Genomic DNA, 57,671 nt, shown 5'->3' with positions numbered 1-57,671 from the left:
TCCCCAATCCGCCAGCAGTACGAAGACCAGGGCCACCCCTACTACGCCACGGCCCGCCTGTGGGACGATGGCGTGATCGATCCGGCGGATACCCGGCGCGTGTTGGCGCTGGGCCTGTCGGCCAGCCGCAATGCACCGATCGAGGACACGCAGTTCGGCGTGTTCCGCATGTGAAAGGGAGGATGCTATGACCCACCGTTATCTGACCCTGACCGTCAACGCCGGCGTGGCCACCGTCACGCTGACACAGCCGGAAATCCGCAACGCCTTCAGTGACGAGGTGATTCTGGAAATCACCGAAGCCTTCCGCGTGGCGGGCGAGCGCCCGGATGTGCGCGCCATCGTGCTGGCGGCGGAAGGCACGGCGTTCTGTGCCGGCGCCAACCTGAACTGGATGCGCCGCATGGCCGACTACGACCGTGCCGAGAACCTGCAGGATGCGGGCGCTCTGGCCGAGATGCTGCGCACCATCTACCACTGCCCCAAGCCCACCATTGCCCGCGTGCAGGGCGATGTCTATGCCGGCGGCATGGGCCTGGTGGCGGCCTGCGACATGGCGGTGGCGGCAGAGAACGCCGGCTTCTGCCTGAGCGAGGTGAAGATCGGCCTGGTGCCCGGCACCATCGCCCCCTATGTGCTGCGTGCCATGGGCGCGCGTGCCGGCCACCGCTACTTTCTGACCGGCGAGCGCTTTGATGCGGCCGAAGCCCTGCGCATCGGCTTTGTGCACCAGGTGGTGGCGGCCGAACAGCTGGACGACGCCGTGGACAGCCTGCTCAAGGCGTTGCTGGTGGCCGGGCCGGACGCGGTGCGTACCTGCAAGAAACTGGTGCTGGATGTGGCCGAGCGGGAAATCAACGCCCAACTGATCGCTTCCACCGTCGAGGTGATTGCCGATATCCGCGCCAGCGAGGAAGGCAAGGAAGGCGTGCAGGCCTTCCTCAGCAAGCGCAAGCCGTCCTGGCTATCGTGAGAGGTCTCTGACTTCCTGAAAGCGTACGGCCATGACCGAGTACTGGAACGCCTTCCTCCAATGGCTGCACCGCGTGGGCCTGCACCCCGACCGCGAGGCGGTGGAGCAGGCGGCACGGCAGGCCGGCGATGCCATGGCATCGGCCGGCGGCGCGGTGGCGGACACGGCGGGCAAGGCCTTGAGCGGCATGGACATGGCCAGCCTGCTGGCCCTGGCCGCCGCACTGGGCTGGGCCAGCGGTTTCAGGCTCTACATCGTGGTGTTCCTGGTGGGGCTGCTGGGCGCCACCGGCCTGGTGGTGCTGCCCGGCGGCCTGCATGTGCTGGAACACCCGGCCCTGCTGTTTGCCAGTGGCAGCATGCTGTGTGTGGAGTTTCTGGCCGACAAGATTCCCGGCGTGGATTCGCTGTGGGACTTGCTGCAAAGCGTGCTGCGCGTGCCCGCCGGGGCGGCCCTGGCTGCCGGCGTGTTCGGTGCCGACAACGCCACCATGGCCACGGTGGCCGCACTGATGGGCGGCACGCTGGCGGCCACCAGCCAGGCTGCGAAGACCAGCACCCGTGCGCTGATCAACACCAGCCCGGAGCCGTTTTCGAATGTGGGTGCCAGCCTGGTGGAGGACACCACGGCCGTCGGCGCCATCTGGCTGGCGCTGGCCCATCCGCTGGTGTTCGGCGTGGCGCTGGTGGTGGTGGTGATTGCCATGTGGGTGGTGACCTGGATGCTGTGGCGCTTTGTGCGCGGTGCGGTCCGCCGCCTGCGTGGCTGGTTCGGTGCCGAGGCGGACGCACTGCCAAAGACCTAGAGATCTAAAGACTGGACGGCTTGTGCACTTGCAACGGACACAAGCGCCTGAGAAGACCCAAAAATCCTGGAGACAATATGTTCACAAAGATCCTGATTGCCAACCGCGGTGAAATTGCCTGCCGCGTGGCGGCCACTGCCCGCCGCATGGGCGTGCGCACCGTGGCCGTGTACTCGGATGCGGACGCGAACGCCAAGCATGTGGCGGCCTGTGACGAGGCCGTGCACATCGGCGGCAGTGCGCCCAAGGACAGCTATCTGCGCTGGGAGCGCATTCTGGAGGCGGCCAGGCAGACAGGGGCTGAGGCCATCCACCCCGGCTACGGCTTTCTCTCGGAGAACGAAGACTTTGCCAATGCCTGCGCGGCCGCGGGCCTGGTCTTCATTGGCCCACCCGCCAGTGCCATCCGTGCCATGGGCCTGAAGGCCGAGTCCAAGCAGCTGATGGAAAAGGCCCAGGTGCCGCTGGTGCCTGGCTACCACGGCGCCGGGCAAGATCCCTCCATGCTGCACCAGGAAGCGGACCGTATCGGCTACCCGGTGCTGATCAAGGCCAGCGCCGGCGGCGGCGGCAAGGGCATGCGCCTGGTGGAAAAAAGCCAGGACTTTGCCGCTGCGCTGGAGTCGTGCAAGCGCGAGGCCATCAACAGCTTTGGCAACGATGCTGTGCTGATCGAGAAATACGTGCTGCGCCCCCGCCATATCGAGATCCAGGTGTTTGGCGACACGCACGGCAACTGCGTCTACCTGTTCGAGCGCGATTGCTCTGTGCAGCGCCGCCACCAGAAGGTGCTGGAAGAAGCACCCGCCCCCGGCATGACCGAGGCGCTGCGCAAGAAGATGGGCGAAGCCGCCGTGGCCGCCGCCAAGGCCGTGAACTATGTGGGTGCGGGCACAGTCGAGTTCATCGTCGAACAGCCCGGCGGCTATGACCAGCCCGACGCCATGCAGTTCTACTTCATGGAAATGAACACCCGCCTGCAGGTGGAGCATCCGGTGACGGAGGCCATCACGGGCGAAGACCTGGTGGCCTGGCAGTTGCTGGTGGCGGCAGGGCAGCCGCTGCCCAAGCCGCAAAGCGCGCTGAAGATCATCGGCCATGCCATCGAGGCGCGGATCTGTGCCGAAAACCCCGAGAACAACTTCCTGCCCGCCACCGGCAGCCTGAACGTCTACCGCAAGCCGGATTGCACCAGTTTTGCCATCGGCGATGTGCGCGTGGACGACGGCGTGCGAGAAGGCGATGCCATCAGCCCCTTCTACGACAGCATGATCGCAAAGCTGATCGTGCATGGCGACGACCGTGCCCAGGCGCTGGCACGGCTGGATGCGGCCTTGCAGCAAACGCATATCGTGGGCCTGGCCACCAATGTACAGTTCCTGCGGCAGGTGGTGAAGAGCAAGGCCTTTGCCACGGCCAAGCTGGATACGGCACTGATCGAGCGGGAGCGTGCCGTGCTGTTCGGCCAGGATGCCGTGGGCCGCCAGCTGGCGATTGCCGCTGCCGTGGCCGCCACGCTGGAGCAGGAGAAAGCCACCCAGACGGCCGACCCCTTCAGCCAGCGCGACGGCTGGAGCATGTATGGCCGCTCGCAGCGCTACTTCCAGTTTGCCTACCAGGGCGTGGAGCTGGCGGCCACACTGGCCTACGCCCAAGGCGGTGCCCCGGCGCAGCTGAGCGTGACCGAAGTGGGCGCGCAGGCCGCTGGCGAAGCCCAGACACTGCAATGGCGCGCTCTGGGTGCTGGTGGACTGGATCTGCAGCTGGGTGCGCAGCGCTGCAGCGTGCAGGTCTATGTGCAGGGCGAAGCGGTGACCGTGTTCACCCCGGCCGGCAGCGCCCAGCTGACCGAAGTCGATCTGCTGGCCCATGCCGGTGACAGCGGCACCGAAGGAGGCCGCCTGACGGCGCCCATGCCCGGCAAGGTGGTGTCGTTTGCGGTGCAGGCCGGCGACAGCGTGACCAAGGGCCAGCCGCTGGCGGTGATGGAGGCCATGAAGATGGAGCACACCATTGCGGCACCGGCCGATGGCGTGGTGCAGGAGCTGCTGTACGCACCGGGCGACCAGGTGGCGGAAGGGGCGGAGCTGATCCGCATCACCAGCGCCGTGGCGGCCTGAATGGCGGAGGGCGCGGCTTTGCGGGCGGTTCCCGGCGCCACCGGGGGCGGTGTGCAGGGGCGCGCCAGGGGCCACATGGCAAGCGGTGATGGCCGCCATCGAAAAGTGCGCGCCCTGTGCTTAGACATCGAAGGATGCGGCCAGGATCTGTTGGCGGCCCAGTCTTCATGGGCCCATGCAGCTCCTTTTTTTGCCAAGGGATTGCGCTGCCGATGACAGCGTCCCCCCACCAACCCGGTTACGCTTGCGCGCCATGAGAGTCACTTTTTGTTGTACGGGCACCAAGGCCGAACCTTGGCTGGAGGGCTTGCGCGCCGCGCTGCCGGATGCAGACATCAGCGTGTGGGCGCCGGGTGCCCCCCAGGCGGACTACGCCGTGGTGTGGGCGCCGCCCCAGCAGTTCATGGACGAGCAGCCGGGATTGAAGGCGCTGTTCAACATCGGCGCCGGTGTGGATGCGCTGATGAAGCTGAGGCTGCCGGCCAATGCCCAGGTAGTGCGACTGGACGATGCCGGCATGTCGGTGCAGATGGCCGAATATGTGACGCAGGCGGTGATCCGCCATTTCCGCGAGCTGGATGGCTATGAGGCCGATATGCGCGCCGGGAAATGGGCTTTCCGCAAGCCGCGCACGCGCGAGGACTTCACCGTGGGCGTCATGGGCCTGGGCGTGCTGGGTGAGCGCGTGGCCAAGGCGCTGACGGTGTTCGAGTTCCCTGTGCTGGGCTGGAGCCGTTCGCCCAAGGCGGTGGACGGTGTGCGCACGCTGCATGGCAGCGATGGCTTTGCGGAGTTTCTGTCGCAGACCAGGGTGCTGATCAATCTGCTGCCGCTGACGCCCGAGACCGAGAACATTCTGAACCGCGAGAATCTGGGCCGGTTGCAAGCCGGCGCCTATGTGGTCAACGTGGCGCGTGGCGGGCACCTGGTGGAGGACGATCTGCTGGCGCTGCTGGCCGAAGGCCAGATCGCCGGGGCCACGCTGGATGTGTTCCGCCAGGAGCCTCTGCCCGCCGGCCATCCGTTCTGGTCCGAGCCGCGCATCACCATGACGCCCCACACCTCTGCCCGTACGCTGCGCGATGAAAGCATTGCCCAGATCGTCGGCAAGGTGGTGGACCTGAGCCAGGGCAAGCCCGTCAAGGGCATGGTCGATCCGCAGCGCGGGTATTGACCCGATGACCCGATGAGGGGGATGGAGGGCGGGATCGCAGAGCGGGCCCAAGTGGGCAACAATGCGGCCCGTTGTGAAGCTGGAATCCTGGAATGAACATGCGTCCCCATGCCACTTTGGCTCCCCTGAATGCCCGCCACTCCGTCTCCCGAGGGGGCGGCTGGGTGACGGCGCTGGCCTGGCTGTGGCTGTTCCTGCCGCTGGTGTGGATGTGGCCCTCCTCGCGCACCCTGGGGGATGTGGCGCTGTCGGCCCTGCTGTGGTGCGGCTGCCTGCTGTGGCGTCCCTTGACCCGCGTGGCGGCATGGGTGCTGGTGCTGGTGGGGGCCTGCTATCTGGGCTATTTCTACGCCGTGCGTTCAGCGCCGGACGAGTTCTTCTGGTATTCGGTGCTGGGTGCCTCCACCACAGAGGCCTGGGAGTACGCCAGCTCCTACCGGCTGCAGGATCTGGCGAGTCTGCTGTGCTGGTTGCTTCCTGCCGTGGCCGCGGCCGTGCACCTGTGGCGCCGCGCGCCGCTGCTGACGGGGCGGTTGCTGCGGGGTGTGGGCTGGGCGAGCTGGCTGGTGTGGGGCGTGCTGGCAACCACCGGGGTGGCCAAGGGCTATGGCCTGGAGGGCACGCTGCGCCGTGTGGACCGGGTGTACCCCATGACCCTGGGCGAATCGTACGCGCGGTACGCCCACGCCGCGGAATCGATCTACCGCATTCCGCCCATGGCCCCTCCCGCCGCTGCGCCCATGGCCGATGTGGTGGTGATGGTGATTGGCGAAAGCGCTAGCGCCCAGCGCTGGTCCCTGCTGGGCTACCAGGGCAACGATACCAATGCAGCGCTGCGCCCCTGGCGTGACGGGCTGGTGACCTTGCCGGTGACGGCCAATGGCAACAACACCGGCAAGACGGTGCCGGTCTTGTTGACCGGGCAGCGCATGGCCGAGATGCCGGAGTCCGGGGTGGTGACCGTGCTGGACCAAGGTCGGTCTGCCGGCTTCCGCGTGGAGACGTTGAGCAACCAGAGTGCTTCGGGCATGTCGCTGAGTTTTGCGCACGCGGCATTCCGCCAGCGTTCCGACCGGTTTGTGAACCTGCAGGATGGCCTGCAGGACGGGGCGTTGACGGAGCTGCTGGCCAGCAGCCTGCAGCAACAGGCGGCGGGGCAACCTGCGCTGATCACGCTGCACATGTATGGCAGCCACCCGCGGGTCAACAAGCGCTACCCTCCGGAATTTGCGAAGTGGGAAGACCCCTACGACAACAGCATTGCCTATTCCAGCAGCCTGCTGGCCGACTGGATTTCCCGGCTGGACGCCCTTCCCGGGGTGCGCGCCGCGCTGGTGTATGTGTCGGACCATGGACAGAATTTCCCGCAATGCGGCGGTTCCTACACCCATGGCAGCACCCGCAGCGCGTATGAAGTCCCGTTGCTGGTCTGGGGGAATGCCGCCCTGCGTCAGCAGCAGCCGCAGTGGTGGGGACAATTGCAGAAGGTGGCCGCCCATGCCGTGGCCCCTGACGGCAGTCTGCGCCAGACCAATCTGCTCTACACGGGCGTGGTCCAGGATCTGCTGGGCTACCAGGTGCATGCGGTGGACAAGGGAACGGCCAGCCACGTCAGCCCGGCGGGTGACGGCCCCTACCCACCCACGGCAGCGCACAACGGCTGCGACGACTGGTTTGCCCAGGTGGCGCAGCAGCATCCCGCTGCCACGCCCTAGCCGCTGCAGCGGATACCGCCACGATGACGCCCCATCCGCTTGCGCATCGCCCGACGATGTGAATCTGAACAGGAGACAGCCATGACAAGTTATCCCCAACGCGTGAAATTGGTCGACGTCGGCCCCCGCGACGGTCTGCAGAACGAGAAGCAGCCTGTGCCGGCCGCCGTCAAGGTGGAGCTGGTGCACCGTTTGCAGAATGCGGGTCTGACCGAGATCGAGGTCACCAGCTTTGTATCGCCCAAATGGGTGCCGCAGATGGCGGACAACGCCGAGGTGATGGCCGCCATCGCGCGCAAGCCAGGGGTGCGCTATTCGGTGCTGACGCCCAACCTGAAAGGCTACGAGGCGGCCGTGTTGTCCAGGCCCGACGAGATCGTGGTGTTTGGTGCGGCCAGCGAGGCGTTCAGCCAGAAGAACATCAACTGCTCCATTGCCGAGAGCATCGAGCGCTTTGCGCCCGTGGTGGAAGCGGCCCGTGCCGCCGGCATCTACGTGCGCGGTGCGATGAGTTGCACCGTGGGCTGCCCCTATGAGGGCGAGGTGGCGCCGGAGCGCGTGGCCTATCTGGCCGGGCTGATGAAGGGCATCGGCGTGCAGCATATCGGTGTGGCGGACACGATCGGGGTGGGCACGCCGGTCAAGGTGCGCAAGGCCATCGAAGCCACGCTGCAGCATTTCGACATCAACGATGTGTCGGGCCATTTTCACGATACCTACGGCCAGGCGCTGTCCAACACGCTGGCCGCACTGGCCATGGGCGTGTGGCAGTACGACACCTCGGTGGCCGGTCTGGGCGGCTGCCCCTACGCCAAGGGGGCGACGGGCAATGTGGCGACCGAAGACGTGGTCTACATGCTGCACGGCATGGGCATCGACACGGGCATCGATCTGGACCAGCTGATCGATGCCGGAGCGTTCATCAGCGAACACCTGGGGCGCCCCACGCAGTCGCGGGTGGCCAAGGCCGTGCTGGCCAAGCGCGCGAGCAGCGCAGTCTGCGAGGCCGTGTGATGTGCGGATCGGAATTGCATAGCCTGCCGGAAGGCGTGCAGCGCGTCGCGCGCTATCTGCAGGAGGCCGGCCATGCGCACGGCCCGCAGATGCTGGATGGTGCGGCCCGGACCTCGCAGGAAGCAGCGGACCAGCTGGACATTGCCGTGGGACAGGTGGCGAAGAGCGTGGTCTTCAAGCGCAAGGAAGATGGCGTCCATGTGCTGGTGGTGGCGGCCGGTGACCGCCGCGTGGACGAGAAGAAGCTGGCGGCCCTGGTGGGCAAGGTGGGGCGCGCCGATGCCGACTATGTGAAGGCGCGCACCGGCTTTGCCATTGGCGGCGTGAGCCCGGTGGCGCATCTGCAGCCGCCGGTGACCGTGATTGACGCCAGCCTGGCGCGCTTTGAGGTGTTGTGGGCGGCGGCTGGGCATCCGCATGCGGTGTTTCCGCTGGACATGGTGGCGCTGCAGCAACTGACCGGTGCGCCGGTGGTGGATGTGGTGGAGTTGCCGGCCGGGGAGGGTGCATGAGCTGTCCTTTGCCACCCGATGCCTTGCTGGACAAGGCCCGCACCGTGCTGGGCCAGGGCCTGCTGGACGCCCATGCCCTGGAGGCGCCGCCTTCGCCCTGCATCTCGGTCTGCCGCATGGACGACGACCGCAGCCACTGCGTCGGCTGCCTGCGCACCTTGGATGAATTGCGCCAGTGGGGCAAGTCCGACGCCGCCACACAGCGCCAGATCTGGGGCGCCGTGCTGCAGCGTTGCGGTATGGCACAGCCCACGTTGTGAGCCGAATAACGCCCTAGCGGCACAGGGAGGCGCAGATGCGCGAGATCACGTTCTATCTGGATTTTGTGTCGCCCTATGCCTGGCTGGCGTTCGCCCAGTTGCCTGCGCAGCTGGAGGGCATCAGCTGCCATGTGCGCTACCGTCCGGTGCTGCTGGGCGCGTTGTTGAAGCAGCACGCCAACCCCGGGCCTGCCGGTATTCCTCCGAAGCGGGCATGGACCTACCGCCATGCCGAGTGGCTGGGCCATGCGCAAGGCACGTCGCTGCAGATGCCGCAGCGCCACCCTTTCAACCCGCTGCCCCTGCTGCGTCTGGCTCTGGAGTGCAGCGAGGACGGCTGCATCAACCGCTTCACGGCGGACGCGTTGTTCCGCCATGTGTGGGAAGGCGGGGGCGACGCGCTGGGGGCGGAGCGCATCGCCGCCTTGCGTGAGCGCCTGGCGGCGCAGCTGCGCACCGATGCGCAGGCCGCAGAGCGCGCCAAGGGCCTGCTGCGCACCAATACCGAAGAGGCCGCAGCCGCGGGCGTGTTCGGCGTTCCCACAGTGAGCGTGGACGGCCGCACCTTCTTCGGGGTGGATGGCCTGCCCATGCTGCGGGACTACCTGCAGGGCGGAGGCTGGTTCACCCAAGGCCGCTGGGAGGCGGCTGCAAGCGTGGAGCAAGGCTTGCAGGCTTGAATGCCTGCGCTATGCCCAATGCCTTCAATTTCGCCGTTTCCCCGTTCGATTGTCTGACGCCTGACGAGCAGGCCCTGGTCTGCAGCGGTGTCGACATCGCCTACTTTCCGGAAGGGGCCGTGGTGCTGGACCGGGGCATGGCGCCGACCCACCTGTTTGTCATCATCAAGGGCCATGTGGAGCAGACCGAGGGCGAGCAGTTGCTGGCCTCCTACGGGCCCGAAGACTGCTTCGATGGCCGGGCCCTCGTGGCGGGGCGTGCCAGCAGCCGTTTTGTGGTGGTCGAAGAGCTGGTGGCCTACCAGCTGGCGCACGAGACCGTCAACGAGCTGATTGCGCGCAACACGGCGTTCGGTGCGCTGCTGTTTGCCGATCTAGGCCACAAGCTGGGGACCCTGGCCCAGCGCGCCGACCAGCATGAGCGGCAGTCCCTGACCCTGATGCGGGTGGAGCAGGCCTTTGTGCGCCCCGCCCATGTGGTGGATGCGGCCACCGACATCGTCAGCGTGACCCGGCTGTTCCAGGAACAGCGCACCACCAGCGTGCTGGTGTCCGGGCTGCCGCAGGGCATCGGCATTTTTTCCAACACCACCTTGCAGCGCGCCATCCTCGACGGGCGCCACCTGGGGAAGCTGGCGGTGGGCGAGTTCGCCAGCAGTCCGGTGATCAGCGTACGGGCCAGCGACCAGCTGGGGGATGCCATGGCACTGCTGCTGCGCGCCCGCGTGCACCGGCTGGCGGTGCTGGACGGGGACGGCCAGGTGTGCGGGATGCTGGAGGCGCTGGACCTGTTCAGCTTTCTGGCCAACCATTCCCACCTGATCCTGGTGCAGATCGAGCAGGCGGGCGACCTGCAGGCGCTGGAGCACCCGGCTGCACAGATCACCCAACTGCTGTCGGCACTGCACCGCGGCGGCACACGCATCGCGCTGATGGCCCAACTGGTGCAGCAGCTCAATGCCCGGCTGTTCGAGCGCGCCTGGCAGATGCTGGCACCGGCCGATCTGGTGGCCAACAGCTGCCTGTTCGTGATGGGCAGTGAAGGGCGCGGCGAGCAGTTGCTCAAGACCGACCAGGACAACGGGCTATTGCTGCGCGATGGATACACGCCACCGGCCGATCTGGACGCCATCTGCCATGCCTTTTCGGCGGTGCTGCAGCGTTTCGGCTACCCGGAATGCCCCGGGCACATCATGCTGAATAACCCGGAATGGCGCGGCAGCGTCAGCGACTTTGGCCAGCGTGCCAGGGAATGGCTGCTGATGCCCAGTGCCGACAGCCTGATGCGGCTGGCCATTTTTCTGGACGCCCATGCCGTGGCCGGTGATGCCGCGCTGCTGGCCGGGGTGCGCCAGCAGCTGCAGAGTCTGGCCACGGACAACGATGCCCTGATTGCCCGCTTTGCGTCGGTGATCGACAGCTTTGGCGAATCCGGCGGCTGGTGGAACCGCTTGCTGGGCCGCAGCGATGCATTCAGCAGCGTGCATCTGAAGAAAGCAGGCATCTTTCCGCTGGTCCATGGCGTGCGCAGTCTGGCGCTGGCGCGGCATGTGGACACCACCAGCACGGTGGACCGCATCGACGCACTGGTCGCCGATGGCACCCTGGACGCCCCGTTGGGGCGGGAGATGCGGGAGGCCTTGCACCTGCTGATGGGCTTGCGGCTGCAGGCAGGTCTGTCCGAGATCGAGCGTCACCGGCCGGTGACGGGGGAGGTGGACCCTGCCACCCTCAGCAGCCTGGAGCGGGATCTGCTCAAGGATGCCCTGGCGGTGGTGCGGCGTTTCCGCACGCTGCTGCAACAGCGTTTGCGTCTGGATGCGCTGTGAGTACCCGTCCGTACCCGTGGCACCCGCTGCGCCACTGGCTGGAGGGCTGGCGCCGCCAGCGGCTGCTGCGCCAGCTGGCCGATCCAGCCCTGGCCTTTGTGCTGGACCCGGCGCCACCGGACGAGTGGGTGTCGCTGGACTGCGAGACCACCGGGCTGGATGTGCGCCGGGACCACATTGTTTCCATCGGTGCCGTGCGCATCCAGGGGCAGCGCATTCTGACCAGCCAGCGGCTGGAGCTGCTGGTGCGCCCGCCCCATGGTGTCAGTGCCGACAGCGTGCGCATCCACCAGCTGCGTGAGCGGGATCTGGCCAAGGGCCTGCCCGTTCAGGATGCGGTGTTGCAGCTGCTGCATTTCATCGGCAGCCGGCCCTTGGTGGGCTACTACCTGGAGTTCGATCTGGCGATGATCAACCGGGTGCTGCGACCCTTGCTGGGTATTGCGCTGCCGCAGCCACGGAACGAAGTTTCCGCACTCTACTACGACCACAAATTCCGGCAGCTGCCACCCCACCGGCAGCAGTCGCCGGAGATTGATCTGCGCTTTGACACGCTGATGCGAGACCTCGGCCTGCCGCAAAGCCGTGCGCACGATGCCGTGAACGATGCGGTGATGGCCGCACTGGCCTTCATCAAACTGCGCCAGCTGCAGGGCGCGCGGTGAGAGCGGTGCGGTGACAAGCGCCGCGGAACACAAGGGCACGCGGGGCCACAGGCCATGGGCATGAAAAAAGCCGGGTTCTCGAACCCGGCTTTTGCATGGTGCCAGCGCGGCAGCCGCCGCGCTGCGAGGGGCTTAGTGGCCCGATGCGCCCGATGCGCCGAACCCGGTTTCCGAACGCACTTGCTGGGCTTCGAAAGCCGCACGTTCCTTGTCCGCCTGGCCGCTCTTGTCGAGCACCGAGAACAGCCATACGCCCACGAAACCGATGGTCATCGAGAACAGGGCGGGCGACGTGTAGGGGAACCAGGCCGAGCCGGGAGGGTTGCCGAACGTGGCTTCCCAGACCGAGGGCGACACGATGGTCAGGCCCACGGAGGAGACCAGACCCAGGAAGCCGCCAATGACGGCGCCCTTGGTGGTACAGCCCTTCCACAGCACCGACAGCAGCAGCACGGGGAAGTTGGCCGATGCCGCAATCGCGAAGGCCAGGGCCACCATGAAGGCGACGTTCTGCTTCTCGAACACAATGCCCAGCAGCACCGCGATGACGCCCAGTGTCAGCGTCGTCAGGCGGGAAACGCGCAGTTCCGACGCGCTGTCGGCCTTGCCGTTCTTGAACACGGTGGCGTACAGGTCGTGCGACACGGCAGAGGCGCCCGACAGCGTCAGACCCGCCACCACGGCCAGGATGGTGGCAAAGGCCACGGCAGAGATGAAGCCGTAGAACACATCGCCGCCCACGCTCTTGGCCACCAGCACGGCCGCCATATTGGCCGTGCCAGCGCCGCCCTTGATGACGCCCTTGACGGTGTCGGCCATCTCGGGGTTGGTCAGCACCATGGTGATGGCGCCAAAGCCGATGATGAAGATCAGGATGTAGAAGTAGCCGATCCACACCGTGGCCCAGCCCACGGACTTGCGTGCTTCCTTGGCATCCGGCACCGTGAAGAAGCGCATCAGGATGTGGGGCAGGCCGAGCGTGCCGAACATCAGCGCCATGCCGAAGCTGATGGCCGAGATGGGGTCCTTGATGAAGCCGCCGGGGCCCATGATGGACAGGCCCAGCTTGGCCGCCACATCGGGCTCCTTGCCGCCGGCTTCTGCAATCGCGGTCTTCACCTTCACGCCTTCGGCGAACAGCGTTTCAAAGCTGAAGCCGTACTTGGACATGATCATGAAGCCCATGAAGGTCACGCCGGCCAGCAGCATGCAGGCCTTGATGATCTGCACCCAGGTGGTGGCGGTCATGCCGCCGAACAGCACATAGACCATCATCAGCACACCCACCAGCACCACGGCGATCCAGTAGTCCAGGCCGAACAGCAGCTTGATCAGCTGGCCCGCACCCACCATCTGGGCGATCAGGTAGAAAGCCACCACCACCAGGGTGCCGCTGGCGGCGAACATGCGGAAAGGACCTTGGGCAAAACGGTAGCCGGCCACGTCGGCAAAGGTGAACTTGCCCAGGTTGCGCAGGCGTTCGGCCAGCAGGAAGGTCAGAATGGGCCAGCCCACCAGGAAACCGATGGAGTAGATCAGGCCGTCGTAGCCGCTGATCATGACCTGGGCGGAAATGCCCAGGAACGATGCGGCAGACATGTAGTCCCCCGCAATCGCCAGGCCGTTCTGAAAGCCGGTGATGCCGCCGCCAGCGGTGTAGAAATCGGCGGCAGAGCGGGTCTTGGAGGCGGCCCACTTGGTGATCCACAGGGTGCCGGCCACAAAGGCCACAAAAAGAACGATGGCGGTCCAGTTGGTGGCTTGCTTGGCGGTGTCGCCAATGTCGCCACCGGCGGCCAGGGCAGAGCCCGTCGCCGAGAGCATGAGAGAGGTCGCCAGCGTGTTTGCCAGCGTGCGTTGCAGGGAGCTCTTCATTTTGACTGGGCGTCCTTCAGGATTTGCTGGGTCAGCTGGTCGAACTCATTGTTCGCGCGGCGGATATAGAACAGCGTGATGGCCACGGTGAACACGATCACAAACAGGGCAATGGGAATGCCCAGGGTGGTCACGCCGGAGCTGCTCAGTGGCTGGGCCAGAAATTCCTTGTCGAATGCAATCAGCGCCACATAGCCGTAATAGACGAGCAGCATCAGCACAGTCAGCACCAACCCCAGGCGATTGCGCTTGCTGCGCAACTCCAGATATTTCGGGTTGCGCTGGATTTTGGTGACCACGGTATCGGTCATGAGTTATGTCTCCTGCGGTTTGTTTCTGCGCCGCAATAGGCATAAATGCTCACTGCGACACCGCAGACGATTCTGGGTAGTACTACTGACCTTGCACTTACGGCAGTGCAACATAAGCCGCAGGGTTTGCCCTTGGATTTTCACATCAAGAAAACAAGCCCTAGGGTTGTCACCAAAGCTGTAAGAACCGGTTCAGTTCGGCGTCAATCTCTGTAAGAATCACGTCAGAGCGGTGTCAATCTGCTGATGGATAGTGAATTTACGTGCCTGTCGCCAAGGCTCGTTACATATTCATACATCAGGAGACAAACATGGCCATTAACGCAGCAAAGGGCGTCGGCGCGCAGGGGGCGGGCACAGCCCGGCCCATGACGCCCGAAGAGCGCAAAGTGATTTTCGCGTCGTCACTCGGAACCGTTTTCGAGTGGTACGACTTCTACCTGTACGGTTCGCTGGCAGCCATCATTGCCAAGCAGTTCTTCAGCGGGCTGGATGCCGGATCGGCCTTCATCTTTGCGCTGCTGGCCTTTGCTGCCGGCTTCATCGTGCGCCCCTTCGGCGCGCTGGTGTTCGGCCGCCTGGGCGACATGATCGGTCGCAAGTACACCTTCCTGGTGACCATCCTGATCATGGGTGTGTCCACCTTCATCGTGGGTATCCTGCCCAACTACGCAGCCATCGGCGTGGCGGCACCGGTCATCCTGATCGTGCTGCGCATGCTGCAAGGTCTGGCACTGGGCGGTGAGTACGGCGGTGCTGCCACCTATGTGGCCGAGCATGCACCGCACGGCAAGCGCGGCGCCTATACCGCCTGGATCCAGACCACGGCCACGATCGGTCTGTTCCTGTCGCTGATCGTGATCCTGGGGGTGCGTACCACCGTGGGTGAAGAAGCCTTCCAAGACTGGGGCTGGCGCATTCCGTTCCTGGTGTCGCTGGTGCTGCTGGGCATTTCGGTGTGGATCCGTATGCAGCTGTCCGAGTCGCCCGCCTTCCAGAAGATGAAGGCCGAAGGCAAGGTCTCCAAGGCCCCCCTGTCCGAAGCCTTTGGCCAGTGGAAGAACCTGAAGGTCGTGATCCTGGCCCTGGTGGGCCTGACCGCCGGCCAGGCCGTGGTGTGGTACACCGGCCAGTTCTATGCCCTGTTCTTCCTGACGCAGCAGCTGAAGGTCGATGCCGTGACGGCCAACCTGATGATCGCTGCCGCGCTGCTGCTGGGCACGCCTTTCTTCGTGGTCTTCGGCACGCTGTCGGACAAGATCGGCCGCAAGCCCATCATCATGATGGGTTGCGTGCTGGCCGTGGTGACCTACTTCCCCGCCTTCAAGATGCTCACCGAAGCCGCCAACCCGGCGCTGGCCGCCGCACAGGCCGCCAACAAGGTGGTGATCGTGGCAGACCCGGCCGAGTGCTCGTTCCAGTTCAACCCCACCGGCACGACCAAGTTCACCAGCTCCTGCGACGTGGCCAAGCAAGCCCTGTCCAACCGTTCGGTGAGCTATGAAAGCGAAGTCGCTCCGGCAGGTACGCCGGCCGTGATCAAGATCGGCAGCCACACCATCCCCAGCTACTCGCTCAAGGGCCTGAGCCCCGATGAACTGAAGGCCAAGGGCGCCGAGTTCAACAAGGCCGTGAGCGAAACACTGAAGAACGACGGCTACCCCGAGAAGGCTGACCCCGCCAAGATGAACAAGGTCATGATGATCGTGATCCTGTTCTATCTGGTGCTGCTGGTGACCATGGTCTATGGCCCCATCGCTGCCATCCTGGTGGAGATGTTCCCCACCCGCATCCGCTACACCTCGATGAGCCTGCCATACCACATCGGCAATGGCTGGTTCGGCGGCCTGCTGCCCACCATGTCCTTCGCCATCGTGGCGCAGACCGGCAATATGTACAACGGCCTGTGGTACCCCATCATCATCGCCGGTGCGACGGCCGTGATCGGTACCCTGTTCCTGCGTGAAACCAAGGACGTGGACATCTACGCCGAAGACTGAAGACGCACCATTTGGGCGCAAGCCTGAATGAATCTGCACCCCGATGGCGCAAGCCGTCGGGGTTTGATTTTTGTGGCTGGTGCATGCTGGTGCGCGGTGTTGTTGCAAAACATCAGATGCCGCTTTTGCGCCCAGCTGGCAAGGGTTTTGGGCGACATGCCACCTACAATTTGTCTACCTAGCAGCCGTCAGAAGCAAGGCATAGCGCCTCAAGCCTTCGGCCCCGCTGGCACCAACGAACTGAAACCATCCACAAGGAAATCCAATGAAGATCCAACGTCTGATGCTGGCCGTTCTGGCCGTGTGCGGTACCTCGGCTGCTCTGGCTCAAAGCAGTGTGTCCATCTATGGTCGTTTGAACACCTCGATCGAACGCCAGAAGATCGGTGATCAAAGCACCACCGGCATGTTCAACAACGCTTCGCGTATCGGTTTCAAGGGCGTGGAAGATCTGGGCGGCGGCCTGAAGGCTGGTTTCCAGCTGGAAGCCGGTTTTGGCTCGGATGATGGCTCCGGCCCCCTGAACTTCAAGCGCCAAAGCGAACTGAACCTGTCGGGCAACTTCGGTATGCTGCGCCTGGGTCGCTGGACTGCAGAGTCCTACTACGCGGTGGCTGACTACGGTGTGCTGGACGAGCCCAACCACGACACCGGCTTCTTCTCGGACCAGCTGTACAGCTACCTGATGCGTGATGACAACAAGATTGCATACCGCACACCAGTGCTGGGTGGCTTCACCCTGGAAGGTGCAATGTCCTTCCACGAAAAGGCTGATGGCATCAATGCCACCGGCCCCTACGCCAACAAGAACGCTTATGACGTTGCTGCCAATTGGGAAAGCGGTCCGCTGGCTTTGGGTGCTGGCTACACCAAGCTGGGCGATGCCAAGCAGTATGGTCTGCGTGCCCACTACACGATCGGCGACTTCCAAATCGGCGGCTACTACCAGCGCTCGGACAATGTCGGCTTTGATATCAGCCCCACTGGCACTGGCGGCTTTGGTGCACTCGGCGATTTCGGCAAGCGCAATCTGTTCCGCCTGACCGGTGGCTACACCTTCGGTGCTTCGCAAATTGCCGTGGGCTACGGCCACGCCGGCAACATCGGCGGTCGTGATGACACCGGTGCCAGCCAATTCATCCTGGGCTACAACTACAACCTGAGCAAGCGCACCAAGGTGTACGCTGCCTACACCAAGATCAACAACAAGGACAACGCCACCTACGGTGGTGTGGGCACGGCTGGGGCTGGCAAAAATGCCTCCAGCTTCGGCGTCGGCGTCCGCCACAACTTCTAATCACCGGGCAGCGTAAGCTGCTTGCAATCCAAGGCTGTTTCAATCGGCCTTGGTCTGCTTCAAGGTGCAGGCCCTGCGTTGGCAACAACGCAGGGCCTTTTTCTTGGTCCAGAGCCCGCCGGCCATTGCGCCATTGTTGGTACACAAGATGATTGGAGACAAAGCATGTGGAAGATTGTTGTGGGTTTTGTGGTGTTTGCCGCAGTGAGCCTGTTCGTGATCATGAAGGCCGGTGACAAGGTGGATATGAGCGGCGAAAAGCACGGTGCCGATGCCGTGCATGTGCCAGAGCCTGCCCCTGCAGCGCCTGCCGCACCGGCCGCAGAAGCGCCTGCCGCCGCACCGGCTGCCGAGGCACCGGCGGCGCCCGCAGCACCGGCCGAAGCCAAGTAAGGCCCACACAGCCGATGAGGGCGTCGCATGCGCCTGCTGCCAAGCCCCTGTCGCAACGCAGGGGCTTTTTTGTTGCTTGGGGCCGGAGGAGGGGATGCCTCATCGCGATTTGTGCAGCATGCAAGCGCAGAGGCTGCTCCTGTTTGAAGAGCGACGACCCGGAATGCGGGAGGGATGCGGTACAGGTGCCTAGAATGTTCGGCCTCCTTCCGAAAAGTACACCGCAATGACCCAGGGCCAGATCCGCATCCGTGGCGCACGCCAGCACAACCTGCAAAACGTTGACCTCGACATCCGCACCGGTGAATTGACGGTGGTGACCGGCCCCAGCGGCTCGGGCAAGTCCAGCCTGGTGTTCGACACGCTGTTTGCCGAAGGGCAGCGCCGCTACGTCGAGACCTTCAGTGCCTATGCGCGCCAGTTTCTGGACCGCATGGACAAGCCCGCCGTGGACCGGGTGGAAGGCGTGCCGCCCGCGATTGCCATCGATCAGACCAATCCGGTGCGCAACTCGCGCTCCACGGTGGGCACGATGACGGAGCTGAATGACCACCTGAAGCTGCTGTTCGCCCGCGCTGCGCATTTGTTCGACCGCGCCACCGGCCTGCCGGTGCAGCACGACACGGCAGAGACGATCTACGCCGCGTTGCAGCAGCGCTGCGAGGCCGCAGGCGACCCGCGCATTGCGCTGACTTTCCCGGTGGAACTGCCGGCCAATACCTCGGCCGAAGAAGTGGAGCAGTGGCTGTCTGCCAGCGGCTTCACCAAGGTGCAGGCCGAGCGCGAGGTGGAGCGCGCACACGCTGCAGCGGACGTGCCGGCCAAGGGCAAGAAGGCCAAGGCCGTGGCCCCCGAAAAAATCAAGGTGCTGGACGTGGTGGCCGACCGCTTTCGCACCAGCCGTGTGGAACGTGCCCGGGCCATGGAGGCCATCGAGGTGGCGCTCAAGCGCGGCAGCGGGCGCCTGACGGTGTATGTGATGCCGGAAGAGGGCGAGCATTACCTGTGGAAGTTCTCCGAAGGCCTGCATTGCCCGGAAAGCAATCTGAGCTACACGGCACCCATGCCTTCGCTGTTTTCGTTCAACTCGGCCGTGGGCGCGTGCGAAAGCTGCCGCGGCTTTGGACGGGTGATCGGCGTGGACTGGGGACTGGTGATTCCCAATGACAAGCTCACGTTGCGCACCGGTGCCATCAAGGCCATCCAGACGCCGGCCTGGAAAGAGATCCAGGACGATCTGATGCGCCATGCCGAGGCCGAAGGCATTCCGCGCGATATCGCCTGGAGCAAGCTCACGGCTGAGCAGAAGCACTGGGTGATCGACGGCTCGCCCCAGTGGAACGGCAAGTGGAACCAGACCTGGTACGGCATACGCCGTTTCTTCGAGTACCTGGAAACCAAGGCCTACAAGATGCACATCCGCGTGCTGCTGTCCAAGTACCGCAGCTACACGGAATGCCCGGCCTGCCAGGGCGCGCGGCTCAAGACCGAAAGCCTGCTGTGGCGCATCGGCGGCAAGCCGCAGGCCGATGCGGTGCTGCCGGCCGAACAGCGTTTCATGCCGGTGGGCGTGGACTGGTCGCCCGCACAGCTGCAGGCCCTGCCGGGATTGAACCTGCACGACCTGATGCGCCTGCCCATCACCCGGCTGAGCCAGTTCTTTGACAGCCTGAAACTCACTGACCAGATGGGCCTGGCCGAAGGCGAACTGCAGGCGCTGAAGCTGCTGAACGAGGAAATCGGCACCCGCCTGCGCTACCTGGTGGATGTGGGCATCGGCTATCTCACCTTGGACCGCCAGAGCCGCACGCTCAGCGGCGGCGAGGTGCAGCGCATCAACCTGACCACGGCCCTGGGCACTTCGCTGGTGAACACGCTGTTTGTGCTGGACGAGCCCAGCATCGGTCTGCATCCGCGCGACATGGAGCGCATCACCCAGGCCATGCACCGCCTGCGCGATGCCGGCAACACGCTGGTGGTGGTGGAGCACGACCCGGCGGTGATGTTCGCCGCCGACCGCATGATCGACATGGGCCCCGGCCCCGGTGCCAAGGGCGGCCACATCGTGTTCGACGGCACGCCCGAAGAACTGAAGCGGGCCGACACCCTGACCGGTGCCTACCTGGGCGGCCGCAAGCAGGTGGGTTTCGGCATCAAGCGCATGGTGACCGAATCCACGCCGCGCCTGATTCTGGAAGGCGCACGCGAACACAATCTGCAGAACCTGAACGTGGACTTCCCGCTGCAGCGCCTGGTGACGGTGACCGGTGTGTCCGGATCCGGCAAGTCCACGCTGATCCAGGACATTCTGGCGCCTGCGCTGATGCGCCACTTCGGCAAGCCCACCGACAGCCCGGGCGCGCACGACCGCCTGCTGGGGGCTGATCACCTGGCCGATGTGGTGTTCGTGGACCAGTCCCCCATCGGCAAGACGGCCCGCTCCAATCCGGTGAGCTATGTGGGCGCCTGGGACAGCATCCGCGAGCTGTTCGCGCTGACGCCGCTGTCGCAGCAACGCAGCTACAACGCGGCCAAGTTCAGCTTCAACAGTGGCGACGGGCGTTGCCCCACCTGCGGCGGATCGGGCTTCGAGCATGTGGAGATGCAGTTCCTGTCGGACGTGTACCTGCGCTGCCCGGACTGCAACGGCAGCCGCTACCGGTCCGAGATTCTGGAAATCACGCTGGAGCGCGGTGGCCGCTCTCTGAGCGTGGCCGATGTGCTGGAGCTGACCGTGGCCGAGGCGGCCTTGCTGTTCAGCCAGGATGCGGACGTGATCCGCGCGCTGCAGCCCATCGTCGATGTGGGCCTGGAATACGTGAAGCTGGGCCAGCCCGTACCCACGCTGTCCGGGGGCGAGGCGCAGCGCCTGAAACTGGCGGGCTTCCTGGCCGAAGCCGCGCGGACGGCATCCAAGTCCAAACAGAAGCTGGCACGCAAGGGCACACTGTTCCTGTTCGACGAGCCCACCACCGGGCTGCACTTCGAGGACATTGCCAAGCTGATGCGCGCGCTGCGCAAGCTGCTGGAAGCCGGCAACAGCCTGATCGTCATCGAACACAATCTGGACGTGATCCGGGCCAGCGACTGGCTGATCGACCTGGGGCCGGAAGGCGGCGATGGCGGTGGCCAGATCGTGGCCCAGGGCACGCCCGAAGAGGTGCGCCAGGTCAAGACGTCGCACACCGCCCAGGCGCTGCGCGAGTACGACCAGGCCATGGGGGTGGGCGGCCAGCGCGTGGAAGAAGTGGCGCCCATGCTCACCAAGACCGAGCGCTCCAAGCGGGCCGCAACGGCTTCGGCCTCCGTAGCCAAGAATGCCATCGAGATCGTCAATGCCAAGGAACACAACCTGAAGAACCTGAGCGTGGACATCCCGCGCGGCAAGTTCAATGTGGTGACCGGGGTGTCGGGTTCGGGCAAGTCCACGCTGGCGTTCGACATCCTGTTCAACGAAGGCCAGCGCCGCTACCTGGAGTCGCTGAACGCCTATGCACGCTCCATCGTGCAGCCGGCGGGCCGGCCCGAGGTGGATGCGGTCTGGGGCATTCCGCCCACCGTGGCCATCGAGCAGCGCCTGTCGCGCGGCGGGCGCAAGTCCACCGTGGGGACGACCACCGAGGTCTGGCATTTCCTGCGCCTGCTCTACGTGAAGCTGGGCACCCAGCACTGCGTGCACGATGGCGCCGCGGTGGAGCCGCAAACGCCCGAACGCATCGCTGCACAGCTGCTGGGCCATTTCAAGGGCCAGCACATCGGCCTGCTGGCGCCGCTGGTGATTGCGCGCAAGGGCGTGTACACCGAGCTGGCCGACTGGGCGCGCCCCAAGGGCTATACGCACCTGCGGGTGGATGGCGCGTTTCTGCCGACCACCGGCTTTCCGCGCCTGGACCGCTTCAAGGAGCACACCATCGAGCTGCCGGTGGCCAGCGTCAAGGTCACGGCCGCCAACGAGGCGGCGCTGCGCACGCAGCTGGCCAAAACGCTGGAGATCGGCAAGGGCGTGGTGCATGTGCTGTCGGGCATCGACAACCTGGAAACGGCGATTGCCGCCGCCGACCAGGGCAAGGGCGTTGGCACACTGCAGGTGTTCTCCACCCAGCGTGCCTGCCCGATCTGCGCCACCAGCTATGCCGAGCTGGATCCGCGTCTGTTCAGCTACAACAGCAAGCACGGCTGGTGCCCGGACTGCGTGGGCACGGGGGTCAAGCTGACCAAGGAACAGCGCAAGGTCTACGACGACAGCACCTTGGCCGAAGACAACCGCGGCCGTGAACTGACGTTTGATGGCCAGGAGGTGGAAGACCTGCAGGAAACCACCTGCCCTACCTGCAAGGGCACGCGCCTGAACCCCACGGCCCGGGCCGTGCTGTTCCACGGGCTGTCGGTAACGGCGCTGGGCCAGATGTCGGTGACCAGTCTGCGCGAGTGGTTCCAGGCGCTGCAGCCCACGGGCCGCGAGGCCGATATCGCCCGCGATCTGCTGCCCGAAATCCTGGGCCGCCTCGAATTCCTGGAAGAGGTGGGGCTGGGCTATCTGACGCTGGACCGCGGCGCCCCCACGCTGAGCGGTGGCGAGGCGCAGCGCATCCGCCTGGCCGCCCAGCTGGGTAGCAATCTGCAAGGCGTGTGCTATGTGCTGGACGAACCCACCATCGGCCTGCATGCCCGCGACAACCACATCCTGCTGAACGCCCTGCACAAGCTGGGCGACAAGGGCAACACCCTGGTGGTGGTGGAGCACGATGAAGACACCATCCGCCGCGCCGACCATGTGATCGATATCGGCCCCAGCGCCGGCAAGCGCGGTGGCGAACTGGTGGCCCAGGGCACACCGGCCGACATCATGGCGGCCGCCAATTCGCAGACGGGCCGCTATCTGCTGCACGCCATGCGCCACCCCTACCAGCCCCGCCGGCCGGTGTTGGGCATGGTGGATGCCGCCACGCTCGACACCGGGGCCGCTGCTGCGCCCGCTGACGGCGCGAAGCCCAAGAAGCGGACCAAGAAGCAGATCGCAGCCGATGCGGCCGCGGCGCTGCAGGCCGCCAGTGCCGAGGCCAATGCCCAGCTGGGGCAGCCGGTGTCCACGACCGGCCCGCTGCACTGGCTGACGGTGGCGGGTGCCCAGCTGCACAATCTGCAAGAGGTGGAGGCCAGCGTGCCGCTGAAGCGCCTGGTGGCAGTGACAGGGGTGTCCGGATCCGGCAAGTCCACGCTGGCGCGCGATGTGCTGCTGGCCAATGTGGCCACGCTGGTGGCACAGAATTCCACCCGGGCCGGCCGCGAAGAGATGGAGGCGGGCAAACGCATCAAGCTGGTGGGCGCCAAGACCGTGACCGGTACCGAGGTCATCGACCGCGTACTGGAAGTGGACCAGACGCCCATCGGCAAGACGCCACGTTCCTGCCCGGCCACCTACATCGGCTTCTGGGACACCATCCGCAAGCTGTTTGCCGACACGTTGGAAGCCAAGGCGCGCGGCTATGGGGCCGGGCGCTTCAGCTTCAACACCGGCGAAGGCCGCTGCCCGGCGTGCGAGGGCCAGGGCATGCGCACCATCGAGATGAGCTTTCTGCCGGATGTGAAAGTGCCGTGCGAAACCTGCCACGGCGCGCGTTTCAACGTCGAGACACTGGCCGTGACCTGGCGTGGCAAGAGCATTGGCGACGTGCTGCAGATGGAAGTGGACGAGGCCGTGGCCTTCTTTGCCTCCATGCCCAACATCGCCCATCCGCTGCAACTGCTCAAGGATGTGGGCCTGGGCTATCTGACGCTGGGCCAGCCTTCCCCCACGCTCTCTGGGGGCGAAGCCCAGCGCATCAAGCTGGTGACCGAGCTGACCAAGGTGCGCGACGACGTCACCAAGCGTGGCAACAAGGCGCCGCACACGCTGTATGTGCTGGACGAACCTACGGTGGGCCTGCACATGGCCGACGTGGACAAGCTGATCCGGGTGCTGCACCGCCTGGTGGATGCCGGCCACAGCGTGGTGGTGATCGAGCACGACCTGGATGTGATTGCCGAAGCCGACTGGATCATCGACCTGGGCCCCGAAGGCGGCACCGGCGGCGGCCAGATCGTGGCCGCGGGCACGCCGGAAGACCTGGTCAAGGCCGGAACCCACACCGGCAAGGCCTTGGCGCCGGTGCTGGCGCGGACCTGAGAAAAGCCCAATGGCCTGCCGACCCTACAGGACGCGGCAGGCCAAGGGGGCTCCTTCCGGCAAGGGTTACGCGATGGTGTGCCGGTGGGCACCCTGGCGTGTGGCGGTGTGGGGCGCCAGACCAGGCCTTATGCCAGGGGGCTTCCCACTGTGGCCGGTCATGCCCAGGAACGGTGCACGACCGGCGATTCCCTGGGGGCGATGTCAGTGGCCCACCACGGCCACGGGCATGGCGCCGGCCGTGGATGGCAGACGCTGGCTCCAGCCCACCAGGAGCAGTCCCACCACGGTGAGCGCGGCCGCAGACCAGCCCAGGGACAGCAGGCCGATGCCCGACAGCACCAGGCCGCCCACCCAGGCGCCCAGGGCATTGCCCAGGTTGAAGGCGGCAATGTTCAGGCTGGACGCCAGGTTGGCACCTTGCGCGCCGGCCTGCTGCAGCACGCGCATCTGCATGGGGGCCACGGTGGCAAAGGCCACCGTACCCAGCAGCACCACATAAACCATGGCCACGGCGCTGTGGCCAAAGGCCCAGCGGCCGGCGGCCAGCACCACGGCCAGCGTGGCAATGCTCAGCACCAGGGCGCGCATCACGCCGCGGTCGGCCAGCTTGCCGCCCAGCAGGTTGCCGGCGGCCAGACCGGCTCCAAACAGCAGCAGCGTCAGTGCCACCAGGCTGCCGTCCATGTGGGTGATCTGCGTGAGCAGCGGCTCGATATAGGTGTAGAGCGCAAACACACCGGCAAAGCCGAACACGGTGATGCCCAGACCCAGCCAGACCTGGGGATTGCGCAGCACGGCCAGTTCCTGTTGCAGCGGTGGCACGACAGGGCGGCCTTGGTCACGCGGCACGAACGCCACCAGAATGGCGAAAGCCACCACGCCAATTGCGGCCACGGCGGCGAAGGCCATGCGCCAGCCAAAGTGCTGGCCGATCCAGGCGCCGGCAGGGACCCCCAGCAGGGTAGCCAATGTCAGGCCCGAGAACATCAGCGCAATGGCCGAGGCCTTTTTCTCCGCTGGCACCAGGCCGGTGGCCACCACGGCGCCCACGCCAAAGAAGGTGCCATGGGTCAGCGAGGTCAGCACGCGCGCGGCCATCAGCGACAGGTAGTTGGGGGCGATGACGGCGGCCAGGTTGCCGGCGATGAAGATCAGCATCAGCCCCAGCAGCAGGCGTTTGCGCGGCCAGTGACGGGTGAGCAGGGTGAGCACCGGGGCGCCCACCGCCACGCCCACGGCGTAGCCCGAGATCAGGGTGCCGGCCGTGGGGATGCTGATGCCCAGGTCGCTGCTGACCTGGGTGAGCAGACCCATGATGATGAATTCCGTGGTGCCAATGCCAAAGGCACCGGCGGCCAGGGCCAGAAGAGAGAGCGGCATGGAAATTGTCCTGTGAAACATGGAAAACGGTAGGGGGGTGACTGTGCGCGTTGTCGCTTCCTTTGTGTAGGTGGAATAATGGAAATGCATTTGTGCCTGTGTGGAATAAATAACCCCGCGATTGCCTGCCATGCCTGATACCGCCCGTTTGTCGCCGCTGGTTGCTCCTGGCAGCGAGGTCAACCGTTCCGGCGAGCTGGAAGTGCTGGTGCTGGTGGCCGAGCAGGGCAGCCTGTCGGCCGCGGCGCGCTTGCTGGGGGTGTCGCCTTCGGCGGTCAGCAAGACCATGTCGCGGCTGGAGACCCGGCTGGGGGTGCAGCTGCTGCAGCGCAGTACCCGGCGTGTCCAGCTGACGGCGGAGGGGGCGCAACTGGTGGAGCGCGGCAAGCGCCTGCTGGCCGATCTGAACGAGCTGGAAGCCGCCGTGGCCGCCCGCAGTGCCCCCCAGGGGGTGGTGCGCATCAGCGCCAGCTCCGCAACCGGCCAGCGCCTGCTGGTGCCGCTGGTGGCGCCGTTGCTGGAGGCGCACCCCGGCATTCGCCTGGAACTGCTCTTCACCGACCAGGTGGTGGACCTGGTGGAAGACAGCATCGACATTGCGATCCGCTGGGGCCAGCTGCCTCCTTCCGACATGGTGGCGCGGCGTCTGGGCGCCACGCTGCAGGTAATTGTCGGGGCGCCGGACTATCTGGCACGCCATGGCGTGCCGCTCCACCCGGATGAACTGTCTGCCCACCGGCGACTGGGCTGGACCTACCAGCGTGCCGTTCCGCACTGGCCGTTCCTGGTGGACGGCCGGCGGGTGGCGGTGGAGATTGGCGATGTGCTGCGTGTGAACGACGGCGATGTGCTGCGCAGCCTGGCGGTGCAAGGCGCCGGGCTGGCACGGCTGTCCCTGTTCCATGCCTGGGAGGATCTGCAGGCCGGCCACCTGCAGGTGGTGCTGGAAGACTTCAACACCGGCGATCTGGAACCCATCCATGCGGTCTACCCTGGCAAGCCGGACCGCCTGCCGCCGCGCACGCGAGCGGTGCTGGATTTTCTGCAGGCCCGGGTGGACCTGCGCCACGCGGCGCAGCTGCCGCCGCCCTGGCGGGCGTAAACCGTTTTGCAGCACCTGCGGCGCATGCACGCGGGCTGTCCAGGCGACAATCCCGCCCACCATGACCGCCCCTGAACAGCGCACCATCTACCTGCAGCCTACCGCACCGCCCAAGCCGGCCATGGGTGCAGCGTGCAATGGCTGTGGATTGTGCTGTCTGGCCGAGCCCTGTCCGCTGGGCATCTGGGTGTCACGCCGCCGCACCGGGGCCTGCAAGGCCCTGCAGTGGGACGAAGCGGGGCAGCACTACCGCTGCGGCATGGTGAGCGATCCGGGCGCGGTGCTGGGCTGGCAGCAGCCCTGGGCCGTGCGCCTGGTGGCCCGGCTGGCGCGGCGCTGGATTGCGGCGGGCGCGGGCTGTGACGCCGATTGGGAAGCGCAGAAGGCACAGGAGACGCAAGAGGCGCCGCCGCGCCGGTAACGTGCTCAGCTGCGCTTGCGCGGCTTGCCCACCAGGGGCGTGCGAGCCAGTCGCCGGGCGTTGCTGCTGGCTTTGCGTTCAATGGGCGTCAGCGCGGCATTCACCACCTTGGCAACCGGTGCGCTGCTGCGCTCGGTCAGCTTCCACATCGCCCAGGGCGAGCCACCCAGCATGCCCCCGGACAGCGCTGTCTGCCAGGTGGACCAGGCCATGCTCCACGGGCCTTGCAGCATGGCGTTCCAGGCGGCCCACCATGACTGGGCAAACGCCATCTGCTTCTCCAGCACCATGCCGGCAAACTCTTTCTGGTCCCGCGCACTGGGCACCGGCCCGGCCAGGGCCATGCGCGCCAGGCGGTGCGCCACCACCTGGGGAGCAGCAATGCCCAGATCGAGGACTTTTTGTTGCGCCTGGACGGTGGCGCGGCGAGAAGCGGATGCCATGGGAATCACCTCCTGAAACTAGCCTAGCACGCAGCGGCGGAGCTGCCGTGCATGGCCGTGGGGAATGTCGGGAATGGGGGCTGCACGGGAATGCGCAGGCACAGAGAGAACAGCGAGCACCCTGCCCACCATAAAGCGGGCGCCGCCGCCGCGGGTTGACGCCTAGGCGACGCCTTCTAGGGGATTGCCCGCAATGGCGGCACACTGGCGCAGTTCTACATTTGAAATGTCATTTCTTAATAAGAAAAATGACATTGCCGCCATCCGCAGGGACAGCGGCCGGCCACCCGATACGAGAGACAGAGACATGGCATTCACTTTCCGCACGCTCACCCTGAGCGCAATCGCTGCCGCAGCCGCCTGCAGCACCGGCCTGGCACTGGCGCAAGACCCGGCCCAGTGGCCCACCAAGCCCATCAAGCTGACCGTGCCCTACACACCGGGTGGATCGACCGACATCGTCAGCCGCACGGTGTTCGATGCCGTCAGCAAGAAGCTGGGCCAGCCCGTGATCGTGGAAAACCGCCCAGGTGCCAACAGCACCATCGGGGTGACGCAGCTGGCCCGCGCCCCCGCAGACGGCTACAGTTTTGTGAGCGTGCTGGCCGCTTACACGGTGAACATGTCGCTGTACAAAAAGCTGCCTTACAAGCCCACGGACTTCGTCGCCGTGAGCCACATGGCCGATCTGCCGATGTTCCTGTTTGCCGCCAACAAGCTGCCGGTGAAGAGCGCCAAGGAGCTGGCCGAGTATGGCAAGACCCACCCGCTGAACTACGCCTCCAGCGGCACCGGCGCCAGCGCCCACATGATCGGCGCGCGCTTCACCCAGGAAAACGGCCTGAACGCCCAGCATGTGCCCTACAACGGCAGCGCCCCGATTCTGTCCGACCTGATGAGCGGTCAGGTGGATGTGCTGTTTGACCCTGCGCTGGTGCCCATGCCGCATGCCAAGAGCGGCAAGATCAAGGTGCTGGCCGTGGCGTCCAAGCAGCGCTGGCCCGGTGAGCCGAATGTGCCCACGATGGAGGAGTCGGGCTTTCCCGGCTTTGTGATGAATTCCTGGGTGGGCCTGCTGGCCCCCAAGGGCACGCCCCAGCCCATCGTCGACAAGCTGTCCAGGGCCATCGCCGATGCCGTGCAGTCGCCCGAGGTGAAGAACAAGCTGGAGCAACTGGGCTTTGGCGCCGTCGGCAGCACGCCCGCGCAGTTCCAGGCCCTGATCGACAAGGATACGGCCATGTACAAGAAGGTGATCGAGACCGCCAAGGTCAGCATCGATTGATGCTGGCCGGGGCCCGCTCCGGACGGTGCAAGGCCGGAGCGCCGCAATGAAAAAGCCCGCAGACCTGGTGCTGCGGGCTTTTTGTTGAAGGAAACGGTGACGGCGCTGCAGGGCTGTGCCGGCCGGTCCCCCGCACCAGCGCTGTCTATGCCGCCAGGATGTGGTCGGCCAGCTGCACAAAACCGTCGCCGCGCTCGGCAGTGGTCACATAGCGCGGCAGGTGGTGCAGCTGCGGCACGAAGCGCGCGATATTGGCCACGCCCACGGACAGCGGAACGTTCTGGAACATCAGCTGGTCGTTGGTGGAGTCGCCGATGTAGATCCACTGGCCCAGCGTGGCGTCCAGATCGATGTCGAACAGCTCACGCACGATCCAGCGCGCACCTTCCAGCTTGTTGTGTGCGCCGAACCAGCCATTGATGTGGATGGAGCTGACGGTGGCGTTCATGCCGGCCGCCTTCATGATCTGCACGCACTGGTCGATCTGCGCCTGCGGCATATGGGTGAACTCGCTGTGGTCCACGGCGATATCGCATTCACGGCCCATGGAATCGGTGGCACGGCTGGCACCGGGCACCGTGGACTCGATCTGGCTCAGCACTTCCTGCATGCGCGCAAAGTTGTGGGCCCGGCTGTCTTCGTCCTGCTGGTAGAGCTTGTCCAGCCCGCCCTGGCCGTTGCGGCGCAGCGCCACGGCACCGTTCTCGGCCACGATGGCATCCACCGGCCAGGCCGATGCAAATGGCACGCTCCAGCCCACGGGGCGGCCGGTGATGGGCACCACCTTCAGGCCGGCAGCCTTGAGGCGGGCGATGGCCGCCACCACATGGGCAGGCACCACGCCCTCGGTGGTCAGGGTGTCGTCGATATCGGTCAGCACGCCCAGCACGTTCGCGGGAACCAGCAGTGCAGACAAGGGTTGCAGAAATTCTTGGCTCACAGTTCTATCCAAATAAGCCAGCCCGCATCTGCCTGGCAGATGCGGGCTGTGTAGCGCATACCAGCGGCGGTCAGTGCGCGGAACCCAGGGCCAGGCCCGCATGCTCGCGCAAGGGGTGGAAGTGGATCTTGGGGAAGCGCTCCTGCGCCAGGCGCACGTCATACGGGCTGGTGCACAGATAGGCCAGCGTGTCCGCGGCATCGTGCGCCAGGCGCAGGGGGTAGGCGTTTTCAAACTCGCGCAGCTCGGCAGGGGAGTCGGCCGTGATCCAGCGGGCGCCGGTGTACTGGCAGCCTTCCAGGCGCACGTCGCAGTCGTATTCGGTCTTCAGACGGTGCTGCACCACTTCAAACTGCAGCTGACCCACCGCGCCCAGCAGCATGTTGCCGCCCACATCGGGCTTGAACACCTGGATGGCGCCTTCTTCGCCCAGCTGCATCAGACCTTGCTGCAGCTGCTTGGTGCGCAGCGGGTTCTTCAGCACCACGGTCATGAACATTTCCGGTGCGAAGAACGGCAGGCCGGTGAACTGCAGGCTGGGGCCGTCGGTGATCGAGTCGCCCAGCTGCACGCCGCCGTGGATGGTGAAGCCGATGATGTCGCCGGCATAGGCCTCATCCACCGCCTCGCGGCGTTGGGACATGAAGGTGACCACGGAGGTGGGGCGCAGTTCCTTGCCGGTGCGTTGCACCTTCATCTTCATGCCGGGGGTGTACTTGCCGGAGGCCACGCGCACGAACGCAATGCGGTCGCGGTGGTTGCTGTCCATATTGGCCTGCACCTTGAACACCACGCCCGAGAAGCCGCTGTCTTCGGGCTTGACCACGCGCTCTTCGCGGGTGCGGTTCACTTCGGTGAAGGCAATGCGCTGGCCCGGGGGGGGCGACATGTCGACCACGGCGTCCAGCACTTCCATCACACCGAAGTTGTTCACGCCGGAACCGAAGAACACGGGGGTCAGCTTGCCTGCCAGGAAGGCTTCATGGTCCCATTCGGCCGAGGCGCCCACGGCCAGTTCCATGGATTCCAGGGCATCGTCGAAAGCCTTGCCGAAGCGCGCGCGCAGCTTGTCGCCATCGCTCAGCGGAATGACTTCAAAGTCCTTGGGCCCCCGGTCGCTGCCGGGCGTGAACACCGTCATGCTCTGCGTGCGCAGATTGATAATGCCGCCAAAGGACTTGCCCTGGCCCACGGGCCAGGTGATGGGGCAGCAGGGCATGCCCAGTTCGCGCTCGACTTCGTCCATGATGTCCAGCGGATCGCGCACTTCCCGGTCAAACTTGTTGACGAAGGTGATGATGGGCGTGTGGCGCTGGCGGCAGACTTCGATCAGGCGGCGGGTCTGCGACTCCACGCCGTTGGCCGCATCGATCACCATCAGTGCCGAGTCCACGGCGGTCAGCACCCGGTAGGTGTCTTCCGAGAAGTCCTTGTGGCCGGGGGTGTCGAGCAGGTTGATCACATGGTCGCGGTAGCTCATCTGCATCACCGACGATGCCACCGAGATGCCGCGCTGCTTTTCGATCTCCATCCAGTCGGAGGTGGCGTGGCGCGAGGCCTTGCGCCCCTTGACGGCACCGGCAATCTGGATCGCACCCGAGAACAGCAGCAGCTTTTCGGTCAGCGTGGTCTTGCCCGCGTCCGGGTGGGAGATGATGGCGAACGTACGACGGCGCCGGGTTTCTGAGGCGTATGACACGGTATTGAGTGCGCGTGAAGGCAGGGCGGGCCGGCCAGGATAGAAGGGCGGCCATGGGTCTGCCAGCACGGCAGAGGGCCTGAAGCCCGCCATTTTAACTTTGGCCGCAAAGCGCTGCAGGCATGGGGGCAGGCCCTGCCGTGCAGAGAAGATGCGCCTGGGCGGCACTTATCCTCCATACTGCAGGCCCGATTGCCCTTGCTGGAGATTTCCATGGCCCTGGCCGCGACTGTCGTGACTGCCTTGATTGCGCTGCTGCACCTGTACATCCTGGTGCTGGAGATGTTTCTGTGGGACAAGCCTGTGGGCCGGCGCGCATTCGGCATGTCGCTCGAGCAGGCCCAGGCGACCAAGACGCTGGCCGCCAACCAGGGGCTGTACAACGGCTTTCTGGCCGCAGGGCTGCTGTGGGGTCTGTGGTGGGGCGGCGCCGAAGGCCTGGCGGTGCAGCGTTTCTTTCTGGGCTGTGTGCTGGTGGCAGGCCTGTATGGTGCTGCCACTGCCAACCGCAAGATCCTGTGGATACAGGCAGTCCCCGCCGCGCTGGCCTTGCTGCTGGGCGGGTGGCGCTGACCCGGCTGCGAAGACGGCCGCTGCCTGACGGTCTTGATGCCATCTTGATACCGCAGATGGCAATCTCTACCCGTTCTTGACGGGGACATTTCTACATTTTCTCCATCGCAACCAGGCTGATTGAACAGCTTGCGGGAGGAAATGAAATGACCATGCACTGGATTGAAGCCCTGGCCGCCGCGGTGGCGTTGGGGCTGTTTGCCTATTTGGGCTATGCGCTGCTGCGCCCCGAGAAATTCTGAGGGGCTGCCATGCACGTGCTGCAAGACCTGATTTTTGTGAGCCTGACGGTGGTCTGCTTTGTCGGACTGCTGGGGGCAGTGCGCGCTTTGGCGCGCCTCTGAAAGGGGGACACCATGTGGTTACCCTGGATGGAATTTGCTGCCGTGCTGACGGTGGCGACCTTGCTGACCATACCCATGGGCAAGTGGCTGGCACGCTGCTTTACCAGTGAACACCATGGGTGGCTGGAGCGGCTGAGCTACCGCGCCATGGGCGTGAATCCGCAGGAGCGCATGGGCTGGCAACGCTATGGCGCAGCCCTGGTGCTGAGCAATGCCGTGATGATGCTGCTGGGCTATCTGCTGCTGCGGCTGCAGGCGGGCCTGCCGCTGAACCCGCTGGCGATCGCCGCGCAGTCCCCGGATCTGGCCTTCAACACCGCCGCCTCCTTTATCACCAACACCAACTGGCAGGCGTACGCGGGCGAGAACAGCCTGAGCAATGCCACGCAGATGGTGGTCATCACCTTTCTGATGTTCGCCGGAGCGACCACGGGGGTGGCGGCCGGCGCGGGCTTTGTGCGCGGTCTGGCACGTTCGAGTGCCCAGGACATCGGCAACTTCTGGGTGGACTTCGTGCGCGTGTTCTGGCGCGTGCTGCTGCCGCTGTCCTTCCTGCTGGCGCTGGTCTATGTGTGGCAGGGCATTCCGCAGACGCTGCACACCGAAGCCGTGGCGACCACGTTGGAAGGCGCCAGACAGCAGCTGCTGGTGGGGCCGGTGGCCAGCCTGGAAAGCATCAAGCACCTGGGCACGAATGGCGGCGGCTTCTTCAGCATGAATGCCGCCCACCCGTTCGAGAACCCGACGCCGCTGACCAATCTGCTGCACATTCTGGCGATGCTGCTGATCCCGGCAGGCATGACCTATGCCTTTGGCGCCATGCTGCTGCGCCGCAAGCAGGGCTGGGTGCTGTTTGCGGCCTGCATGGTGATGTTCATCGGCTTTCTGAGCCTGGTGTTCGTGGCCGAGCAACAGGGCAGCCAGCTGCTGGCACGTGCAGGTGCCGATCAGCAGTGGAGCCCGACCCAGTCCGGCGGCAACATGGAGGGCAAGGAGCTGCGTTTCGGCATTGCCGACACGGCCCTGTTTGTCACCGTCACCACGGCCGCCACCACGGGGTCGGTCAACTCCATGCACGACTCGCTGACCCCGCTGGGCAGCATCACGCCGCTGGCGCAGATGATGCTCAACTGTGTGTTCGGCGGAGACGGTGTGGGCCTGATCAATCTGATCCAGTACGCCATTCTCACGGTGTTTCTGGCCGGCATGATGATTGGGCGGACCCCCGAATTCCTGGGCAAGAAGATCGAGGTGCGCGAGATCAAGCTGGTCATGCTCGCGGTGCTGGTGCCCCCGGCCTGCATTCTGGGCTTCACGGCGCTGGCCGTGCTCTGGCCCGATGCGGCTGCCAGCCTCAACAACCGCGGCCCGCATGGCTTCTCGGAGATTCTCTACGCCTATGCCTCGGGCACGGCCAACAACGGCTCGGCCTTTGCCGGACTGAATGCCAACACGCCGTTCTTCAACACCACCATCGGCCTGGCCATGCTGGCGGGGCGCTTTCTGACGCTGCTGCCCATGCTGGCCGTCGCCGGCAGCCTGGCCGCCAAGGCCACCGTACCCGCCGGCCCCGGCACGTTCCCGACGGCCACGCCGCTGTTCATGGGGCTGCTGGTGTTTGTCGTGCTGGTGGTGGGGGGGCTCACCTTTCTGCCGGCGCTGGCGCTGGGCCCGGTGATCGAGCATCTGCAGATGCTGGTCGGCCAGTTGTACGCATAACGCAAATCTTGCCAACGGTCTGCCGCCCTGTGTGGCGGCAGACCCCGGAGCAAACCATGAAAACATTGAATCAAACGCTTTCCGCTGCCCTGGTCCCCCACCACGGAGCAGCACAGCCGCAGGCGCCATCCGCCTCCTGGCCCCGGTTACTGGGTAGCAGCGTCCGCGCTGCCGTGCTGGTGATGGTGGTCTCAGGCATTGCCTACCCCTTGCTGACCACGGGGGTGGCGCAGGCGCTGTTCCCCCAGGCGGCCAATGGCAGCCTGGTGGAGCGCCAGGGGCAGATCGTGGGCTCCGCCCTGATCGGCCAGCAGTTCACCGGGGCGCAGTACTTCCATGGCCGCCCCAGCGTCACCATGGCCCCGGATCCGCAGCAGGACGGGGCCAGCATTCCCGCCCCCTACAACGCCGGCCTCTCGGGTGCCAGCAACCAGGGGGTGACACACCAGGATCTGTCAGCGGCCGTGGCGCAGCGCGTGGCGCAGTACCGCGCCGACAACGGCCTGGCGGCCGATGCTGCGGTTCCGGTGGATGCGGTCACTGCCTCGGCCTCGGGGCTGGATCCGCACATCTCGCTGGCCAATGCCTTGCTGCAGCTGCCGCGCGTGGCGCAGGCACGCCAGTTGCCTCCGGAACGGGTGCAGGTCCTGATGGAACAGGCCACCGCGCCGCGCAGCCTGGCTGTGCTGGGCGAGCCGCGGGTGCATGTGCTGCAACTCAATCTGGCACTGGATGCCCTGCAGTCCAGCCACCAACCGGGGAAGGAGTAAGCCATGCGTGCTCAGAAAATGGGGGCAGGCCACAGCCTGCTGGATGCCCAGCTGGTGAAGTCGGCGCTGTGGGATGCGGTGCGCAAGCTCTCGCCCCGGACGCAGTGGGCCAACCCGGTGATGTTTGTGGTGTACCTGGGGGCGGTGCTGACCAGTCTGCTGTGGGGACAGAGCCTGCTGGCACCGGATGGCCAGAGCGATGGATTTGTGCCGGCGATTGCGCTGTGGCTGTGGTTCACCGTGCTGTTTGCCAACTTCGCCGAGGCCTTGGCCGAGGGCCGCAGCCGCGCCCAGGCGGCCAGCCTGCGTGGCATGAAGCGGGACACCGTGGCCAAGGTGCTGCAGCAACCGCAGGTGGGCAGTGCATGGATTCCGATACGGGCCAGCGAGCTGCGCAAGGGGGTGGTGATCTATGTGGAGGCGGGTGACACCATCGCCCTCGATGGCACGGTGATCGATGGCGTGGCGTCGGTGGACGAAAGCGCCATCACCGGCGAGTCGGCCCCCGTGATCCGCGAGGCCGGCGGCGACTTCTCGTCCGTGACCGGCGGCACGCGGGTGCTGTCGGACTGGCTGGTGGTGGAGGTCACGGTCAATCCTGGCGAGTCGTTTCTGGACCGCATGATCTCCATGGTCGAGTCGGCCAAGCGCCAGAAGACGCCGAATGAAATGGCGCTGACGATCCTGCTCGTGGGGCTGACGCTGGTGTTTCTGCTGGTCATTGTCACGTTGTGGCCGTTATCGGCTTTCGCGGTGGCGCAGGCCGGCACCGGGTCGGTGGTCGGCATGGCGGTGCTGATTGCGCTGCTGGTCTGCCTGATTCCGACCACGATCGGCGGCCTGCTGTCGGCCATTGGCGTGGCGGGCATGAGCCGCATGATGCAGGCCAATGTCATCGCCACCTCGGGCAGGGCGGTGGAGGCGGCTGGCGACGTGGATGTGCTGCTGCTAGACAAGACCGGCACCATCACGTTGGGCAACCGCCAGGCCAGCGAATTCCTGCCTGCCCCGGGCGTGAGCGCCGCGCAGCTGGCCGAAGCGGCCCAGCTGGCCTCGCTGGCCGATGAAACCCCGGAAGGCCGCAGCGTGGTGGCCCTGGCCAGGGAGCGCCATGCCCTGCCGGAGCGCCGCAGTGCGGATTTTCCGGGCGTGTTCGTACCCTTCACGGCCCAGACGCGCATGAGCGGGGTGGACCTGCAGGGCCCGCAAGGGGAGCGCAGCCTGCGCAAAGGGGCCGCGGATGCCGTGCGCCGGCATGTCGAGGCGCTGGGCGGCAGCTTTCCCGCTCCGGTGCAGCTGTCGGTGGACAACGTCTCGCGCAAGGGCAGCACGCCGCTGGTGGTGGCCGATGGCGCCAGGGTGCTGGGCGTGATCGAGCTCAAGGATGTGGTCAAGCCCGGCATGCGCGAGCGCTTTGCCGAGCTGCGCCGCATGGGCATACAGACGGTGATGGTGACCGGTGACAACCCGCTGACGGCTGCCGCGATTGCCGCCGAAGCCGGGGTGGACGACTACCTGGCCGAAGCCCGACCCGAAGACAAGCTGCAGCTGATCCGCTCGCACCAGGCGGCAGGCCGGCTGGTGGCCATGACCGGGGACGGCACCAATGACGCACCGGCCCTGGCCCAGGCCGATGTGGCCGTGGCCATGAACAGCGGCACCCAGGCGGCGAAAGAGGCCGGGAACATGGTGGACCTGGACAGCAACCCGACCAAGCTGATCGAGGTGGTGGAAACCGGCAAACAGATGCTGATGACGCGGGGGGCGCTGACCACCTTCAGCATTGCCAACGATGTGGCCAAGTACTTCGCCATCATTCCGGCGGCCTTTGTGGGCACCTACCCGCAACTGGCCTCGCTCAATGTGATGCAGCTGCACAGCGCGGATTCCGCCATCCTGAGCGCGGTGATCTTCAACGCGCTGATCATCATCGCCCTGGTGCCGCTGGCCTTGCGGGGGGTGCAGTACCGCGCCGTGGGCGCCGCCATCCTGCTGCGCCGCAACCTGCTGATCTACGGTCTGGGCGGGCTGGTTGTGCCATTTGTCGGTATCAAGCTCATCGATCTGTTGCTGACCGCGCTGGGGCTGGTATGACACGGAAATCTTCGACAATGACTGTACGATGCCATTGACACCCAGCACCAGCTCCGCGCCTGCGCGCCCGGATCCCGATGTCCTCGTGGCCCAGCTGCAGGCCCAGCAGGCCCAGGCCGGGCGGGGCAAGCTGCGCATCTACTTCGGCTCCAACGCCGGAGTGGGCAAGACCTACGCCATGCTGGCGGCCGCGCAGCGTGAGAGGCTGGCGGGGCGCCGCGTGCTGGTGGGGCTGGTGGAAACACATGGCCGCGCCGAGACCGAGCAGCAGCTGCATGACCTGGAGCTGCTGCCGCGGCGCCCGCTGAACTACCTGGGCAAGCAACTGACCGAGTTCGATCTGGATGCCGCATTGGCACGCCACCCGGATGTGCTGCTGCTGGACGAGTTGGCGCACAGCAATGTTGCCGGCTCGCGCCACCCCAAGCGCTGGCAGGATGTGCAGGAGCTGCTGGAGGCGGGTGTCGAGGTGTGGACCACGCTCAACGTCCAGCACCTGGAGAGTCTGAACGATGTGGTGAGCGGCATCGTCGGCATCCAGGTCCATGAGACCGTGCCTGACCATCTGTTTGACGATGCCGACGAGGTCATCGTGGTCGACATTCCCCCGGAAGAGCTGCTCAAGCGCCTAAAGGCGGGCAAGGTCTACCCGCTGGAGCAGGCCGAGCGGGCCTCGCGCAACTTCTTCCGGCAGGGCAATCTGCTGGCGCTGCGGGAGCTGGCGTTGCGCCGCACGGCCGACCGGGTCGATGAAGACATGCGCGACTACCGGCGCGAACGCGCCATCGGCGATGTCTGGCCTACGCGGGAGCGCCTGCTGGTGGGCGTGGGCGGCCGCGCCGGTGACGATGCCCTGGTGCGCCAGGTGGCACGCCTGGCACGGCGGCTGGAAGCCGACTGGGTGGTGGTCTATGTGGATGCACCGCAGCGCCAGCATCGCCCCCGGGCGGCGCAGGAGGCCGTGCTCAAGACCCTGGCGCTGGCCGCGCGCCTGGGGGCGGAAACGGCCACCATTCCGGGAGCCCAGGTGGCGCAGGCCTTGGTGGACTTCGCACGCGAACGCAACGCCAGCCATCTGGTGCTGGCCAGGGTGGACCAGCCTTGGAGCCGCTGGCTGCCTTGGCGTCCGGCCAGCCTGTCGGAGCAGATCGCCTTGCTGGACCCCGGTCTGGATGTGCTGCTGCTGTCCGTCAAAAAGGTCAAGCCTGACAGCAGCGTGCGCTTTCCCGTGGTGCGCGAGCAGGCGATTCCCTGGAAGGGCTATGGGGGCGTGACACTGGCCTGCCTGGCCGCGACCGCGCTGGCCGAGCTGCTGCTGCAGGTGTTCGACCCGGCCAATGTGGTCATGCTGTTCCTGCTGGTGGTGGTGCTGTCGGCCGTGCGCTGGGGGCGCGGCCCCGGGGCCTGGGCGGCCCTGCTGTCGGTACTGCTGTTCGACTTCTACTTTGTGCCGCCGCGCAATTCTTTCAGCGTCAACGACACACAGTACCTGTTCACCTTCTGCCTGATGCTGGGGGTGGCCCTGGTCTGCGGCCAGCTGACGGCGCGATTGCGCCATGAGGCGCGGGTGGCCGCCGAGCGCGAGCGGCGTGCCGGCGCACTGGCCAGGCTGGCGCGGGATCTGTCGGGTGCACTGACGCAGCAGCAGGTCACGCAGATTGCGCTGACCACGATTTCCGGCGTCTTTGGGGCACAGACTGGCTTGCTGCTGCCCGATGCCGATGAGCAGTTGCAGCTGGCGCAGGGCAGCGCAGGCGCGATCGACGCCAGCGTGGGGCGCTGGAGCATGGAGCATGGCCAGATGGCGGGTCAGGGAACGGACACCCTGGCCGCCGCGCCCGCGCTGTATGTGCCGCTGATGGCCCCGGTGCGCTCCCGCGGCGTGCTGGTGCTGCAGCTGAGCGCACCGCAGAAGCTGCGGGTGCCCGAAGAGCGCCGTCTGCTCGATGCCTGTGCCAGTCAGATTGCACTGGCGCTGGAGCGGGTGCATTTTGTGGACGTGGCGCAGCAGACCCAGATCGCCATGGAAGGCGAGCGCATGCGCAATACCTTGCTCTCCGCCGTGTCGCACGACCTGCGCACACCGCTGACCGGCATTCTGGGGGCGGCCCAAGCCGCACTGCCCCATGCGCCGCAGGGCCCGGTGCACAGCATGCTGGTGCAGATCCGCAACCAGGCACAGGCCCTGCAGCAGCTGGTGGACAACCTGCTGGCCATGGCGCGCCTGCAGCAAGGTGGCGTGCACCTGAAGCGCGAGTGGCTACCAGTGGATGAACTGGTGGGCAGCGCCCTGGCGCAGATGCGCGAGCGCCTGGCTGGGCATGTGCTGCACACGGCGCTGCCGACCGGTCTGCCCTTGCTGGAGCTCGACGCCGTGCTGATGGAGCGCGTGCTGGTCAATCTGCTGGACAACGCCATCAAGTACACCCCCGCAGGTACGGCGATCACCGTGGCGGCGGGTGTGGAGGGCGGAGACTGTGTGCTCAGCGTGCAGGACGCAGGCCCGGGCCTGCCCGCCCACCTGTCGGCGCAGCAACTGTTCGAGCCCTTTACCCGCGGGCAGTCGGAGAGCGCTGTGTTTGGCATGGGGCTGGGGCTGGCTTTGGCGTTGCGCATTGTGCAAGCCCATGGCGGCCGTCTGGAGGTGGAAGCGGCGGAGCCCGGGCCGGGAGCGGTCTTCCGCGTGCGCCTGCCTGTGCCCGAGCAGCCATCCATGGACGATTGAGCCGACAATCCCGTGCACCACCCGCAAACCCGAACATGACGACCGTCGCTCCCCGCATTCTGCTGATCGAAGACGATGCCAGCATCCGCCGCTTTGTGCGTCTGGCGCTGGAGGACGAAGGCTGGCAGGTCTTCGAAGCCGAGACCGCCAAGCGCGGCCTGATCGAGGCCGCCAGCCGCCAGCCCGATGCCGTGGTGCTGGACCTGGGGCTGCCCGATGCCGATGGCAAGACCGTGATTGCCGAGCTGCGCGGCTGGAGTCTGTTGCCGATTCTGGTGCTGTCCGCCCGCGAGCGGGAAGAGGAGAAGGTGGCGGCACTGGATGCCGGTGCGGATGACTACCTGACCAAGCCTTTTGGCGTGCCCGAGCTGCTGGCGCGCCTGCGTGCGATGCTGCGGCGCCGCCAGCAGGCGTCGGCCACCGACAAGCCCGGCACCAGTGCACGCTTTGGCAGCGTGACCGTGGACCTGGCAGCGCACGATGTGGTGCGCGACGGGGTGCCGGTCCACCTGACCCCCATCGAGTTCCGCCTGCTGGCGGCCCTGGTTGCCGGCCATGGCAAGGTGCTGACGCACCGGCAGTTGCTGCTGCAGGTCTGGGGAGCGGAATACCTGGACCGGCCCCACTATCTGCGCGTGCACATGGCCAATCTGCGGCAGAAGCTGGAGCAGGACCCTGCGCAGCCCGCTCACCTGGTGACCGAGCTGCAAGTCGGGTATCGGCTGGTCGGTCTGGCGGCTTGACCGGTCAGTGCCCGTATAATCCCAGCTCATCCGAGGAGCGTTGCAGCGTTCCCCAGTCCCGCCACCCGCGGGGCGTCAGCGGGGCGTGAGGCTCGGATTTCATCCCGCAACGACGCTCACCCACGCTTTCTGTGCGGTGAGACGGTATTTTTCCCCTCTGCTTCAGAACGTGGTTTTTCATTCAATTTTTGGAGAAAACCATGAACGCTGCTGTTCGCTTCAACCCTGCCGATTCGGCCATCACCGACATTTCCCTGGCTGCCTGGGGCCGCAAGGAAATCAAGATTGCCGAAACCGAGATGCCCGGCCTGATGGCCGTGCGCGAGGAATTCGCTGCAGCCCAGCCGCTGAAGGGTGCGCGCATCACCGGTTCGCTGCACATGACGATCCAGACGGCCGTGCTGATCGAGACCTTGACCGCTCTGGGCGCACAGGTGCGCTGGGCGTCGTGCAACATCTTCTCGACCCAGGACCATGCAGCGGCGGCCATCGCTGAAACCGGCGTGCCGGTGTTCGCCATCAAGGGCGAATCGCTGAAGGACTACTGGGATTACACCCACAGCATCTTCGAGTTCGGCGCTGCCGGCACCGACAACGAAGGCCCCAACATGATCCTGGACGATGGCGGCGATGCCACCATGCTGATGCACCTGGGCAAGAAGGCCGAGAAGGACCTGTCCGTGCTGGCCAACCCCGGTTCGGAAGAAGAGAAGATCGTCTTCGCCGCCATCAAGGCCAAACTGGCCGTGGATCCCACCTGGTACAGCCGCAAGTCGGCCCAGATCCTGGGTGTGACCGAAGAAACCACCACCGGCGTGCACCGCCTGAACGAAATGTCGGCCAACGGCAGCCTGCTGTTCCGTGCCATCAACGTGAACGACTCGGTCACCAAGTCCAAGTTCGACAACCTGTACGGCTGCCGCGAGTCGCTGGTGGACGGTATCAAGCGCGCCACCGACGTGATGATCGCCGGCAAGGTGGCCGTGGTGGCCGGCTACGGCGACGTGGGCAAGGGCTGCGCCCAGGCCCTGTCCGCGCTGCGCGCCCAGGTGTGGGTGACCGAGATCGACCCGATCAACGCCCTGCAGGCCTCGATGGAAGGCTACAAGGTCGTGACCATGGAATATGCCGCCGACAAGTGCGACATCTTCGTGACCACCACCGGCAACAAGGACATCATCCGCCACGAGCACATGCTGGCGATGAAGGATGAGGCCATCGTCTGCAACATCGGTCACTTCGACAACGAAATCGACGTCGCGTCGATCGAGAAGTACGAGTGGGAAGAAATCAAGCCCCAGGTCGACCACATCACCTTCCCGGACGGCAAGAAGATCATCCTGCTGGCCAAGGGCCGTCTGGTGAACCTGGGCTGCGCCACCGGCCACCCCAGCTTCGTGATGTCCAACTCCTTCGCCAACCAGACCCTGGCCCAGATCGAGCTGTTCACCCGCCCCGACGCCTACGAAGTCGGCAAGGTCTATGTGCTGCCCAAGGTGCTGGACGAGAAGGTGGCACGCCTGCACCTGAAGAAGGTCGGTGCCCAGCTGACCGAGCTGACCGAAGCCCAGGCCGCCTACATCGGCGTGAAGAAGGAAGGCCCTTACAAGCCTGAAACCTACCGTTATTGATGGGCGGAGGCCGTGGCAGCCGTTGGCTGCCACGGTGCATGACCTGCGGGCTTGACTTCAGCTTGCCATGCGAATGCCGAAATCATGGGTGCAAGGCCCCGTACACAGGAGGCCGATTCATTTTCGGATCGCATACAACAAGGAGAAGCCAGGTCATGAGAGGTTTGTTTCAGCCCGCTGTGGCATTGATGTCGCGTTTGCGACTGGGTCCCAAATTCCTGTTGGCGGGCATTCCGCTGTTGCTGATGCTGGGGCTGGTGGGTGCCATGGCGGTGCAGCGCTACCAGGCGCGGGTGCAGGCACTGGAGGCCAAGCGTGCCGCGGTGGCGCTGATGGCCGATCTGGTGGAGTGGAACCAGGTGCTGATCGAAAGCCGCCGGGTGGCCATCACCGGCCAGGCCGGCGATGCGGCGCTGATGCAGTCCTTCCAGCGCCAGGCGGCGGTGGTGGACAAGACCCTGGCCAAGATCGAAGCCCGCGTCGCGGCGCAACAGCGCTATTACGACATGCGCAAGGAAACCGAAGGCCTGCAGCAAGGCTGGAAGGAGCTGCAAGGCAAGATTGCCGCGCTGCCGGCCGATGCCGACTTCGCGCAAAAAGCCTTTGCCGCCCATGCGCCCGAGTACGCACGCCTTTACGCCTTCATGCGCGATCTGGGCAACCGTTCCGGTCTGGCGCAGGATCCGGATGCCGATATCTTCTACCTGGGCTACCCGCTGGCCAACCACACGCCGTCCACGGCCGGCATTGCTGTGCGCATTGCTGCCTACGCGCTGCTCAATGTGAGCCGTGGCGTGGTGGATACCAAGGACAAGGTGTTCTACGAAGTGACCGAGGCGCGCCTGAACGACACGTTCTCGGGCGTGGAAACCCAGTTGTCGCAGTCCATGCAGGCCAATGCCGCGGTGCAGCAGGCGCTGGGCGCGCGCTTTGACGCGCTCAAGGCCACGTCCAAGGAGCTGCTGGGCTATGTGCGCAAGCACTTCACGCTGGTGGACCAGGTGGCGGTGTCGCAGCAGGAGGTGCAGACTGCTGCCCAGCCGACCATCGATGCGGCCTGGGCACTGGTGTCGCAAAATGGCGCAGTGCTGGACCAGCTGCTGGCCGAGCGCGGCGCCGAGGCGGCCACCCAGCGCAACCTGCTGGTGCTGCTGCTGGCGCTGGGCATTGGCGCTTCGGTCTATCTGTATGTGGGCGTGTACCTGAGCATGGCGGCCAGTCTGACCCAGGCTTCGCAGGCGGCCAAGGCGATTGCGGCCGGCGATCTGGGCACGGTGCAGGCACCGGTGTCCAAGGATGAATTTGCACGCCTGCTGGAAGACCTGCGCAGCGCCGACCGGGCGCTGGCCCAGGTGATTGCCGGGGTCAAGGAATCGTCGGAATCGATTGCCACGGCGACCAGCGAGATTGCCTCCGGCACACAGTCGCTGAGCAGCCGCACCGAGCTGACCGCCAGCAGCCTGCAGCAGACGGCAGGCTCCATGGCCCAGCTGACGGATGCGCTGTCGCACAGCCGGGGTTCGGCCGATTCGGCGCGCCAGCTGTCGGTGTCGGCCGGGGATGTGGCGCGGCGCGGGGGCACGGTGGTGCAGCAGGTGGTGCAGACCATGGATGCCATCAACCAGAGCAGCCGCAAGATTGCCGACATCATCGGGGTGATCGACGGCATCGCCTTCCAGACCAATATCCTGGCGTTGAACGCGGCGGTGGAAGCCGCCCGCGCCGGTGAGCAGGGCCGGGGCTTTGCCGTGGTGGCCAGCGAGGTGCGTGCCCTGGCCGGGCGCAGTGCCGAGGCGGCCAAGCAGATCAAGGACCTGATCGGCAGCAGTGTGGGCAAGGTGGACGAAGGCGCCCGCCTGGTCAGCGAAGCCGGGGCCACGATGCACGAGATCGTGGATTCGGTGGTGCGGGTGGACGCAGTGATCGGGGAGATCTCGGTTGCTGCGGGTGAGCAGAGCCAGGGCATTGCGGAAATCAATACCGCCGTGGGCCAGCTGGACGACATGACACAGCAAAATGCGGCCCTGGTCGAACAAAGTGCGGCTGCTGCCGAAAGCCTGCGTGAGCAGGCCCGGCTGCTGGCCGAAGTGGTGGGCAACTTCCGCATCCATGGCGGTGGGGAGCGCCGCCTGACATAAGGAGAAGGTGTGGTGCATGCGCCCGCCTTCATAGCACAAGCTGATAGTGGCTAGTGTCCATTCATAGAGAGTTGGGCTGTGCTGGGGCACCGGGATCGGTGGTTGCAAGCACAACCCGCTTGGAAAACAGGCGCAGGCCGCACACAGCGGCCTGCCCGGTGAAGCTGAAGGAGAGCGCGATGCGCGCAGACGTTTTTTTGGTGGAGGCAGGCCATGCCGCCACCCGGTCGCAGGCCCAGCGCCTGATTGCAGCCGGTGTGCAGTGGCGCACCATGCCCCTGGCCCCGTGGACCCAGGTGGCCAAGAACGGTGACGACATTCCCGCAGGTGCGCAAGTGCAGCTGCTGGACGCGTCCGAGGCCAAGTACATCTCGCGCGGCGGCCTCAAGCTCGAAGGCGCGCTGGCTGCGGCGGGCCTGCAGGTGAGCGGCCTGCGCTGCCTGGACGTGGGGCAGAGCACTGGCGGCTTCACCGACTGCCTGCTGCAGGCCGGGGCTGCCCAGGTGATCGGTGTGGACGTGGGCCACGACCAGTTGCATGAACGCCTGAAGAGCGATCCGCGCGTGGTGGGCGTGGAAGGGCTGAACGCCCGCGCCATGACTGCCGAATCGCTGGTGCAGGGCTGCGAGGATGCGCTGTCCGAAGTCATCGAAGAGCAAGAAGACAACGACACCCAGCCCCAGGCCCCCTATGCCTGGATGCGCAATGGCGGCATGGTCGATGAAGACTATGACGACAGCGAAGACGCCAAGGAGCAGGACATCGAGTCCTTCAAGGCCGAGCGCGCCGCCAAGGACAAGGCCCGCGCAGACGGTACGGCGCCGGTGGAGCGCCGCCGCAAGCCGGGGACCGAGGACATCGACATCACGCCGGTGTTCGACTTTGTCACCGGGGATGTGTCCTTCATCTCGCTGACCCTGATCCTGCCCCAGCTGGTGCCGCTGATGGGCCCGGGCGCGCCGCTGCTGATGCTGGTCAAGCCCCAGTTCGAGCTGCAGCCCGGCCAGATCGGCAAGGGCGGTATCGTGCGCGACCCGGCGCTGTATGCCGAGGTGGAGCAGCGTATCCGTGCCTGCTGCAAGGAAGTGGGCCTGAAGGTGGTGGGCTGGTACGACAGCGCCATCGAAGGCGGCGACGGCAACCGTGAATTTTTTGTGCACGCCACCAAAGCGTGAGGAAGACCCCGATGGCGCAGAACGATTCGACCGCATTCCCGGTCAGCTTTGAATTCTTTCCCACCAAGACCGCCGAAGGCGCAGCCAAGCACGTGAACGTGCGCCAGGAGCTGTACGCCCGCAAGCCGGAATTCTGCTCGGTGACCTATGGCGCCGGCGGCTCCACCCAGGAAGGCACGTTCCGCATGGTGCAAGCCATCCAGGACGAAGGCGTGGCCGCAGCGTCGCACTTTTCCTGTGTGGGCGCCACCCATGCCAAGGTGCGCGAGGAACTGGCACAGCTCCAGACCATGGGCGTCAAGCGCATCGTGGCGCTGCGCGGCGACCTGCCCAGCGGCTACGGTCTGGGCGGTGAATTCCAGTACGCCAGCGACCTGGTGGCGTTCATCCGCAAGGAGTTCGGGGACTGGTTCCACATCGAGGTGGCGGCCTACCCCGAGACCCATCCGCAGGCCAAAAGTCCGGATGCCGACCTGCAGGCGTTTGCGACAAAAGTGAAGGCGGGAGCCGATTCGGCTATCACACAATACTTCTTCAACGCCGACGCCTACTACCGCTTTGTGGAGGGAATTCAAGCACTTGGCATCCAGATCCCGGTCGTCCCGGGTATCATGCCGATCACTAACTCTTCCCAACTCATGCGCTTTTCCGATGCGACTGGCGCTGAGATTCCCCGCTGGATCCGCCTGCGACTGCAGGCTTTCGGGGACGACGTGGCTTCCATCCGTGCCTTCGGGCTGGACGTGGTCACGCACCTGTGCGAGCAGCTGCGCAGCCAAGGCGCGCCGGGCCTGCACTTCTACACCATGAACCAGAGCACAGCGACCTTGGAGCTGTGCCGTCGCCTCGGGCTCTAAGGGCTGCGGTTTGTTCCGCTGATTCCGCCTGCGGTGGTGGCACCACCGTCTGTGCGTGACAGAGGACATTGCATGCCATCCATCTGCCAAACTGCGGGAATCGTCTCCCGGGCGGCACGCCATCGCTGGGCAGCGGCCTGGACGGTGACGTTATTCATCAGCGGCTGCGCCCCGCTGCCCACCACGCCGGAAGGCGCCGCCACAGCCACGCCCACCCAGGCGGGAGCGCCCATTCCCGAAGGCCCCAACGCCCGCCCCAGCCGCTGGGGCTGGTGGAGCCACGACCGCAAGGGGGCCGAGGCCCTGGCCAAGGCCGCTCCCAAGCCGCCCAAGCTCAGCGACAAGCCCGATCCGGCGGCGCAAACCGCGCCGGATGCCCGGGACAGCGACCAAAAGGGGTTGGCCTCCTGGTACGGCCCCGGTTTTCACGGCAAGCTGACCGCCAATGGCGAGCGTTTCAACAGCGGCGAGCTGACCGCTGCCCACCGCTCGCTGGCCTTTGGCACGCGGGTGTGCGTGCGCAGCTCGGTCACCGGCAAGACGGTGGTGGTGCGCATCAACGACCGGGGGCCGTTTGCCAAGAACCGGGTGATCGACCTGAGCCAGGGTGCGGCCGAGCAGCTGGGCATGGTGGGCCTGGGGATCAAGCCGGTGGAGCTGTGGGCCCTGGCTGACGACGAATCCCAATGCCCGGGTGAGGACGATGATCTGGACGGCCAGCTCGAAGCGCGCCTGTCCGACCTGAGCCCCGACGCCCGCCGCGCGGTGGAGGCACACCGCCAGGCCCATGGCGAATCCACCAGCACGGTGGCCAAGCAGGTCAGCAAAAAGAAGAAGTGAGCGCCCGGGGTGCATGTGAAAATGGGTTCAAGGCGACACTTCCTTGAACCCTCTGTGCATTTTGGGGGAGGCCCCTCCGCTCCGCTTGGCGCAGCGGCGGGCCGCAGCCCTTTCTGGCTTTATTGGCCGGATTCCAGCGTGAACGCGGCGTGCTTGTCCTGGCCGAGCAGCTTGACCATCTGCGGCAGGGCGGTCTTGAGCTTGTCCTTGACGGTGTAGGGCGGGTTGATCAGGAACATGCCGCTGGCCGGCAGGCCGGGGCGCTTGCTGGGTTCGTCCTCGGTGGCGGACAGGGCGGCCGACTGCATCTTGCTGGATTTGACGGTCAGCGTGGCGTGCAGCCAGCCCTTGCCGGCCTTGGTGGCCAGGGTCTTGAGGCGGCGCGGCAGATCGTGCGCGTCCTGGCGGGCGATGATGGGGTACCACACGGCATAGGTGCCGGTGGCAAAGCGCGCCAGCGCGTCCTGCACCATGTCGGCCACGCGCAGGTAGTCGGTCTTGATCTCATAGCTGGGGTCGCACAGCACCAGACCGCGGCGCGACGGTGGGGGCAGCAGTTTCTTGACGCCGGTGAAACCGTCTTCCTGCGCAATCAGGATGCGCTTGCCCGGGTCGAGCTGGGCGATGTTGCCGGCCAGCGTGCGCGAATCGGTGGGGTGCAGCTCGAACAGGTGCATCTTGTCCTGGGGGCGCAGCAGGCTGTGGCTGATGAACGGCGAGCCGGGGTAGACGCGCAGCTTGTTGCCCTGGTTGAAGCTGGCCAGCACCTGCAGATAGTCCTGCAGCGCGGGCGCCAGCTGGTCAAACGGGGTGTCCAGCAGGCGCTGCACGCCTTCGGTCGCCTCGCCGCTGGTGTTGGCGTAGTCACCGTCCAGGCGGTACAGGCCGGCGCCGGCATGGGTGTCGATCACGCTCAGCGCCGTGTCCTTCTGCGTCAGGTGTTGCAAGGTGGCGATCAGCACGGTGTGCTTGAGCACATCGGCGTGGTTGCCGGCATGGAAGGCGTGGCGGTAGCTGAACATGGCAGTCGAAGGCGGTGGCCGCGGGGCGGCAGATGGTGTGAGGGTAGGGCGAGCAGGCCTTTCCCGGTGTGGTGTGGTCGCCACCGTGGCACAAAAACGGGTGCACTGGTAGGGGCGTTCCCCCCTATTGGACGCTATTTCGTATAATGGCGGGCTTCGCAGCGATTTTATGGGTCCCGCGGCGAAGGTTGAAACTCCGGTTTGAACATCCCCGCCTAAGAGGCTTCCTTTAAAAGACTTGTCTTTTTCAAGAAGAAGCACCGACCGCGGAAAAGGGCCCGCCAAACCCTCTTGAAAGAGAAAACTCATGTCTACATTCAGCGCAAAGCCCGCTGAGGTGCAACACGAGTGGTTTGTGATTGACGCCACCGATAAGGTGCTCGGACGTGTCGCCAGCGAAGTGGCACTCCGTCTGCGCGGCAAGCACAAGGCCATTTACACACCTCACGTTGACACCGGCGACTTCATCGTCATCATCAACGCCTCCAAGCTCAAGGTCACTGGCACCAAGAACCTGGACAAGGTGTACTACCGTCACTCCGGTTTCCCCGGCGGCATCACTGCCACCAACTTCCGCGATCTGCAAGCCAAGTTCCCTGGCCGTGCTCTGGAAAAGGCCGTCAAGGGCATGCTGCCCAAGGGTCCCCTGGGCTACGCCATGATCAAGAAGCTGAAGGTCTACGGCGGTGCTGAGCATCCTCATACCGCACAGCAGCCTAAGGCTCTGGAAATCTAAGGAGACTTGAATGATTGGTGATTGGAACAATGGTACCGGCCGTCGCAAGTCCAGCGTCGCCCGTGTATTCCTGAAGAAGGGCTCCGGCAAGATCACTGTGAATGGCAAAGACATTCAGCAGTACTTCGGCCGCGAAACCTCCATCATGATCGCAAAGCAGCCCCTGGTGCTGACTGGCAATGTCGAAGCTTTCGACATCCAGATCAACGTCCACGGCGGCGGTGAATCCGGCCAGGCTGGCGCTGCCCGCCACGGTATCACCCGCGCTCTGATCGATTACGACGCTTCCCTGAAGTCCGCACTGAGCCAAGCCGGCTACGTGACCCGTGACGCTCGTGAAGTCGAACGTAAGAAGGTCGGTCTGCGTTCTGCACGCCGCGCCAAGCAGTTCTCGAAGCGTTAATCCGCTTCTGCTGCAGGATGGTCTTCCTCCGGGAAGGCCATCCGCCAAAAAAAGCCGCCAAGCCTTCGGGTTCGGCGGCTTTTTTGTGGTCGCTCCCGCGCCGGCATGGTCCGGTACGGCTGCCCCTCCCTGGTCCGGGCGAAGTCCCCAGCGTCCTCCGGGGGCAAAGCCCCCACTTGCACTGTCGTCAAAGCTGGACGCGGCAGCAATTCCCGAGCCCTTTGCTGTACCATTCGGGCCAATTCAGAACCATCGGAGTATCCCCATGAGCGCCGTTGCCGAAAACACCATCACCGAAATGCCGGCCCCCATCCTCTTCACCGACAGCGCAGCTGCCAAGGTGGCGGATCTGATTGCCGAAGAAGGCAATCCCGACCTGAAGCTGCGCGTCTTTGTGCAAGGCGGCGGCTGCTCGGGTTTCCAGTACGGTTTCACCTTCGATGAGATCACCAACGACGACGACACTACGATGACCAAGAATGGTGTGTCGCTGCTGATCGACGCCATGAGCTACCAGTACCTGGTCGGCGCAGAGATCGATTACAAGGAAGACCTCCAAGGTGCCCAGTTCGTGATCAAGAACCCCAATGCCAGCACCACCTGCGGCTGCGGTTCCAGCTTCTCGGTGTAAGCGCTTTCTGCCTGTCACGCGGGATGCCGCCGACACTGTGCCATCCCCTCCGATCCAGCCGCTGCACGCCAGCGGCTTTTTTGCGTCTGTTGCACGCATTGCCGTGCGAGTTTTGCTTCCCTGTTTCCCATGAGTGAATCCCTTGCCCCCCACCGTGAACGCCTGCTGTGGCTGGTGGCCATCGCCTTCTTTTTGCAGTCGCTGGATGCCACCATTCTGAACACGGCACTGCCGGCGATGGCGCAGTCGCTGGGCCAGAGCCCGCTGAAGATGCAGTCGGTGATCGTGGCCTATTCGTTGACCACGGCCATGCTGATCCCGGCCTCGGGCTGGGTGGCGGACCGTTTTGGCACCCAGCGGGTCTATGCCACGGCGATCGCGCTGTTTGTGCTGGGCTCGGTGCTGTGCGCGCTCTCGCCCAACCTGGGCTTTCTGGTGGCCGCGCGCGTGGTACAAGGGGTCGGGGGCGCCCTGATGATGCCGGTGGGCCGGCTGGCGGTGCTGCGCAGCCACCCCAAGGGTGAATTCATCCGTGCCATGAGTTTCATTGCCATCCCGGGCCAGGTGGGCGCGCTGCTGGGCCCCACGCTGGGCGGTGCACTGGTGGAAGTGGCCAGCTGGCACTGGATCTTCTGGATCAATGTGCCGGTGGGGCTGTTCGGAATGTGGGCCACACGCCGCTGGATGCCCGTGGGCGCGGAGCAGCCGCGCCGCAGTTTCGACGGCTGGGGCTATGCGCTGCTGTCGTTCGGCATGGTGGCGGTGTCCGTGGCGCTGGACGGCCTGTCCGGCATGGGTCTTGGTACGGCCCTGGTGGCGGTGCTGATGGTGTTTGGTCTGGCCAGTCTGGCGGCCTACTGGATGCACGCGCTGCGGGTGCCCGAGCCGCTGTTTCCGCCCGCGCTGTTCAGCGTGCGTTCGCTGCGGGTGGGCCTGCTGGGCAATCTGTTTGCCCGCTTCGGTAGCGGCGCTGCACCGTTCCTGATTCCGCTGCTGCTTCAGGTGGGCCTGGGCATGTCGCCCTTCCACGCCGGGCTGATGATGCTGGCCACCGTGGTGGGCAGCATGCTGGTCAAGCGCATCGCCGTGCGCACGGTGCAGCGCTATGGCTACCGCCGGGTGCTGCAGGTCAATTCGGTGCTGCTGGGTCTGGTGCTGGCCAGCTTCGGCCTGGTGTCGCCGCAGCAGCCGCTGGGCTTGCTGCTGGCCCAGCTGTTTGTGTTTGGCGGCATCAACTCGATGCAGTTCTCGGCCATGAATTCGGTCACGCTCAAAGACGTGGAAGGCGAGTTCGCCAGCAGTGGCAACAGCCTGCTGTCCATGGTACAGATGCTGTCCATGGGCATGGGGGTGGCGCTGGCCGGCGCACTGCTGGGCGGGTTCTCCGATGTCTGGAGCGCACTGGGCGACCAGTCGCTGCGTGCCATCCATGCCACCTTTGCCACCGTGGGGCTGATGACCTTGGCGTCCACCCTTGTGTTCAGCCAGCTCGATGGCGACGAGCGCGTGCGCCCGGCCCCGGACAGCGGCGACTGAAAAAAACCTGCCAGCCTGCGGGCGGGAGTCTGGCGATGCCCGCCAGATAGCGACAGTCCGGCAGGTGCCTGCCGCGCAGGCCGCGGTGCTGTTGAAAAGCTTTTTTCAGGCCGGGTAGATGGCGCCCAGCACGCGTGGGCCGCGCGCACCGGTCACCGCCGGCAGATTGCCCGGCAGGCCGCGCAGGCACTGGCGCGCGAGCCAGGCGAAGGCGGCGGCTTCCACCTCCAGCGGCGGCAGGCCGCGCGCGGCGGTGCTGCCCACCTGCACGCCTGGCAGCAGGGAGGCGATACGCTGCATCAGGTGGGCATTCAAGGCGCCGCCTCCGCAGACCAGCAGGGCACTGCCGCCCCGGCCCCAGCGGCGCACGGCATCGGCACAGCTTGCGGCGGTCAGCTCGGTTAGTGTGGCCTGGACATCCGCTGCAGCGGCTGCGGCTGCCTCTGGTATGGCGGCCAGGTGTGCAGTCAGCCAGTCGGTGTGGAACAGGTCGCGGCCCGTGCTTTTGGGGGGCTGCTGCGCAAAGAACGGCTCGGCCAGCAGGCGCTGCAGCAGAGGCTGCAGCACACGCCCGCTGGCAGCCCAGCGCCCGCCGTCGTCATAGGGCTGGCCGGTGTGGTGCAGGCACCAGCCGTCCATCAGCGCATTGCCGGGGCCGCAATCAAAACCTTGCACGGCACCGTCCGCACCCAGCACGCTCAGGTTGGCAATGCCGCCGATGTTCAGTACCAGCGTGGTCCGGCCGGCCTGGCCGAAGACGCCCTGGTGGAAGGCCGGCACCAGGGGAGCCCCCTGGCCCCCGGCGGCCACATCGCGGCTGCGCAGATCGGCGACCACGGTGATGCCGCTGCGTTCGGCCAGCAAGGCCGGGGCGTTGAGCTGCAGCGTGTAGCCCGTGCCGTCGAACAGCTGCGGGCGGTGGCGCACGGTCTGGCCGTGGGCGCCGATGGCGGCCACCTGGTCGGTCGCCACGCCGCTGCGTTGCAGCAACTGCTGCACCACCTGGGCGTAGTGGGCCACCAGGGCATTGGCCGCCAGGGCGGCGCGGTGCAGCTCGTCCTGGCCGCCGGGGGTGTTCAAGGCCAGCAGTTCGGCGCGCAGGCCGGGCGTGAAGCCGCAGCTGGCATGCTGCAGCACGCGGGTGCCGTGGCGGAAGTCCACCAGCACCCCGTCCACCCCGTCCAATGAGGTGCCGGACATCAGGCCGATGAAGAGGTCGGAAGCGGGAGTGGCAACGGTCATGGCGGACGGAAACGGTCGGGGCAACAGCAAAGGCGCAGTATGCCCCGGAAACGACAAAGGCCCCGGAGGGGCCTTTGCAGGAGAGGGTGGCGGCGCTTACTGGGCGCTGGCCTGCTGCACGGTCTGGGCCGAATCCAGCTGCATGCGCATCTGGGCAGAGTACTGCTTGAAGGCGGCTTCGTTCCGGCGGTCGATCGGTGCATCGGCCGCGTTCTTGGCCATCACCACCAGCGGATCTTCGTGCTTGCCGTTGACGCGGAACTCGAAGTGCAGGTGCGGGCCGGTGGCCCAGCCGGTGGAGCCCACGGCGCCAATGGTCTGGCCCTGTTCCACGCTCTGGCCCTTGCGCACATCGATGCGGCTCAGGTGGGCGTAGACGGTGACATGGTCGGCATTGGCATGCTTGACGAACACCACGTTGCCGAAGCCGTTCTGCACACCTGCGAATTCCACCACGCCGTCGCCGATGGTGCGGACCTTGGTGCCGGTGGGGGCCGCAAAGTCAGTTCCCAGGTGGGCCTTCCAGGTCTTCTGGATGGGGTGCAGGCGCATGGCAAAGCCGCTGGACACGCGCGAGAATTCCACGGGTGACGTCAGGTAGGCTTGGCGCAGGCTGCGGCCGTCCAGGTCGTAGTAGCTGCCGCGGCTGGCGCCTTCGGGCTGGTACCACATGGCCTGGTGGGTCTTGCCGTTGTTGTGGAATTCGACGCTCAGCAGGCGGCCGGCGCGCAGGGGCTCGCCGTCGGCTTCCAGGCTTTCGTAGACCACGGAGAAACGGTCACCCTTGCGCAGCGAACGGCGGAAGTCGATGCTGCCGGACAGCACATCGGCCATCTGCACGGCCACGCTGTCGGGAATGAACGCGGCATCGGTGGCTGCAAACAGCGAACTGCGGATGGTGCCGCCCGCCAGGCGCGAGCCCACGGTCAGCTCGGCCGTCTCGATGGAGGCCGTGAACTTGCCGTTGGCGTCGCGTTCCACGACCAGGCGCTGGAATTCATCGCTGTCGTCACTGGTGGTCCAGCGGGCGGTGAGCTTTTGCAGCTGGTGGTCGTTGGTGGCTTCGGCAGACACCAGACGGCCAGCGCGGCCCAGCAGGTTCTGGCGCACATTGCTGTCTGCACGCAGGAAGGCGGAAGCCGAGGGATCGGCAATGCCCAGGCGTTGCAGCAGCGCTTCTGCCGTGTCCGTGCCGCGCGTGTAGTCGCTGCGGTACAGGGTGAAGCTGTTCAGATCGGCCAGGTCGGCGAGCGATGTGTCTTCCACGAGGGAAGGCACAGTCTGTGTGATGGTGCGCACCGGCATGTCGGCCACGTCGGGGCCCAGCGATGCCACTGCAAACGCAGCACCGCCTCCGGAGAGCAGCAGGGCTGCCACTCCGCTGGTGACGCGCTTGGGGTGCTTTTGCACCAGAAGGGCCAGCCGTGCTAGCAAAGCACTGCCGGCAGATATCAAGCTGTCTTTCAAAACGATGTCCCTAGGGTCTGGCACACCACTGTCCCCCTGCGCGAGATAGCGTAGGAATGGTGTGTGCAAGGTGTCGGATAGCAGCCATACGGCGGAGTAGATACGGGATGCCTACTAGAATCCGCCACTGCGACCGAGCCCGGAGTATAACGGGCGACCTCTCCATCGCATCCAAGAAAACCCTTATGAATCAAGATAGTGTTAAGACGTTCCCGTTGACGGAAGGTGTAGGACAAGCGCTGGAAGTGACGTTGCGCGGAGTGGATGAACTGCTGCCCAAGGACGAGTGGATCCAGAAACTGGCAAAGTCCGAAGCCACGGGCGTGCCCCTGCGCATCAAGCTGGGCCTGGACCCCACGGCCCCCGATATCCACTTGGGCCACACCGTGGTCCTGAACAAGATGCGCCAGCTGCAGGACCTGGGCCATCAGGTGATTTTCCTGATCGGCGACTTCACCACGCTGATCGGTGACCCGTCGGGCCGCAACAGCACGCGCCCGCCGCTGACGGCCGAGCAGATCAAGGCCAACGCCGAAACCTATTACACCCAGGCTGCCAAGGTGCTGGATCCGGCCAAGACCGAGGTGCGCTACAACAGCGAATGGTGCGACCAACTGGGCGCGCGCGGCATGATCCAGCTGTCGGCCAAGTACACCGTGGCCCGCATGATGGAGCGCAACGACTTCCACACGCGTTTCACCGAAGGCAGCTCCATCAGCCTGCACGAGTTTCTCTATCCTTTGTTGCAGGGTTATGACTCGGTGGCGCTCAAGGCCGACCTGGAGCTGGGCGGCACGGACCAGAAGTTCAACCTGATGATGGGGCGCCATCTGCAGGCAGAGTATGGTCAGGAGCAGCAGTGTGTGCTTACTATGCCGCTGCTGGTGGGCCTGGACGGCGTGCACAAGATGTCCAAGTCCAAGAACAACTACATCGGCATCACCGAAGACGCCAACACCATGTTTGCCAAGGTGCTGTCGATTTCGGACGACCTGATGTGGGACTGGTACACGCTGCTGTCCTTCCAGAGCCTGGAACACATCGCCCAACTGAAGGCGGACATTGCCGCCGGCGGCAACCCCAAGCATGCCAAGGTGGCGCTGGCCAAGGAAATCACTACGCGCTTCCACAGTGCGGCGGCGGCCGATGCGGCCGAGCAGGATTTCACCAACCGCTCCAAGGGCGGCATTCCCGACGATATCCCGGAAGTCAGCCTGTCCGGCGCCCCGCTGGGCATCGGCGCCTTGCTCAAGCAGGCCAATCTGGCCCCGTCGACCAGCGAGGCCAACCGCCTGATCGACGGCGGCGGCGTGCGCATCGACGGCACGGTCATCAGCGACCGCGGCCTGAAACTGGATGCTGGCAGCTTTGTGCTGCAGGTGGGCAAGCGCAAGTTCGCCCGCGTGACGCTGGCCTGAGCGGACGTGCTCGGCCGCCCCGTTCGGGGCTACCGGGCCAGCGAGCCTGAAAACCCAAGCAGCCTGTGCACAGGCGCCCAGCATGTCGGATGGTGTCCCGTCCGATAGGCCGGGTGCTGGTGCACAGGCTGTTCTGTTTCTGGTGGGGCGAGCGGGTCAAGGCCCATGCCACGCCGGGGGGCTGAACGCGGCTACACCTGCAGTTCCGCCACAGGAACGGGGCGTTCCACGGTGCTGTCCTGCACCTGGTTGCGGCCGGCGGCCTTGCCGCGGTACAGCGCTTCGTCGGCCCGGTGCACGGCGGCTTGTAGCGGCTCTCCCGGACCCAGGTGGGTCAGGCCGACGGTGACGGTGATGAACAGCAGTTCGCCGGACAGAAGGCGCACCGAGGTCCGCTCCACGCTGGCGCGCAGGCGGTAGGCGACCATGCGGGCCACGGCCATGTCGGTCTGGGGCAGCAGCACCAGAAATTCCTCGCCGCCCCAGCGGCACACATGGTCGCCGCCGCGCGTGCATTCCAGCAACTGGCGGTAGAAGGCCTGCAGCACCTGATCGCCGACTGAATGGCCGTACTGGTCGTTGACCAGCTTGAAATGGTCCAGGTCGCACAGCAGCAGCGCGCTGTGGGTGTCGGCGGCGGGGGGCAGCGTGGCCACCTGGGCCAAGCGGCGGCGGTTCAGCGCACCGGTCAGCGGGTCGGTGAAGGCCTCATGCCGCAGCATCTCGTGTGCCTCCACGATGATGTCGTGGTAGCGCAGGGCGATGGTGATGAAGGCCAGGAACAGGGTGACCAGGCAGCCGTATTCCAGCGCCTGCAGCAGTCCGTCGGACAGCCGGTAGAAGGGAGGGTGCCGGCTGCTCCAGAAACGCAGCCCGATATAGGCCAGCGAAATGCACAGCACGATGCCCATGCGCGCCGCCCGCGGTCGGGTGGCGGACAGCATGCACACCGGCACCATGGGGATCATCAGGTAGTGAAAGCCGCTGCTCCAGCCGATGGCCAGTGTGGCAGCAACGGCGTGCAGCCCGATTTCCAGGGCAATCACATCGGCTGCCAAGCGCACATTGCCCTGGGGCCGGCTTTGCCAGTAGGCGTAGCCATAGGCCAGGACACTCAGCACATTGCCGGCGGCCAGCGCATGCACCCCCGTACCGGCAAAGATGGGAATGAAGGCCAGGTGCACCAGACAGACCACCACTGCGCAAAAGCGGATCAGCAGGCGGTAGCTTTCGTGCAGCGGCTGGGCGGTGGTGGACATAGGCAGATGGGGCTGCTGCCATTATGGAAAGCGCCTCCCGCACGCAGGGCCCCGCCGCAACCGGCTGCGCCCGCTGTGGCGCCGAATGGTGGGTGTCGCTGGGCGGCGTGGCTAAGCCGGATCGTCCACCGGCGCCATGGCCTGGCGGGTGTCATGGGCCTGCTGCTGCAGCCACTGTGCAAACGCCTGCACTTCGGGCCGCTGGCCGCTGCGCGGACCGGTCAGCAGCCAGTAGGCCAGCGGGGAATCCAGCCGCTGGCGCGGGAACACTTCCACCAGCCGGCCGTCGGCCAGGGCCTCGGCCACCAGCGGCAGGCGGGTCAGGGCCAGGCCCTGGCCGGCCAGAGCGGCCTGCACGATCTGGTGGGCATAGCGCAGATAGACCCAGCGGCGTGGCTGCAGGTCGGCGCAGTCCTGGTCACGCAGCCAGCGGTGCCAGCTGAGCCACTGCAGGTGCGGGTGCTGGTCGGCGTCGGTGGCTTCGATCAGGCTCCAGCCCACCAGATCCTGCGGCCGGCGCGGGGCGGTGGCCGATTGCAGCAGCCAGGGGCTGGCGACCACGGCCAGCTGCTCGCCAAACAGCTCGGTCACGCCGCGCAGTGCGGCCGTGGGCCGGCTGTAGCGGATGGCCAGGTCCACGTCGGTGGTCTCCAGATCGACTAGGCTGTCGGTGGTGTCGATGCGGATGTCGATGTCCGGGTGCTGGCGCTGGAAGTCCTCCAGCCGCGGGATCAGCCACATGGCAGCAAAGCTGGCCCAGGTGGTGATGGACACGCTTTTGCGCCCGGCGCTCTGGCGCACGCTGCGCACGGCGGTGTCGATGCGCTCCACCGCCGGCGTCCAGGCGCGCAGCAGCTGGGCACCGGCGCTGGTCAGCTCCACGGCACGGGTGTGGCGCAGAAACAGGGGCAGACCCACCTCGTCTTCCAGCCCCTGGATCTGGCGGCTGACCGCAGATTGCGTCAGCGCCAGTTCTTCGGCAGCGGCACGGAAGTTCAGGTGCCGCGCCACGGCCAGAAAGGCACGCACATGGCCGATGGCGATGGGGCGGGTGCGCAGGGTCAGACCGGATGCGCTGGAACTGGAGGCGGTGGACATGGTGGCGGCTGCAGGGCCGGAAAAAAGGGAGGGATGGCGCTGCACGGTGCGTTCTGCCAAAGCGCCATATTACGCAGGCCCGCGCCGTCCACCAAGCGGCCGGCGGTGTGCCGAACATGCTGCGGGGGACAGCCAGCGCTCACAGCCTGCGCGCAGGGGCGGATAATCGCCCGGTCTTGCAGTCCCGG

General features: G+C 65.8%; 47 protein-coding genes and 1 riboswitch (1 of these 48 only partly in view). Of the genes, 36 read left to right on the top strand and 11 right to left on the bottom strand.

From position 1 onward, the window contains the following. The 12 genes from KW830_RS10680 to KW830_RS10625 all read left to right on the top strand — a co-directional run. Window positions 1-174, top strand: partial view of a carboxyl transferase domain-containing protein gene (locus tag KW830_RS10680; RefSeq protein WP_066539954.1) — the 3' portion only. The gene continues 1,434 nt to the left of window position 1, outside the view; 174 of the gene's 1,608 nt are visible here — the last part of the coding sequence; its start codon lies off the left edge, out of view; the stop codon is at window positions 172-174. Window positions 175-187: 13 nt separating this feature from the next. Then, a complete protein-coding gene (locus KW830_RS10675; RefSeq protein WP_066539957.1) occupies window positions 188-973 on the top strand; it encodes an enoyl-CoA hydratase/isomerase family protein in 786 nt (261 codons plus the stop codon). 31 nt (window positions 974-1,004) lie between these two features. Further along, window positions 1,005-1,778: a DUF4126 domain-containing protein gene (locus tag KW830_RS10670; RefSeq protein WP_066539960.1), complete on the top strand. Its 774-nt coding sequence runs from the start codon at window positions 1,005-1,007 to the stop codon at window positions 1,776-1,778. 77 nt (window positions 1,779-1,855) lie between these two features. Continuing rightward, window positions 1,856-3,898, top strand: coding sequence for an acetyl/propionyl/methylcrotonyl-CoA carboxylase subunit alpha (locus KW830_RS10665; protein ID WP_218333121.1), 2,043 nt, complete (start codon window positions 1,856-1,858; stop codon window positions 3,896-3,898). A gap of 253 nt (window positions 3,899-4,151) precedes the next feature. Next, window positions 4,152-5,072, top strand: coding sequence for a glyoxylate/hydroxypyruvate reductase A (locus tag KW830_RS10660; RefSeq protein WP_218333120.1), 921 nt, complete (start codon window positions 4,152-4,154; stop codon window positions 5,070-5,072). A 92-nt stretch (window positions 5,073-5,164) separates the two neighbouring features. Then, complete coding sequence (locus tag KW830_RS10655; RefSeq protein WP_218333119.1) at window positions 5,165-6,787, top strand: sulfatase-like hydrolase/transferase; 1,623 nt, start codon at window positions 5,165-5,167, stop codon at window positions 6,785-6,787. Between the two features lie 81 nt (window positions 6,788-6,868). Next, window positions 6,869-7,801, top strand: a complete 933-nt coding sequence (locus KW830_RS10650) for a hydroxymethylglutaryl-CoA lyase (protein ID WP_218333118.1) — start codon at window positions 6,869-6,871, stop codon at window positions 7,799-7,801. Continuing rightward, window positions 7,801-8,313 (top strand): YbaK/EbsC family protein, encoded by a 513-nt coding sequence (locus tag KW830_RS10645; RefSeq protein ID WP_218333117.1) that lies wholly within the window; start codon window positions 7,801-7,803, stop codon window positions 8,311-8,313. The genes KW830_RS10650 and KW830_RS10645 overlap by 1 nt, the downstream gene beginning before the upstream one ends. Further along, entirely contained in the window at window positions 8,310-8,573 is a 264-nt protein-coding gene (locus KW830_RS10640; protein ID WP_218333116.1) for a DUF1289 domain-containing protein, read from the top strand. The genes KW830_RS10645 and KW830_RS10640 overlap by 4 nt, the downstream gene beginning before the upstream one ends. A gap of 35 nt (window positions 8,574-8,608) precedes the next feature. Next, window positions 8,609-9,253: a 2-hydroxychromene-2-carboxylate isomerase gene (locus KW830_RS10635; RefSeq protein WP_218333115.1), complete on the top strand. Its 645-nt coding sequence runs from the start codon at window positions 8,609-8,611 to the stop codon at window positions 9,251-9,253. Between the two features lie 11 nt (window positions 9,254-9,264). Further along, window positions 9,265-11,082 (top strand): DUF294 nucleotidyltransferase-like domain-containing protein, encoded by a 1,818-nt coding sequence (locus KW830_RS10630; protein WP_218333114.1) that lies wholly within the window; start codon window positions 9,265-9,267, stop codon window positions 11,080-11,082. Then, window positions 11,079-11,747 (top strand): 3'-5' exonuclease, encoded by a 669-nt coding sequence (locus KW830_RS10625; protein WP_370626113.1) that lies wholly within the window; start codon window positions 11,079-11,081, stop codon window positions 11,745-11,747. Before KW830_RS10630 ends, KW830_RS10625 begins: the two co-directional genes overlap by 4 nt. 132 nt (window positions 11,748-11,879) lie before the next feature. On the opposite strand, the gene KW830_RS10620 is transcribed toward KW830_RS10625, so the two are convergent. Together KW830_RS10620 and KW830_RS10615 are read right to left on the bottom strand one after the other, a co-directional pair. Then, complete coding sequence (locus tag KW830_RS10620) at window positions 11,880-13,622, bottom strand: cation acetate symporter (RefSeq protein WP_218333113.1); 1,743 nt, start codon at window positions 13,620-13,622, stop codon at window positions 11,880-11,882. After that, the gene (locus KW830_RS10615) at window positions 13,619-13,933 is read right to left on the bottom strand and encodes a DUF485 domain-containing protein (RefSeq protein WP_066539987.1); all 315 of its coding nucleotides are present in this window, start codon (window positions 13,931-13,933) and stop codon (window positions 13,619-13,621) included. Before KW830_RS10615 ends, KW830_RS10620 begins: the two co-directional genes overlap by 4 nt. A 311-nt stretch (window positions 13,934-14,244) precedes the next feature. On the opposite strand from KW830_RS10615, the gene KW830_RS10610 reads away from it, so the two are divergent. From KW830_RS10610 to uvrA, 4 genes are all read left to right on the top strand, one after another. After that, complete coding sequence (locus tag KW830_RS10610; RefSeq protein WP_066539990.1) at window positions 14,245-15,933, top strand: MFS transporter; 1,689 nt, start codon at window positions 14,245-14,247, stop codon at window positions 15,931-15,933. Window positions 15,934-16,198: 265 nt separating this feature from the next. Continuing rightward, window positions 16,199-17,230: a porin gene (locus KW830_RS10605; RefSeq protein ID WP_218333112.1), complete on the top strand. Its 1,032-nt coding sequence runs from the start codon at window positions 16,199-16,201 to the stop codon at window positions 17,228-17,230. A 165-nt stretch (window positions 17,231-17,395) separates the two neighbouring features. Further along, entirely contained in the window at window positions 17,396-17,623 is a 228-nt protein-coding gene (locus KW830_RS10600; protein ID WP_066539996.1) for a hypothetical protein, read from the top strand. 226 nt (window positions 17,624-17,849) lie between these two features. Continuing rightward, window positions 17,850-23,789: an excinuclease ABC subunit UvrA gene (uvrA, locus tag KW830_RS10595; protein ID WP_218333111.1), complete on the top strand. Its 5,940-nt coding sequence runs from the start codon at window positions 17,850-17,852 to the stop codon at window positions 23,787-23,789. A 204-nt stretch (window positions 23,790-23,993) separates the two neighbouring features. Here the strand turns inward: uvrA and KW830_RS10590 are convergent, their stop codons facing one another. Continuing rightward, window positions 23,994-25,172 carry an MFS transporter gene (locus tag KW830_RS10590; RefSeq protein ID WP_218333110.1) on the bottom strand — a complete coding sequence of 393 codons (1,179 nt, stop codon included), beginning with the start codon at window positions 25,170-25,172 and terminating at the stop codon, window positions 23,994-23,996. Between the two features lie 130 nt (window positions 25,173-25,302). Here KW830_RS10590 and KW830_RS10585 point away from each other — a divergent pair, with 130 nt between their 5' ends. Continuing rightward, entirely contained in the window at window positions 25,303-26,274 is a 972-nt protein-coding gene (locus tag KW830_RS10585; protein WP_218333109.1) for a LysR family transcriptional regulator, read from the top strand. A gap of 61 nt (window positions 26,275-26,335) precedes the next feature. Further along, entirely contained in the window at window positions 26,336-26,695 is a 360-nt protein-coding gene (locus KW830_RS10580; RefSeq protein WP_218333108.1) for a hypothetical protein, read from the top strand. A gap of 5 nt (window positions 26,696-26,700) precedes the next feature. Here the strand turns inward: KW830_RS10580 and KW830_RS10575 are convergent, their stop codons facing one another. Beyond that, complete coding sequence (locus KW830_RS10575) at window positions 26,701-27,138, bottom strand: polyhydroxyalkanoate granule-associated phasin (protein ID WP_066540011.1); 438 nt, start codon at window positions 27,136-27,138, stop codon at window positions 26,701-26,703. Window positions 27,139-27,445: 307 nt separating this feature from the next. Here KW830_RS10575 and KW830_RS10570 point away from each other — a divergent pair, with 307 nt between their 5' ends. Next, window positions 27,446-28,423: a tripartite tricarboxylate transporter substrate binding protein gene (locus KW830_RS10570; protein ID WP_218333107.1), complete on the top strand. Its 978-nt coding sequence runs from the start codon at window positions 27,446-27,448 to the stop codon at window positions 28,421-28,423. A 145-nt stretch (window positions 28,424-28,568) separates the two neighbouring features. Here KW830_RS10570 and KW830_RS10565 read toward each other — a convergent pair whose 3' ends face one another. Together KW830_RS10565 and KW830_RS10560 are read right to left on the bottom strand one after the other, a co-directional pair. Then, entirely contained in the window at window positions 28,569-29,363 is a 795-nt protein-coding gene (locus KW830_RS10565) for an HAD-IIB family hydrolase (RefSeq protein ID WP_370626112.1), read from the bottom strand. Between the two features lie 70 nt (window positions 29,364-29,433). Beyond that, on the bottom strand, window positions 29,434-31,062 hold the full coding sequence (locus KW830_RS10560; RefSeq protein WP_218333105.1) for a peptide chain release factor 3: 1,629 nt from the start codon (window positions 31,060-31,062) through the stop codon (window positions 29,434-29,436). Between the two features lie 213 nt (window positions 31,063-31,275). Here KW830_RS10560 and KW830_RS10555 point away from each other — a divergent pair, with 213 nt between their 5' ends. The 12 genes from KW830_RS10555 to KW830_RS10500 all read left to right on the top strand — a co-directional run bounded on the left by KW830_RS10555 (window position 31,276) and on the right by KW830_RS10500 (window position 46,671). Then, window positions 31,276-31,635, top strand: a complete 360-nt coding sequence (locus KW830_RS10555) for a DUF1304 domain-containing protein (protein ID WP_066540788.1) — start codon at window positions 31,276-31,278, stop codon at window positions 31,633-31,635. Between the two features lie 146 nt (window positions 31,636-31,781). Continuing rightward, window positions 31,782-31,877 carry a K(+)-transporting ATPase subunit F gene (kdpF, locus tag KW830_RS10550; protein WP_066540019.1) on the top strand — a complete coding sequence of 32 codons (96 nt, stop codon included), beginning with the start codon at window positions 31,782-31,784 and terminating at the stop codon, window positions 31,875-31,877. Between the two features lie 114 nt (window positions 31,878-31,991). Beyond that, the gene (kdpA, locus tag KW830_RS10545; RefSeq protein WP_218333104.1) at window positions 31,992-33,698 is read left to right on the top strand and encodes a potassium-transporting ATPase subunit KdpA; all 1,707 of its coding nucleotides are present in this window, start codon (window positions 31,992-31,994) and stop codon (window positions 33,696-33,698) included. A gap of 56 nt (window positions 33,699-33,754) precedes the next feature. Next, on the top strand, window positions 33,755-34,468 hold the full coding sequence (kdpC, locus tag KW830_RS10540; protein WP_218333103.1) for a K(+)-transporting ATPase subunit C: 714 nt from the start codon (window positions 33,755-33,757) through the stop codon (window positions 34,466-34,468). Window positions 34,469-34,471: 3 nt separating this feature from the next. Further along, window positions 34,472-36,562 carry a potassium-transporting ATPase subunit KdpB gene (kdpB, locus tag KW830_RS10535; protein WP_218333102.1) on the top strand — a complete coding sequence of 697 codons (2,091 nt, stop codon included), beginning with the start codon at window positions 34,472-34,474 and terminating at the stop codon, window positions 36,560-36,562. Between the two features lie 28 nt (window positions 36,563-36,590). Continuing rightward, window positions 36,591-39,287, top strand: coding sequence for a sensor histidine kinase KdpD (locus KW830_RS10530; RefSeq protein ID WP_218333101.1), 2,697 nt, complete (start codon window positions 36,591-36,593; stop codon window positions 39,285-39,287). Between the two features lie 35 nt (window positions 39,288-39,322). Further along, on the top strand, window positions 39,323-40,030 hold the full coding sequence (locus KW830_RS10525) for a response regulator (RefSeq protein WP_066540035.1): 708 nt from the start codon (window positions 39,323-39,325) through the stop codon (window positions 40,028-40,030). A gap of 26 nt (window positions 40,031-40,056) precedes the next feature. After that, window positions 40,057-40,155: riboswitch (S-adenosyl-L-homocysteine riboswitch) on the top strand. A 75-nt stretch (window positions 40,156-40,230) separates the two neighbouring features. Further along, window positions 40,231-41,661: an adenosylhomocysteinase gene (gene ahcY, locus KW830_RS10520; protein WP_066540037.1), complete on the top strand. Its 1,431-nt coding sequence runs from the start codon at window positions 40,231-40,233 to the stop codon at window positions 41,659-41,661. A 155-nt stretch (window positions 41,662-41,816) separates the two neighbouring features. After that, window positions 41,817-43,799, top strand: coding sequence for a methyl-accepting chemotaxis protein (locus KW830_RS21470; RefSeq protein ID WP_304516313.1), 1,983 nt, complete (start codon window positions 41,817-41,819; stop codon window positions 43,797-43,799). 179 nt (window positions 43,800-43,978) lie between these two features. Beyond that, on the top strand, window positions 43,979-44,974 hold the full coding sequence (locus KW830_RS10510; RefSeq protein ID WP_066540790.1) for a TlyA family RNA methyltransferase: 996 nt from the start codon (window positions 43,979-43,981) through the stop codon (window positions 44,972-44,974). Window positions 44,975-44,985: 11 nt separating this feature from the next. Continuing rightward, window positions 44,986-45,831, top strand: a complete 846-nt coding sequence (metF, locus tag KW830_RS10505) for a methylenetetrahydrofolate reductase [NAD(P)H] (protein WP_192334778.1) — start codon at window positions 44,986-44,988, stop codon at window positions 45,829-45,831. 144 nt (window positions 45,832-45,975) lie between these two features. Continuing rightward, window positions 45,976-46,671, top strand: coding sequence for a septal ring lytic transglycosylase RlpA family protein (locus KW830_RS10500; protein ID WP_370626115.1), 696 nt, complete (start codon window positions 45,976-45,978; stop codon window positions 46,669-46,671). 119 nt (window positions 46,672-46,790) lie between these two features. On the opposite strand, the gene KW830_RS10495 is transcribed toward KW830_RS10500, so the two are convergent. After that, a complete protein-coding gene (locus KW830_RS10495; RefSeq protein WP_066540047.1) occupies window positions 46,791-47,693 on the bottom strand; it encodes a 23S rRNA (adenine(2030)-N(6))-methyltransferase RlmJ in 903 nt (300 codons plus the stop codon). Between the two features lie 307 nt (window positions 47,694-48,000). On the opposite strand from KW830_RS10495, the gene rplM reads away from it, so the two are divergent. From rplM to mdtD, 4 genes are all read left to right on the top strand, one after another. Continuing rightward, entirely contained in the window at window positions 48,001-48,429 is a 429-nt protein-coding gene (rplM, locus tag KW830_RS10490; protein ID WP_066540049.1) for a 50S ribosomal protein L13, read from the top strand. Between the two features lie 10 nt (window positions 48,430-48,439). Next, window positions 48,440-48,832, top strand: a complete 393-nt coding sequence (rpsI, locus tag KW830_RS10485) for a 30S ribosomal protein S9 (protein ID WP_066540051.1) — start codon at window positions 48,440-48,442, stop codon at window positions 48,830-48,832. 265 nt (window positions 48,833-49,097) lie between these two features. Then, entirely contained in the window at window positions 49,098-49,463 is a 366-nt protein-coding gene (gene erpA / locus KW830_RS10480; RefSeq protein WP_066540053.1) for an iron-sulfur cluster insertion protein ErpA, read from the top strand. A 129-nt stretch (window positions 49,464-49,592) separates the two neighbouring features. Next, window positions 49,593-50,999 carry a multidrug transporter subunit MdtD gene (mdtD, locus tag KW830_RS10475; RefSeq protein WP_066540056.1) on the top strand — a complete coding sequence of 469 codons (1,407 nt, stop codon included), beginning with the start codon at window positions 49,593-49,595 and terminating at the stop codon, window positions 50,997-50,999. A 105-nt stretch (window positions 51,000-51,104) separates the two neighbouring features. On the opposite strand, the gene KW830_RS10470 is transcribed toward mdtD, so the two are convergent. Together KW830_RS10470 and KW830_RS10465 are read right to left on the bottom strand one after the other, a co-directional pair. After that, window positions 51,105-52,241, bottom strand: coding sequence for an anhydro-N-acetylmuramic acid kinase (locus KW830_RS10470; protein WP_066540058.1), 1,137 nt, complete (start codon window positions 52,239-52,241; stop codon window positions 51,105-51,107). A 96-nt stretch (window positions 52,242-52,337) separates the two neighbouring features. Next, window positions 52,338-53,708: a M23 family metallopeptidase gene (locus KW830_RS10465; protein WP_066540060.1), complete on the bottom strand. Its 1,371-nt coding sequence runs from the start codon at window positions 53,706-53,708 to the stop codon at window positions 52,338-52,340. 185 nt (window positions 53,709-53,893) lie between these two features. On the opposite strand from KW830_RS10465, the gene tyrS reads away from it, so the two are divergent. Beyond that, window positions 53,894-55,126 (top strand): tyrosine--tRNA ligase, encoded by a 1,233-nt coding sequence (gene tyrS, locus KW830_RS10460; RefSeq protein WP_066540065.1) that lies wholly within the window; start codon window positions 53,894-53,896, stop codon window positions 55,124-55,126. A 191-nt stretch (window positions 55,127-55,317) separates the two neighbouring features. Here the strand turns inward: tyrS and KW830_RS10455 are convergent, their stop codons facing one another. Together KW830_RS10455 and KW830_RS10450 are read right to left on the bottom strand one after the other, a co-directional pair. After that, on the bottom strand, window positions 55,318-56,385 hold the full coding sequence (locus KW830_RS10455; protein WP_066540068.1) for a diguanylate cyclase: 1,068 nt from the start codon (window positions 56,383-56,385) through the stop codon (window positions 55,318-55,320). 111 nt (window positions 56,386-56,496) lie between these two features. Next, window positions 56,497-57,483 (bottom strand): LysR substrate-binding domain-containing protein, encoded by a 987-nt coding sequence (locus KW830_RS10450; RefSeq protein WP_066540792.1) that lies wholly within the window; start codon window positions 57,481-57,483, stop codon window positions 56,497-56,499. Window positions 57,484-57,671 lie beyond the last annotated feature (188 nt).

This window comes from Comamonas sp. CMM03 (assembly GCF_019218715.1).
GTDB classification, from domain to species: domain Bacteria; phylum Pseudomonadota; class Gammaproteobacteria; order Burkholderiales; family Burkholderiaceae_C; genus Comamonas; species Comamonas terrigena.
This window is presented reverse-complemented; position numbering and strand designations above follow the sequence as displayed.

What these genes read in the sequence shown, in the direction of transcription:
- KW830_RS10675 (WP_066539957.1), top strand. Translation starts at nt 188, where the DNA reads ATGACCCACCGTTATCTGACCCTGACCGTCAACGCCGGCGTGGCCACC.
- KW830_RS10670 (WP_066539960.1), top strand. Translation starts at nt 1,005, where the DNA reads ATGACCGAGTACTGGAACGCCTTCCTCCAATGGCTGCACCGCGTGGGC.
- KW830_RS10665 (WP_218333121.1), top strand. Translation starts at nt 1,856, where the DNA reads ATGTTCACAAAGATCCTGATTGCCAACCGCGGTGAAATTGCCTGCCGC.
- KW830_RS10660 (WP_218333120.1), top strand. Translation starts at nt 4,152, where the DNA reads ATGAGAGTCACTTTTTGTTGTACGGGCACCAAGGCCGAACCTTGGCTG.
- KW830_RS10655 (WP_218333119.1), top strand. Translation starts at nt 5,165, where the DNA reads ATGAACATGCGTCCCCATGCCACTTTGGCTCCCCTGAATGCCCGCCAC.
- KW830_RS10650 (WP_218333118.1), top strand. Translation starts at nt 6,869, where the DNA reads ATGACAAGTTATCCCCAACGCGTGAAATTGGTCGACGTCGGCCCCCGC.
- KW830_RS10645 (WP_218333117.1), top strand. Translation starts at nt 7,801, where the DNA reads ATGTGCGGATCGGAATTGCATAGCCTGCCGGAAGGCGTGCAGCGCGTC.
- KW830_RS10640 (WP_218333116.1), top strand. Translation starts at nt 8,310, where the DNA reads ATGAGCTGTCCTTTGCCACCCGATGCCTTGCTGGACAAGGCCCGCACC.
- KW830_RS10635 (WP_218333115.1), top strand. Translation starts at nt 8,609, where the DNA reads ATGCGCGAGATCACGTTCTATCTGGATTTTGTGTCGCCCTATGCCTGG.
- KW830_RS10630 (WP_218333114.1), top strand. Translation starts at nt 9,265, where the DNA reads ATGCCCAATGCCTTCAATTTCGCCGTTTCCCCGTTCGATTGTCTGACG.
- KW830_RS10620 (WP_218333113.1), bottom strand. Translation starts at nt 13,622, where the DNA reads ATGAAGAGCTCCCTGCAACGCACGCTGGCAAACACGCTGGCGACCTCT.
- KW830_RS10615 (WP_066539987.1), bottom strand. Translation starts at nt 13,933, where the DNA reads ATGACCGATACCGTGGTCACCAAAATCCAGCGCAACCCGAAATATCTG.
- KW830_RS10610 (WP_066539990.1), top strand. Translation starts at nt 14,245, where the DNA reads ATGGCCATTAACGCAGCAAAGGGCGTCGGCGCGCAGGGGGCGGGCACA.
- KW830_RS10605 (WP_218333112.1), top strand. Translation starts at nt 16,199, where the DNA reads ATGAAGATCCAACGTCTGATGCTGGCCGTTCTGGCCGTGTGCGGTACC.
- KW830_RS10600 (WP_066539996.1), top strand. Translation starts at nt 17,396, where the DNA reads ATGTGGAAGATTGTTGTGGGTTTTGTGGTGTTTGCCGCAGTGAGCCTG.
- uvrA (WP_218333111.1), top strand. Translation starts at nt 17,850, where the DNA reads ATGACCCAGGGCCAGATCCGCATCCGTGGCGCACGCCAGCACAACCTG.
- KW830_RS10590 (WP_218333110.1), bottom strand. Translation starts at nt 25,172, where the DNA reads ATGCCGCTCTCTCTTCTGGCCCTGGCCGCCGGTGCCTTTGGCATTGGC.
- KW830_RS10585 (WP_218333109.1), top strand. Translation starts at nt 25,303, where the DNA reads ATGCCTGATACCGCCCGTTTGTCGCCGCTGGTTGCTCCTGGCAGCGAG.
- KW830_RS10580 (WP_218333108.1), top strand. Translation starts at nt 26,336, where the DNA reads ATGACCGCCCCTGAACAGCGCACCATCTACCTGCAGCCTACCGCACCG.
- KW830_RS10575 (WP_066540011.1), bottom strand. Translation starts at nt 27,138, where the DNA reads ATGGCATCCGCTTCTCGCCGCGCCACCGTCCAGGCGCAACAAAAAGTC.
- KW830_RS10570 (WP_218333107.1), top strand. Translation starts at nt 27,446, where the DNA reads ATGGCATTCACTTTCCGCACGCTCACCCTGAGCGCAATCGCTGCCGCA.
- KW830_RS10555 (WP_066540788.1), top strand. Translation starts at nt 31,276, where the DNA reads ATGGCCCTGGCCGCGACTGTCGTGACTGCCTTGATTGCGCTGCTGCAC.
- kdpF (WP_066540019.1), top strand. Translation starts at nt 31,782, where the DNA reads ATGACCATGCACTGGATTGAAGCCCTGGCCGCCGCGGTGGCGTTGGGG.
- kdpA (WP_218333104.1), top strand. Translation starts at nt 31,992, where the DNA reads ATGTGGTTACCCTGGATGGAATTTGCTGCCGTGCTGACGGTGGCGACC.
- kdpC (WP_218333103.1), top strand. Translation starts at nt 33,755, where the DNA reads ATGAAAACATTGAATCAAACGCTTTCCGCTGCCCTGGTCCCCCACCAC.
- kdpB (WP_218333102.1), top strand. Translation starts at nt 34,472, where the DNA reads ATGCGTGCTCAGAAAATGGGGGCAGGCCACAGCCTGCTGGATGCCCAG.
- KW830_RS10530 (WP_218333101.1), top strand. Translation starts at nt 36,591, where the DNA reads ATGCCATTGACACCCAGCACCAGCTCCGCGCCTGCGCGCCCGGATCCC.
- KW830_RS10525 (WP_066540035.1), top strand. Translation starts at nt 39,323, where the DNA reads ATGACGACCGTCGCTCCCCGCATTCTGCTGATCGAAGACGATGCCAGC.
- ahcY (WP_066540037.1), top strand. Translation starts at nt 40,231, where the DNA reads ATGAACGCTGCTGTTCGCTTCAACCCTGCCGATTCGGCCATCACCGAC.
- KW830_RS21470 (WP_304516313.1), top strand. Translation starts at nt 41,817, where the DNA reads ATGAGAGGTTTGTTTCAGCCCGCTGTGGCATTGATGTCGCGTTTGCGA.
- KW830_RS10510 (WP_066540790.1), top strand. Translation starts at nt 43,979, where the DNA reads ATGCGCGCAGACGTTTTTTTGGTGGAGGCAGGCCATGCCGCCACCCGG.
- metF (WP_192334778.1), top strand. Translation starts at nt 44,986, where the DNA reads ATGGCGCAGAACGATTCGACCGCATTCCCGGTCAGCTTTGAATTCTTT.
- KW830_RS10495 (WP_066540047.1), bottom strand. Translation starts at nt 47,693, where the DNA reads ATGTTCAGCTACCGCCACGCCTTCCATGCCGGCAACCACGCCGATGTG.
- rplM (WP_066540049.1), top strand. Translation starts at nt 48,001, where the DNA reads ATGTCTACATTCAGCGCAAAGCCCGCTGAGGTGCAACACGAGTGGTTT.
- rpsI (WP_066540051.1), top strand. Translation starts at nt 48,440, where the DNA reads ATGATTGGTGATTGGAACAATGGTACCGGCCGTCGCAAGTCCAGCGTC.
- erpA (WP_066540053.1), top strand. Translation starts at nt 49,098, where the DNA reads ATGAGCGCCGTTGCCGAAAACACCATCACCGAAATGCCGGCCCCCATC.
- mdtD (WP_066540056.1), top strand. Translation starts at nt 49,593, where the DNA reads ATGAGTGAATCCCTTGCCCCCCACCGTGAACGCCTGCTGTGGCTGGTG.
- KW830_RS10470 (WP_066540058.1), bottom strand. Translation starts at nt 52,241, where the DNA reads ATGACCGTTGCCACTCCCGCTTCCGACCTCTTCATCGGCCTGATGTCC.
- tyrS (WP_066540065.1), top strand. Translation starts at nt 53,894, where the DNA reads ATGAATCAAGATAGTGTTAAGACGTTCCCGTTGACGGAAGGTGTAGGA.
- KW830_RS10455 (WP_066540068.1), bottom strand. Translation starts at nt 56,385, where the DNA reads ATGTCCACCACCGCCCAGCCGCTGCACGAAAGCTACCGCCTGCTGATC.
- KW830_RS10450 (WP_066540792.1), bottom strand. Translation starts at nt 57,483, where the DNA reads ATGTCCACCGCCTCCAGTTCCAGCGCATCCGGTCTGACCCTGCGCACC.